This is a genomic window from Rhodococcus sp. G-MC3 (genome assembly GCF_030063335.1).
Taxonomy (GTDB): Bacteria; Actinomycetota; Actinomycetes; order Mycobacteriales; family Mycobacteriaceae; genus Rhodococcoides.
Genome location: NZ_JASISW010000014.1, coordinates 1 through 57,671 on the forward strand (window position 1 = coordinate 1; position 57,671 = coordinate 57,671).

51 protein-coding genes are annotated in these 57,671 nt (G+C 62.5%); 35 read left to right on the forward strand and 16 right to left on the reverse strand.

What is annotated here, in order from left to right; all coding sequences use genetic code 11:
- The first annotated feature begins 137 nt into the window (after nt 1-137).
- The 16 genes from rpe (at nt 138) to QMK17_RS16355 (ending at nt 17,681) form a co-directional block, all read left to right on the forward strand.
- Nucleotides 138-818 carry a ribulose-phosphate 3-epimerase gene (rpe, locus tag QMK17_RS16280; protein ID WP_283510324.1) on the forward strand — a complete coding sequence of 227 codons (681 nt, stop codon included), beginning with the start codon at nt 138-140 and terminating at the stop codon, nt 816-818.
- Complete coding sequence (gene ribD / locus QMK17_RS16285; RefSeq protein WP_283510325.1) at nt 815-1,831, forward strand: bifunctional diaminohydroxyphosphoribosylaminopyrimidine deaminase/5-amino-6-(5-phosphoribosylamino)uracil reductase RibD; 1,017 nt, start codon at nt 815-817, stop codon at nt 1,829-1,831. Before rpe ends, ribD begins: the two co-directional genes overlap by 4 nt.
- Nucleotides 1,832-1,912: 81 nt before the next feature.
- On the forward strand, nt 1,913-2,524 hold the full coding sequence (locus tag QMK17_RS16290) for a riboflavin synthase (RefSeq protein ID WP_283510326.1): 612 nt from the start codon (nt 1,913-1,915) through the stop codon (nt 2,522-2,524).
- A gap of 82 nt (nt 2,525-2,606) precedes the next feature.
- The gene (locus QMK17_RS16295; protein ID WP_283510327.1) at nt 2,607-3,890 is read left to right on the forward strand and encodes a bifunctional 3,4-dihydroxy-2-butanone-4-phosphate synthase/GTP cyclohydrolase II; all 1,284 of its coding nucleotides are present in this window, start codon (nt 2,607-2,609) and stop codon (nt 3,888-3,890) included.
- Entirely contained in the window at nt 3,887-4,384 is a 498-nt protein-coding gene (ribH, locus tag QMK17_RS16300) for a 6,7-dimethyl-8-ribityllumazine synthase (protein ID WP_283510328.1), read from the forward strand. Before QMK17_RS16295 ends, ribH begins: the two co-directional genes overlap by 4 nt.
- Nucleotides 4,384-4,857: a PH domain-containing protein gene (locus QMK17_RS16305; protein ID WP_283510329.1), complete on the forward strand. Its 474-nt coding sequence runs from the start codon at nt 4,384-4,386 to the stop codon at nt 4,855-4,857. The genes ribH and QMK17_RS16305 overlap by 1 nt, the downstream gene beginning before the upstream one ends.
- Nucleotides 4,858-4,905: 48 nt before the next feature.
- Nucleotides 4,906-7,077 carry an excinuclease ABC subunit UvrC gene (gene uvrC, locus QMK17_RS16310; protein WP_283510330.1) on the forward strand — a complete coding sequence of 724 codons (2,172 nt, stop codon included), beginning with the start codon at nt 4,906-4,908 and terminating at the stop codon, nt 7,075-7,077.
- Nucleotides 7,078-7,151: 74 nt separating this feature from the next.
- Entirely contained in the window at nt 7,152-8,018 is an 867-nt protein-coding gene (rapZ, locus tag QMK17_RS16315; RefSeq protein ID WP_283510427.1) for an RNase adapter RapZ, read from the forward strand.
- Nucleotides 8,015-9,055 carry a gluconeogenesis factor YvcK family protein gene (locus QMK17_RS16320; protein WP_283510331.1) on the forward strand — a complete coding sequence of 347 codons (1,041 nt, stop codon included), beginning with the start codon at nt 8,015-8,017 and terminating at the stop codon, nt 9,053-9,055. Before rapZ ends, QMK17_RS16320 begins: the two co-directional genes overlap by 4 nt.
- A complete protein-coding gene (gene whiA / locus QMK17_RS16325) occupies nt 9,046-10,029 on the forward strand; it encodes a DNA-binding protein WhiA (RefSeq protein ID WP_283510332.1) in 984 nt (327 codons plus the stop codon). The genes QMK17_RS16320 and whiA overlap by 10 nt, the downstream gene beginning before the upstream one ends.
- 151 nt (nt 10,030-10,180) lie before the next feature.
- Complete coding sequence (gap, locus tag QMK17_RS16330; RefSeq protein ID WP_283510333.1) at nt 10,181-11,200, forward strand: type I glyceraldehyde-3-phosphate dehydrogenase; 1,020 nt, start codon at nt 10,181-10,183, stop codon at nt 11,198-11,200.
- Between the two features lie 4 nt (nt 11,201-11,204).
- A complete protein-coding gene (locus QMK17_RS16335) occupies nt 11,205-12,416 on the forward strand; it encodes a phosphoglycerate kinase (protein ID WP_283510334.1) in 1,212 nt (403 codons plus the stop codon).
- Nucleotides 12,417-12,419: 3 nt separating this feature from the next.
- Nucleotides 12,420-13,205, forward strand: coding sequence for a triose-phosphate isomerase (tpiA, locus tag QMK17_RS16340; protein WP_283510335.1), 786 nt, complete (start codon nt 12,420-12,422; stop codon nt 13,203-13,205).
- Nucleotides 13,206-13,335: 130 nt separating this feature from the next.
- Entirely contained in the window at nt 13,336-13,569 is a 234-nt protein-coding gene (gene secG / locus QMK17_RS16345; RefSeq protein ID WP_283510336.1) for a preprotein translocase subunit SecG, read from the forward strand.
- Between the two features lie 58 nt (nt 13,570-13,627).
- The gene (ppc, locus tag QMK17_RS16350) at nt 13,628-16,459 is read left to right on the forward strand and encodes a phosphoenolpyruvate carboxylase (protein WP_283510337.1); all 2,832 of its coding nucleotides are present in this window, start codon (nt 13,628-13,630) and stop codon (nt 16,457-16,459) included.
- 46 nt (nt 16,460-16,505) lie between these two features.
- Nucleotides 16,506-17,681, forward strand: coding sequence for an epoxide hydrolase family protein (locus QMK17_RS16355; RefSeq protein ID WP_283510338.1), 1,176 nt, complete (start codon nt 16,506-16,508; stop codon nt 17,679-17,681).
- A 230-nt stretch (nt 17,682-17,911) separates the two neighbouring features.
- Here QMK17_RS16355 and pgl read toward each other — a convergent pair whose 3' ends face one another.
- From pgl to tkt, 5 genes are read right to left on the reverse strand one after another with little or no spacing between them, the layout of a single operon-like run.
- Nucleotides 17,912-18,658, reverse strand: coding sequence for a 6-phosphogluconolactonase (pgl, locus tag QMK17_RS16360; RefSeq protein ID WP_283510339.1), 747 nt, complete (start codon nt 18,656-18,658; stop codon nt 17,912-17,914).
- Nucleotides 18,651-19,559: a glucose-6-phosphate dehydrogenase assembly protein OpcA gene (opcA, locus tag QMK17_RS16365; protein ID WP_336620161.1), complete on the reverse strand. Its 909-nt coding sequence runs from the start codon at nt 19,557-19,559 to the stop codon at nt 18,651-18,653. Before opcA ends, pgl begins: the two co-directional genes overlap by 8 nt.
- Entirely contained in the window at nt 19,556-21,127 is a 1,572-nt protein-coding gene (gene zwf / locus QMK17_RS16370) for a glucose-6-phosphate dehydrogenase (RefSeq protein ID WP_283510341.1), read from the reverse strand. Before zwf ends, opcA begins: the two co-directional genes overlap by 4 nt.
- Before the next feature lie 3 nt (nt 21,128-21,130).
- Nucleotides 21,131-22,255, reverse strand: coding sequence for a transaldolase (gene tal, locus QMK17_RS16375; protein WP_283510342.1), 1,125 nt, complete (start codon nt 22,253-22,255; stop codon nt 21,131-21,133).
- A 5-nt stretch (nt 22,256-22,260) separates the two neighbouring features.
- Complete coding sequence (tkt, locus tag QMK17_RS16380; RefSeq protein WP_283510343.1) at nt 22,261-24,360, reverse strand: transketolase; 2,100 nt, start codon at nt 24,358-24,360, stop codon at nt 22,261-22,263.
- 298 nt (nt 24,361-24,658) lie between these two features.
- Between tkt and QMK17_RS16385 the strand changes: the two genes are divergently transcribed.
- Entirely contained in the window at nt 24,659-25,690 is a 1,032-nt protein-coding gene (locus QMK17_RS16385) for a heme o synthase (protein ID WP_283510344.1), read from the forward strand.
- A 16-nt stretch (nt 25,691-25,706) separates the two neighbouring features.
- Here the strand turns inward: QMK17_RS16385 and QMK17_RS16390 are convergent, their stop codons facing one another.
- Complete coding sequence (locus QMK17_RS16390) at nt 25,707-26,672, reverse strand: quinone oxidoreductase family protein (protein WP_283510345.1); 966 nt, start codon at nt 26,670-26,672, stop codon at nt 25,707-25,709.
- Between the two features lie 71 nt (nt 26,673-26,743).
- On the opposite strand from QMK17_RS16390, the gene QMK17_RS16395 reads away from it, so the two are divergent.
- Entirely contained in the window at nt 26,744-27,139 is a 396-nt protein-coding gene (locus QMK17_RS16395; RefSeq protein WP_283510346.1) for a hypothetical protein, read from the forward strand.
- Nucleotides 27,140-27,237: 98 nt separating this feature from the next.
- On the opposite strand, the gene QMK17_RS16400 is transcribed toward QMK17_RS16395, so the two are convergent.
- The 4 genes from QMK17_RS16400 to mptB form a co-directional block, all read right to left on the reverse strand.
- Nucleotides 27,238-28,194, reverse strand: a complete 957-nt coding sequence (locus tag QMK17_RS16400; protein ID WP_283510347.1) for a COX15/CtaA family protein — start codon at nt 28,192-28,194, stop codon at nt 27,238-27,240.
- Between the two features lie 86 nt (nt 28,195-28,280).
- A complete protein-coding gene (locus QMK17_RS16405) occupies nt 28,281-29,081 on the reverse strand; it encodes an ABC transporter permease (protein ID WP_283510348.1) in 801 nt (266 codons plus the stop codon).
- Nucleotides 29,078-30,022 (reverse strand): ABC transporter ATP-binding protein, encoded by a 945-nt coding sequence (locus QMK17_RS16410; protein ID WP_283510428.1) that lies wholly within the window; start codon nt 30,020-30,022, stop codon nt 29,078-29,080. Before QMK17_RS16410 ends, QMK17_RS16405 begins: the two co-directional genes overlap by 4 nt.
- A gap of 14 nt (nt 30,023-30,036) precedes the next feature.
- Nucleotides 30,037-31,707, reverse strand: a complete 1,671-nt coding sequence (gene mptB, locus QMK17_RS16415) for a polyprenol phosphomannose-dependent alpha 1,6 mannosyltransferase MptB (RefSeq protein WP_442972781.1) — start codon at nt 31,705-31,707, stop codon at nt 30,037-30,039.
- 269 nt (nt 31,708-31,976) lie between these two features.
- Between mptB and QMK17_RS16420 the strand changes: the two genes are divergently transcribed.
- The 7 genes from QMK17_RS16420 to QMK17_RS16450 are packed head-to-tail and all read left to right on the forward strand — an operon-like array spanning nt 31,977 to nt 38,506.
- Nucleotides 31,977-32,795, forward strand: a complete 819-nt coding sequence (locus QMK17_RS16420; RefSeq protein ID WP_283510349.1) for a helix-turn-helix transcriptional regulator — start codon at nt 31,977-31,979, stop codon at nt 32,793-32,795.
- Nucleotides 32,792-34,234 (forward strand): Fe-S cluster assembly protein SufB, encoded by a 1,443-nt coding sequence (sufB, locus tag QMK17_RS16425; RefSeq protein WP_283510350.1) that lies wholly within the window; start codon nt 32,792-32,794, stop codon nt 34,232-34,234. The genes QMK17_RS16420 and sufB overlap by 4 nt, the downstream gene beginning before the upstream one ends.
- On the forward strand, nt 34,235-35,476 hold the full coding sequence (gene sufD / locus QMK17_RS16430) for a Fe-S cluster assembly protein SufD (RefSeq protein WP_283510351.1): 1,242 nt from the start codon (nt 34,235-34,237) through the stop codon (nt 35,474-35,476).
- Between the two features lie 51 nt (nt 35,477-35,527).
- The gene (gene sufC, locus QMK17_RS16435; protein ID WP_283510352.1) at nt 35,528-36,331 is read left to right on the forward strand and encodes a Fe-S cluster assembly ATPase SufC; all 804 of its coding nucleotides are present in this window, start codon (nt 35,528-35,530) and stop codon (nt 36,329-36,331) included.
- A 56-nt stretch (nt 36,332-36,387) separates the two neighbouring features.
- Nucleotides 36,388-37,641: a cysteine desulfurase gene (locus QMK17_RS16440; protein ID WP_283510430.1), complete on the forward strand. Its 1,254-nt coding sequence runs from the start codon at nt 36,388-36,390 to the stop codon at nt 37,639-37,641.
- Nucleotide 37,642: 1 nt separating this feature from the next.
- A complete protein-coding gene (gene sufU / locus QMK17_RS16445; protein WP_283510353.1) occupies nt 37,643-38,098 on the forward strand; it encodes a Fe-S cluster assembly sulfur transfer protein SufU in 456 nt (151 codons plus the stop codon).
- A 12-nt stretch (nt 38,099-38,110) separates the two neighbouring features.
- The gene (locus QMK17_RS16450; RefSeq protein WP_283510354.1) at nt 38,111-38,506 is read left to right on the forward strand and encodes a metal-sulfur cluster assembly factor; all 396 of its coding nucleotides are present in this window, start codon (nt 38,111-38,113) and stop codon (nt 38,504-38,506) included.
- Nucleotides 38,507-38,576: 70 nt separating this feature from the next.
- On the opposite strand, the gene ku is transcribed toward QMK17_RS16450, so the two are convergent.
- From ku to QMK17_RS16465, 3 genes are all read right to left on the reverse strand, one after another.
- Nucleotides 38,577-39,524 carry a non-homologous end joining protein Ku gene (ku, locus tag QMK17_RS16455; protein WP_283510355.1) on the reverse strand — a complete coding sequence of 316 codons (948 nt, stop codon included), beginning with the start codon at nt 39,522-39,524 and terminating at the stop codon, nt 38,577-38,579.
- A gap of 105 nt (nt 39,525-39,629) precedes the next feature.
- Nucleotides 39,630-40,763, reverse strand: a complete 1,134-nt coding sequence (locus QMK17_RS16460) for a lycopene cyclase family protein (RefSeq protein ID WP_283510356.1) — start codon at nt 40,761-40,763, stop codon at nt 39,630-39,632.
- Nucleotides 40,760-41,548: an SDR family oxidoreductase gene (locus QMK17_RS16465; protein WP_283510357.1), complete on the reverse strand. Its 789-nt coding sequence runs from the start codon at nt 41,546-41,548 to the stop codon at nt 40,760-40,762. The genes QMK17_RS16460 and QMK17_RS16465 overlap by 4 nt, the downstream gene beginning before the upstream one ends.
- 157 nt (nt 41,549-41,705) lie before the next feature.
- On the opposite strand from QMK17_RS16465, the gene QMK17_RS16470 reads away from it, so the two are divergent.
- Both QMK17_RS16470 and QMK17_RS16475 read left to right on the forward strand, forming a co-directional pair.
- Entirely contained in the window at nt 41,706-43,337 is a 1,632-nt protein-coding gene (locus QMK17_RS16470) for an ABC-F family ATP-binding cassette domain-containing protein (RefSeq protein WP_283510358.1), read from the forward strand.
- Between the two features lie 161 nt (nt 43,338-43,498).
- Nucleotides 43,499-43,774, forward strand: coding sequence for a helix-turn-helix domain-containing protein (locus QMK17_RS16475; RefSeq protein WP_283510359.1), 276 nt, complete (start codon nt 43,499-43,501; stop codon nt 43,772-43,774).
- 35 nt (nt 43,775-43,809) lie between these two features.
- On the opposite strand, the gene QMK17_RS16480 is transcribed toward QMK17_RS16475, so the two are convergent.
- Both QMK17_RS16480 and QMK17_RS16485 read right to left on the reverse strand, forming a co-directional pair.
- Nucleotides 43,810-44,385: a TetR/AcrR family transcriptional regulator gene (locus tag QMK17_RS16480; RefSeq protein WP_283510360.1), complete on the reverse strand. Its 576-nt coding sequence runs from the start codon at nt 44,383-44,385 to the stop codon at nt 43,810-43,812.
- A 115-nt stretch (nt 44,386-44,500) separates the two neighbouring features.
- On the reverse strand, nt 44,501-47,311 hold the full coding sequence (locus QMK17_RS16485) for an aconitate hydratase (protein WP_283510361.1): 2,811 nt from the start codon (nt 47,309-47,311) through the stop codon (nt 44,501-44,503).
- Nucleotides 47,312-47,699: 388 nt separating this feature from the next.
- On the opposite strand from QMK17_RS16485, the gene QMK17_RS16490 reads away from it, so the two are divergent.
- From QMK17_RS16490 to QMK17_RS16525, 8 genes are all read left to right on the forward strand, one after another.
- The gene (locus QMK17_RS16490) at nt 47,700-48,257 is read left to right on the forward strand and encodes an Rv1476 family membrane protein (RefSeq protein WP_283510362.1); all 558 of its coding nucleotides are present in this window, start codon (nt 47,700-47,702) and stop codon (nt 48,255-48,257) included.
- A 429-nt stretch (nt 48,258-48,686) separates the two neighbouring features.
- Nucleotides 48,687-50,204 carry an NlpC/P60 family protein gene (locus QMK17_RS16495; RefSeq protein WP_442972779.1) on the forward strand — a complete coding sequence of 506 codons (1,518 nt, stop codon included), beginning with the start codon at nt 48,687-48,689 and terminating at the stop codon, nt 50,202-50,204.
- A 458-nt stretch (nt 50,205-50,662) separates the two neighbouring features.
- On the forward strand, nt 50,663-51,883 hold the full coding sequence (locus QMK17_RS16500) for an AAA family ATPase (protein WP_283510432.1): 1,221 nt from the start codon (nt 50,663-50,665) through the stop codon (nt 51,881-51,883).
- Nucleotides 51,880-52,878 carry a DUF58 domain-containing protein gene (locus tag QMK17_RS16505; RefSeq protein WP_283510363.1) on the forward strand — a complete coding sequence of 333 codons (999 nt, stop codon included), beginning with the start codon at nt 51,880-51,882 and terminating at the stop codon, nt 52,876-52,878. Before QMK17_RS16500 ends, QMK17_RS16505 begins: the two co-directional genes overlap by 4 nt.
- Nucleotides 52,875-53,867 carry a VWA domain-containing protein gene (locus tag QMK17_RS16510; protein WP_283510364.1) on the forward strand — a complete coding sequence of 331 codons (993 nt, stop codon included), beginning with the start codon at nt 52,875-52,877 and terminating at the stop codon, nt 53,865-53,867. The genes QMK17_RS16505 and QMK17_RS16510 overlap by 4 nt, the downstream gene beginning before the upstream one ends.
- Nucleotides 53,868-53,933: 66 nt before the next feature.
- Nucleotides 53,934-54,656: a 3-oxoacyl-ACP reductase FabG1 gene (fabG1, locus tag QMK17_RS16515; RefSeq protein ID WP_283510365.1), complete on the forward strand. Its 723-nt coding sequence runs from the start codon at nt 53,934-53,936 to the stop codon at nt 54,654-54,656.
- A gap of 44 nt (nt 54,657-54,700) precedes the next feature.
- Nucleotides 54,701-55,525, forward strand: a complete 825-nt coding sequence (gene inhA, locus QMK17_RS16520) for an NADH-dependent enoyl-ACP reductase InhA (protein WP_283510366.1) — start codon at nt 54,701-54,703, stop codon at nt 55,523-55,525.
- 127 nt (nt 55,526-55,652) lie between these two features.
- On the forward strand, nt 55,653-56,744 hold the full coding sequence (locus QMK17_RS16525; protein ID WP_283510367.1) for a ferrochelatase: 1,092 nt from the start codon (nt 55,653-55,655) through the stop codon (nt 56,742-56,744).
- 40 nt (nt 56,745-56,784) lie between these two features.
- Here QMK17_RS16525 and QMK17_RS16530 read toward each other — a convergent pair whose 3' ends face one another.
- Nucleotides 56,785-57,624, reverse strand: a complete 840-nt coding sequence (locus QMK17_RS16530) for a hypothetical protein (protein ID WP_283510368.1) — start codon at nt 57,622-57,624, stop codon at nt 56,785-56,787.
- Nucleotides 57,625-57,671: the final 47 nt, after the last annotated feature.

The window sequence follows — 57,671 nt, forward strand, 5'->3', positions numbered from 1 at the left end:
ATCTGCGAGATGCCCTTCGTAGTGGCCGAATCTTTCCCTAGACAAGATTGATTCTTTCACCACGACAGGGCATTTCGTATTCACAACTCGCGCTCAGTTGTCACTTCATCGGTGTATTCAGGCTAAGATGTCCTATCGTGGCAGCTCCGATGATCGCACCGTCCATCCTTTCCGCCGACTTCGCTCGACTGGGCGAGGAAGCTGCAGCAGTTGTAGGTTCCGATTGGTTGCACGTCGACGTGATGGATGCCCATTTCGTTCCCAATCTCACTCTCGGTCTTCCCGTGGTCAAGAGTCTGTTGAAAGCAACGGATATTCCGCTGGACTGCCATCTGATGATCGAGGATCCGGCACGCTGGGCGCCGCCGTACGCCGAAGCAGGCGCTTACAACGTGACGTTCCACGCCGAGGCCACCGACGATCCAATTTCGGTGGCAAAGGATATTCGAGCTGCGGGCGGAAAGGCGGGCCTGAGCGTGAAGCCGGGCACTCCCATCGAGCCGTATCTCGAAATCCTCCGTGAGTTCGACACACTCCTGGTGATGAGCGTAGAGCCCGGATTCGGCGGTCAGTCGTTCATGCCGGAGGTGTTGAGCAAGGCTCGCATCGTGCGCAACCTGGTCGATTCGGGTGAACTGAAACTTGTCGTCGAGATCGACGGTGGCATCAACGTCGACACCGTCGAGCAGGCAGCCGAAGCAGGTATCGATTGTTTCGTCGCCGGTTCGGCCGTGTACGGAACCGCTGATCCTGCCGCGGCCGTTCGAAGCCTCCGCGCGCAGGCGGGCAGAGCCTCGGCGCATCTGTCGATCGGATGACCGCCTCCGCTTCCATCGACGACGCCATGCAGATGGCGGTCGAGGCATCGGAAGCGGCGCGTGGGCGCACGAGCCCGAACCCTCCGGTCGGTGCGGTCGTTCTCGACATCGCCGGGCGCGTGGTCGGAGTCGGCTCGACGCAACCTCCCGGCGGGCCTCATGCAGAGATTGTTGCGTTGACACGAGCGGGCGACAAGGCCCGCGGGGGCACGGCGGTGGTGACGCTGGAGCCGTGCAACCATGTCGGTCGCACCGGCCCGTGCTCACGGGCATTGATCGAAGCGGGCATCTCACGGGTCGTCTATGCCGTCGCGGATCCGAACCCGATCGCCGAGGGAGGCGCGCGCACGCTCGCGGCGGCTGGTATCGAGGTGAGCAGCGGAGTGGGCGCCGACACCGTGTCGGCAGGCCCCCTGAGAGCGTGGTTGCACAAGCAGCGCACCGGCAGGCCCCACGTCACCCTGAAATATGCCGCCAGCCTCGACGGGCGCAGCGCTGCCGCCGATGGCACGAGCCAATGGATCACCGGCCCCCCGGCGCGTGAACACGCGCATGCCGAGCGCGCCAAGCTCGATGCGATCGTCGTCGGAACAGGCACCGTCGAGGCAGACAACCCCCGACTGACGGCTCGCCTGCCCGACGGCTCTCGTGCGCCACACCAACCGGTACGCGTCGTCGTCGGGACGCGAGAGATTTCCAAGTCCGCTCGTATCCGCAATGTGGACGCCCCCACGATGTTCCTGTGCACCCACGACCCGCAAGCCGTGATAGACACGCTCTCCGAGCACACCGACATATTGATCGAAGGCGGGCCGACGCTTGCAGGTGCATTCCTCGAAGCGGGCGTCGTCGACAGGATCGTCGCTTACATCGCGCCGGTGGTACTGGGATCGGGGGTGTCGGCCATGGGATACGCCGGTGTCGGAACAATTTCCGACGCGCTGAGGTTTTCGATCGAGAGTGTGAAAACTCTTGGTGCGGACATCCTCGTCAGCGCAGTGCCCACCACATAGCTGACGCTGCAATTACAAATACAGCGCGGTTCGAGGTAACGCAACGAGGCCACGCGGTCTTCACCGAACAGGAGAGTGAAAGTGTTCACCGGAATAATCGAAGAATTGGGAGAGATCGTCGGCAAGGAAGACCTGACCGACGCTGCTCGATTCACCGTGAAGGGCCCGATCGTGACCTCCGACGCCGGTCATGGCGATTCGATCGCAGTGAACGGAGTCTGCCTGACGGTCGTCGACGTGCTGGCCGACGGCGCTTTCACCGCCGACGTGATGCAGGAGACCTTGAACCGATCGAGCCTGCAGCGACTCGATGTCGGCAGCCGCGTCAACCTCGAACGCGCAGCCTCGCTCAATAGTCGTCTCGGTGGACACCTCGTGCAGGGCCATGTCGACGGAACCGGAACCGTTGTGAATCGCTCGCCCTCGGAGAACTGGACTGTCGTCCGCGTCGCGATGCCCACTTCGGTTGCCCGGTACGTGGTGGAGAAGGGCTCGATCACCGTCGATGGCGTGTCGCTGACCGTGTCCGGTCTCGGACAGGAAGCCGATGGAGGCCACTGGTTCGAGATCTCGCTGATTCCGACGACGCTCGACCTGACCACCCTCGGCCGATCGGGTGTCGGCACACCGGTCAACCTGGAGGTCGACGTCATCGCGAAGTACGTGGAGCGCCTTGCGACCCTCTCTGAGTAGCGGACAGGTGAGAAAGTACTGTTGACGATGTATCCGTGCCGGACACTTCAGGGCGCGGAACTGGACGTATGGAGCGTAGGACGTGACAAGGTTCGACAGTATCGAGCGTGCCGTCGCGGACATCGCCGCGGGCAAGGCCGTGGTAGTGGTCGATGACGAGGATCGTGAGAATGAAGGCGATCTGATTTTCGCCGCCGAGAAGGCAACTCCGGAACTGGTGGCGTTCATGGTGCGCTATACGTCGGGGTACTTGTGCGTTCCGCTCTCCGGTGACGATTGCGACCGTCTTGGTTTGCCGCCGATGTATGCCACCAACCAGGACAAGCACGGCACCGCGTACACGGTGACGGTCGATGCTCGCGAGGGGATCGGTACCGGGATCTCGGCTTCGGACCGAGCCGCGACCATGAGGCTTCTCGCCGATCCGAACACGGGCGCGGATGATTTCACCCGGCCAGGGCATGTTGTCCCACTCCGCGCAAAGGAGGGCGGCGTCCTCCGTCGACCAGGCCATACCGAAGCTGCTGTGGATCTCGCTACAATGGCCGATCTACGCCCCGCCGGAGTTATTTGCGAAATCGTCAGTCAGAAGGACGAAGGCGCAATGGCTCAGACGGACGAGCTACGGGTCTTCGCTGACGAACACAATCTCGCACTTATCTCGATCGCCGATCTCATCGCGTGGCGACGCAAGCACGAGAAGCACGTCGTTCGTGTCGCCGACGCCCGAATTCCCACGGCGCACGGCACTTTCCGTGCCGTTGGCTACCAGAGCGTCTACGACGAGGTCGAACACGTTGCACTTGTTCGGGGCGACATCGCCGGACCGGACGGTGACGGCAGCGACGTTCTGGTCCGAGTCCACTCCGAATGCCTCACGGGCGATGTCTTCGGTTCCCTCCGGTGTGACTGTGGGCCTCAACTCGATGCTGCACTCGACATGATCGCCCAGGAAGGTCGCGGCGTCGTGCTGTACATGCGTGGCCACGAAGGACGCGGAATCGGACTGCTGCACAAGCTTCAGGCCTATCAACTGCAGGATGCAGGATCGGACACTGTCGACGCCAACCTGCAACTGGGGTTGCCTGCAGACTCGCGCGACTACGGGATCGGCGCGCAGATACTCGTCGACCTCGGAATCTCCTCGATGCGACTTCTCACCAACAACCCGGCCAAACGTGTCGGGCTCGATGGATACGGCCTTCACGTCACCGAACGTGTCCCGATGCCGCTTCGTGCAAATGCCGAGAATCTGACTTATCTGCGCACCAAGCGTGATCGCATGGGCCACGACCTCATCGGTCTCGACGATTACGAGGAAGCCAACCCAGCCGACACACCCGATCAAGCGGGGAACACTTTATGAGCGGTGAAGGCGAACCCCAACTTCAACTGGAGGGTGCAGCCGACCTGAAGGTCGCGATCGTCGCTGGACAATGGCATCGCACCATTTCCGAAGCGTTGCTCGACGGCGCGCGAAAAAAGGTCGCCGAGGCAGGCATCATCGACGTTACCGTCGTGAGAGTTGCCGGAGCGATCGAGCTGCCCGTCGTTGCACAGACTCTCGCGCGCAATCATGATGCTGTCATTGCGCTCGGTGTCGTGATTCGCGGAGGAACACCGCACTTCGAGTACGTGTGCGATGCAGTCACGGCCGGTCTCACGCGGGTGTCGCTGGACGAAGGCACCCCGGTGACGAACGGAGTGCTCACTACCGACGACGAACAGCAGGCCCTCGATCGCTCGGGTCTACCCGGATCGAAAGAGGACAAGGGAGCGCAGGCCGCCGCGGCGGCGATCGACACAGCGCTGACGCTCAAGCATCTGCGGCAACCGTGGACGAACCAGGATTTTCGATAATGGCAGACAATCGATGGGAATTGGAAGTTCGCTCGGTGAAGTCGGCGCGCTACGCGATCGCCGCTGCAACGGTGCTCGTCATAGCGCACGTGACGGTAGCGATTCTGCTGCGTGTATCACCGACAGGCGTCTACTTCCGCACGGCTGACCAATTGGCGCTCGCGGGAATCGGCGTGCTGCTCGCCGCGATTGCGCTCTTGCTCACACGGCCGCGTGTTCGGGTGGGTGCAGAGGGCGTGGCAGTGAGAAACATCTTGTCCGAGCGGCTCATCGAATGGGATCTCGTAGAAGGTCTGTCGTTTCCCGACGGCGCCATGTGGGCGCGAGTCGACATTCCCGACGACGAGTTCATCTCGGTCATGGCAATCCAGTCGAACGATCGTGACCACGCTGTAGCGGCCGTACGGACGTTCCGTTCATTGGAAGCGAAGTACGCGCGCGTATCCGCTGAACCCCACCAATCCGAACAGTGAGTCCTTGCTCGGTATTTCCCGTCGGTAGCTGCGGCTAACCTGGAATACGTGTCCGACCCCGCTACATATCGCCCGGCAACCGGAACCATCCCGGTCGAACCCGGCGTGTACAAATTTCGTGATCCACACGGACGCGTGATCTACGTCGGCAAGGCCAAGAGCCTGCGGAGCCGACTTAACTCGTACTTCGCCGACGTTGCATCTCTGCATCCTCGTACGCGACAGATGGTCACCACCGCGGCTTCGGTCGAATGGACGGTCGTCACCACTGAGGTGGAGGCGCTGCAACTCGAGTACAACTGGATCAAGGAATTCGATCCGCGGTTCAACGTCAGGTATCGGGACGACAAGACGTACCCGATGCTCGCTGTCACGATGAACGAGGAATACCCGCGACTGTTCGTGTACCGCGGTCCGCGGCGCAAAGGCGTGCGGTACTTCGGGCCATACGCGCATGCCTGGGCCATCAGGGAAACACTCGACCTCCTGCTGCGAGTTTTTCCCGCTCGAACATGTTCGAGTGGAGTGTTCAAGCGACACAAGCAGATCGGTCGCCCGTGTCTGCTCGGTTACATCGACAAGTGTTCGGCGCCCTGCATGGGGCGCGTTTCCGCTGACGAGCATCGGGTGATCGTGGAGAACTTCTGCGACTTCCTGTCCGGCAAGACAGATAAATTGGTCCGTCAGATCGAGAAGAAGATGCAGGATGCATCCGACGATCTCGACTTCGAGACCGCGGCACGATTGCGGGACGACGTCGGGGCCCTTCGTCGGGCGCTGGAGAAGCAAGCAGTTGTGCTCGGCGATGGAACCGACGCGGATCTCGTCGCTTTCGCGACCGATTCGCTCGAAGCCGCGGTTCAGGTGTTCCACGTCCGCGGAGGCCGAGTACGCGGGCAACGCGGATGGGTGGTGGAGAAGGCAGGAGAAGTGATCGACGGGCAACGTGACGATGATCAATCCGACCTGCCGGCACTCGTCGAGCAATTCCTCACCCAGTTCTACGGACAGGAAGCAGCCCTCTCGACGCGGGCGCCGGGCAACGACGACGGCAGCGCCAATGCCGTTCCCAAAGAAGTGCTGGTGCCGGTGCTTCCGGCCAACGCCGACGAGGTACAGCAATGGTTGTCCGGACTTCGTGGCTCCAACGTACAACTACGGGTACCACAGCGGGGCGATAAAAAAGCGCTTGCGGAAACCGTCGAGCGCAACGCGAAAGAAGCACTGCAGCAACACAAACTCAAACGTGCAGGTGACTTCACCTCCAGATCGGCCGCGTTGCAGGGAATTCAGGAAGCGCTCGATCTCGATTCCGCACCGCTGCGCATCGAGTGCATCGACATCTCGCACGTGCAGGGCACCGATGTCGTCGCCTCGCTCGTTGTTTTCGAAGATGGATTGGCGAAGAAGAGCGACTACCGCCACTATGCGATAAAGGAGGCGGCAGGCGACGGCCATTCCGATGACGTGGCCAGCATTGCTGAAGTGACGCGGAGACGTTTTTTGCGCCACAGTGCTGACGTGGGTGCCGAATCCGGTGGTGATCTCGCTCCCGAAGCTGCGTTGGATCCGCAGACCGGACGCCCGAGAAGGTTTGCGTATCCGCCCAACCTCTTCGTCGTCGATGGCGGCGCACCTCAGGTCGCGGCCGCAGCGGAAGTTCTCGACGAGTTGGGCGTCACCGACGTCGCCGTGGTCGGTCTCGCCAAGCGTCTCGAAGAAGTATGGGTGCCAGGGGAGTCGGACCCTGTGATCCTTCCCCGCACGAGCGAATCGCTGTATCTGCTGCAACGTGTTCGCGATGAGGCACACCGGTTTGCCATCACATTCCACCGCAGCAAGCGATCACGGAGAATGACGGCATCAGCTCTCGACTCGGTTCGAGGTCTCGGTGAAACGCGGCGCACTGCCCTGGTGACCCACTTCGGCTCCGTCGCGAACCTCAAACAGGCTACGGTCGCCGAGATCACCGAGGTTCCTGGCATCGGTGAAATGACCGCAAAAGCAGTTCTGACCGCGTTGGGCGGCGAGCAACCCGATGCTGACCGATTGGGCGGAGATCAGTCGAACAGTGACCCGTCGAACAGTGCCGCTCGGTCGGCTGCGGAGGGTTCGGACGCGCCGGCGGCATCGGTGGGGAATGATGATCGAGAAGACGAGACAGGTGCACGGGTTCGGGGTCGGCACGAGACAACTTCGACAGGGCAGGCTTTGACGTGAGTGAACCGCACACCCAGCAAGCCGAACCTTCGCAGAATTCGGAGGGCGAAGACCAGGATCGACCGCCGCCTGCTATCGAGGTGGCCCTGGTCACCGGACTCTCCGGGGCGGGGCTGCGTACTGCGGCCAAAGTTTTGGAGGATCTCGGTTGGTACGTGGCAGACAACCTGCCTCCCGAACTGATCTCCAAGATGGTCGATCTCGGACTGGAATCGAAGCCTCGGATCGAACGGTTGGCGTTGGTCATGGACGTCCGGAGCCGGTTGTTCACCGGTGATCTCGGCTGGGTCGTCAAGGAACTCGATTCGAAGGGCGTCCGAAATCGAGTGTTGTTTCTCGATGCCACCGACGCCGTACTCATCCAGCGGTTCGAATCCAATCGTCGCAGTCATCCTCTGCAGAACGACGGACAGGACGGCACCCTCACCGAAGGCATCGCAGCGGAACGTGTGCGTCTGTCGCAAGTGAAGGCAGCCGCTGACGTCACCATCGACACGACCTCGCTGTCGGTCCATCAGTTGCGACGGAAGATCGAGGCGTCGTTCAACGGTTCCGAAGCGGCGATGATTGGGGTCACGGTGCAGTCGTTCGGATTCAAGTACGGCTTGCCGATCGACGCCGATGTGGTCTGTGACGTCAGATTTCTGCCGAACCCGCACTGGGTGCCCGAGCTTCGCGAGCACACTGGTCGCGAAGCAGCAGTGCGGGACTACGTGCTCGGTCAAGATGGAGCGCAAGACTACTTGGACACCTTTCGGCATCTGTTGCAATTGACGGTCGATGGGTATCGGCGGGAGGGGAAGCGTTATATGACGGTGGCGGTCGGATGTACCGGGGGTAAGCACAGGAGTGTGGCAATGACCGAGGCGTTGGCTGCGTTGCTGGATCGCCACGACGACTTGTCGGTGCGTGTACTGCACCGCGACGTGGGTCGCGAATGAGCGAGGGTTCGGTTCCGCCGGTGTCGGGAGTCGGCGACCGGAAATCCAGGAAGATCGTCGCACTCGGCGGTGGACATGGTTTGTATGCGACGCTCAGCGCTGCCCGCAGGCTGGCTTCGGATGTGACTGCAGTGGTGACCGTCGCAGACGACGGTGGATCCTCGGGGAGGCTGCGTGCCGAGCTCGGGATGCTGCCCCCCGGCGATCTTCGAATGGCCTTGGCGGCGTTGGCGTCGGAGCAACCGCGGACCCAGATGTGGACCGATGTGCTGCAACACCGCTTCGGCGGATCGGGTGCGTTGGCGGGTCATTCCGTTGGCAATCTCATCCTTGCCGGGCTCACCGAGGTACTGGGGGACACCGTGCTTGCGCTGGAGGAATCGGCACGCCTGCTCGGTATCGAAGGACGGGTCCTTCCGATGGCACCGATTCCTTTGGATATCGAAGCCGATGTGTCGGGGCTCGAAGACGATCCGAGGGTGAGCCGGGTTATCCGCGGGCAGGTCGCCGTGGCGACGACTCCTGGCAAGGTCAGACGTGTCCGGTTGATACCGCAGGATCCGCCGGCGACGCCTCAGGCCGTCAACGCAATTGCCGCTGCCGATCTGGTGATTCTCGGTCCGGGCTCGTGGTTCTCGAGTGTCATTCCTCACGTTCTCGTTCCCGAGTTGCTCCGCGCGATGGCAGAATCCTCTGCCCCGAAGGTGCTTGTGCTCAACCTGGCGCCGGAACCGGGGGAGACCACTGGATTCTCCGCCGAGCGGCACCTGCACGTACTGTCCCAACACGCACCTGATTTCGGAGTGGACTACATCGTGGTCGACTCCGCGTTCGTGCCTCCAGGGGCCGAACGCGAGCACGTCGCGCGAGCGGCGACCAGGCTGGAGGCCGAGGTCGTCTACGTCGACGTCGCCGAAGCCGGTACTCACGCTCATCATTTCGGAAAGTTGGCTGCGGCCCTCGGTAGCATCGTCTCCCCACAGGGCGACGCCGCGTCGAGTCCGCAGCTCAGAGAGGGGATCACTTCGTGGCCATGACAGCGGAGGTGAAAGACGAGCTGAGCAGGCTCGCGATCACGCAGGTGAGTTGCAGGCGAGCCGAGGTCTCGGCTCTGCTTCGTTTTGCCGGTGGTCTTCACATCGTTGCGGGACGGGTCGTCGTCGAGGCAGAGGTCGATCTGGGTTCCATTGCCAGGCGCCTTCGACGCGAGATTTTCGACCTGTACGGGTACTCGTCCGATGTACACGTGCTCAGTGCCGGTGGCCTTCGGAAGAGTTCGCGGTACGTGGTGCGGGTGGCACGAGACGGGGAAGCTCTCGCACGGCAAACTGGGCTGCTCGATATGAGGGGCCGCCCCGTTCGAGGGCTGCCGGCTCAGGTAGTCGGTGGAACGGTCGGTGATGCCGAAGCTGCATGGCGGGGTGCGTTCCTCGCTCACGGATCTTTGACCGAACCTGGTCGGTCTTCGGCGCTCGAAATCAGCTGTCCCGGTCCGGAGGCAGCGCTGGCCCTCGTCGGCGCAGCACGTCGCCTCGGAGTCGCAGCGAAAGCTCGTGAGGTGCGCGGTACCGACCGCGTCGTGGTCAGAGACGGTGAAGCGATCGGTGCGCTTCTCACACGAATGGGCGCACAGGACACGCGCTTGGTGTGGGAGGAGCGTCGGATGCGACGAGAGGTGCGCGCCACTGCGAACCGATTGGCGAACTTCGACGACGCCAACCTCCGGCGATCTGCTCGCGCTGCCGTTGCCGCTGCCGCGCGTGTCGAACGCGCACTGCAAATACTCGGCGACGACGTTCCCGACCACCTCGCATCTGCGGGCGCCCTTCGGGTGGAGCATCGGCAGGCATCGCTGGAAGAACTCGGCCAGCTCGCCGATCCACCGATGACGAAGGACGCGGTTGCGGGCCGAATCCGACGGCTGTTGTCCATGGCCGACCGCAAGGCCAAGGACACCGGCATTCCAGATACCGAGTCGGCGGTCACGGCCGACCTTCTCGACGAGGCTTGAGCGGCCAGGCCGGTAAGAACGTCCAAGCCGGTCCAGGAGTGGCGTGGGTGATGCGCGCGCGATGAGGCGCCGAGCACTAGTGTGTAAACCGCATGTGGGCATACCTCCATGCGCGAAATGCGAAATTGGTTCAACAACTTAGGAGCAAACAGTGACGATCCGGGTAGGCGTGAACGGCTTCGGCCGCATCGGACGTAACTTCTTCAGGGCGGTCGATGCGCAGAAAGCTCTGGGCACCACCGATATCGAGATCGTGGCTGTCAACGACCTCACCGACAACGCGACCCTGGCCCACCTCCTGAAGTACGACTCCATCCTCGGCCGTCTCCCGTACGACGTGAGCCTCGAGGGTGACGACACCATCGTCGTCGGTGACCGGAAGATCAAGGCACTGTCGCTGCGTGAAGGCCCGTCGGCACTTCCGTGGGGCGAGCTGGGCGTAGATGTGGTCGTCGAGTCCACCGGTATCTTCACCGATGCTGCCAAGGCGCAGGGACACATCGATGCAGGGGCCAAGAAGGTCATCATCTCGGCTCCCGCCAAGGGCGAGGACATCACGATCGTGATGGGCGTCAACGACGACAAGTACGACGGCAGCCAGAACATCATCTCCAATGCCTCGTGCACCACCAACTGCCTTGGACCGATCGCCAAGGTTCTCGACGACGAGTTCGGCATCGTCAAGGGCCTCATGACGACCATCCACGCGTACACGCAGGACCAGAACCTGCAGGACGGCCCGCACAGCGACCTTCGTCGTGCACGCGCTGCTGCCCTCAACGTAGTCCCGACCGGAACCGGTGCAGCCAAGGCAATCGGCCTCGTCCTTCCGCAGCTGCTCGGCAAGCTCGACGGCTACGCGCTCCGGGTGCCGATCCCCACAGGTTCGGTCACCGACCTCACCGCGAACCTGAAGAAGTCGGCCACGGTCGCCGAAATCAACGCCGCAATGAAGGCTGCTGCCGAGGGCCCGCTGAAGGGCATTCTGAAGTACACCGAGGATCCGATCGTGTCCTCGGACATCGTCACTGACCCGCACTCGTCGATCTTCGATTCGGGCCTGACCAAGGTCATCGACGACCAGGTGAAGATCGTTTCCTGGTACGACAACGAGTGGGGTTACTCCAACCGTCTCGTTGACCTCATCGGACTCGTCGGAAAGTCTCTCTGATCACATGGCAGTCAAAACTCTGCAGGACCTGATCGAAGCCGGTGTCTCCGGCCGTGCCGTGCTGGTGCGGTCGGATTTCAACGTTCCCATCGAGAACGGTGTCATCACCGACCCCGGTCGTATCGTTGCCTCGCTTCCGACGTTGAACGCGCTGCTCGACGCCGGTGCCAAGCTCATCGTCACCGCGCACCTCGGGCGTCCGGACGGCAAGCCCGAAGCGAAGTACTCTCTGGCGCCGGTGGCGTCCAAGCTCGGTGAGCTGCTCGGTCGGCACGTGCAGCTGGCGGGCGACGTCGTCGGGCAGGATGCGCAGGCTCGCGCCGAAGGCCTGACCGACGGTGATGTGCTTCTGCTGGAAAACATCCGATTCGACCCACGTGAGACGAGCAAGAACGAAGCCGAACGTGCGGCGTTGGCAGCGGAACTGGTTGCACTCACCGATGGTGAGGGTGCTTTCGTGTCCGACGGATTCGGCGTCGTGCACCGCAAGCAGGCGTCGGTCTACGACGTCGCGAAGTTGCTGCCGTCGTACGCGGGCGACCTCGTCGCTACCGAGGTCGAGGTTCTCAAGACATTGACCGAGTCACCGGCGCGCCCTTATGCGGTCGTGCTCGGTGGTTCGAAGGTTTCGGACAAGCTGGCAGTCATCGAGGCGTTGGCGCCGAAGGTCGACACCCTGGTCATCGGCGGCGGAATGTGCTTCACGTTCCTCGCCGCGCAAGGACTACCAGTCGGAACGTCGCTGTTGCAGGAAGACATGATCGACACCTGCAAGGATCTGCTCGAACGGTTCGGCGACGTCATTCACCTGCCGAAGGACGTCATTGTCGCCGATTCCTTCTCGGCGTCGGCCGAGGCGAAAACGTTGCCCTCGCACGAGATCCCCGAAGGCTGGATGGGTCTGGACATCGGTCCCGAGTCCGTCGAACGGTTCGGTGCGGTGTTGCGCGCAGCCAAGACGGTGTTCTGGAACGGCCCGATGGGCGTGTTCGAGTTCGAGAAGTTCGCGGCAGGCACCAAGGGGCTCGCCGAGGCGATTGTTTCAGCGACGTCCAAAGGCGCATTCAGCGTCGTCGGTGGTGGGGACTCGGCGGCTGCCGTGCGAGCTCTCGGACTGCCCGACGACGGTTTCTCGCACATCTCGACCGGGGGAGGCGCGTCGCTCGAATACCTCGAGGGCAAGCAACTTCCCGGTCTCTCGGCTCTGGAAGGCTAGAAGATGGCACGCAAGCCGCTCATCGCCGGTAACTGGAAGATGAATCTGAACCACCTCGAGGCTCTCTCGCTGGTGCAGAAGATCGCATTTTCGCTGCCTGCGAAGTACTTCGACAAGGTCGACGTGACGATTATCCCGCCGTTCACCGACATCCGCAGTGTTCAGACGCTCATCGAGGGCGACAAACTCCTGCTCACCTACGGTGCTCAGGACGTCTCGGCGCAGGAATCGGGCGCGTACACCGGCGAGATCAGCGGTTCGATGCTGGCCAAGCTCGGCTGCACGTTTGTAGTCGTCGGTCACTCCGAGCGTCGCACCTTGCACAGCGAGGATGATGCAACGGTGTTGGCGAAGACCAAAGCTGCACTGAAGCACGGGCTCACCCCCATCGTGTGCATCGGTGAAGGACTGAACATCCGCGAGGCAGGCGAGCACGTTTCCTACAATGTCGCGCAGTTGCGCGGATCGTTGGAGAGTCTGTCCGCCGACGACATCTCGAAAGTTGTCATCGCCTATGAGCCGGTGTGGGCAATCGGTACCGGCCGAGTGGCCAGTGCTGCGGATGCGCAAGAAGTGTGCTCGGCAATTCGCGAGGAATTGAAAACGCTTGCTTCGGCCGATATCGCGGCGGGCGTTCGAGTTCTGTACGGCGGATCGGTCAATGCCAAGAACGTCGGTGAGATCGTCGGCCAAGCCGACGTCGACGGCGCGCTCGTCGGTGGTGCTTCGCTCAAGGCGGACGAGTTCGCCACATTGTCGGCCATCGCCGCAGGTGGACCACTTCCCTGATAGAACCGACGCGAGTGTCGTAGTAGAGCAGAACCTGCCGTGTCACCGACCTCGAGAGGCGGTGGCACGGCCGTGTTCGTGTGGCAGGTAGGCTGTCACGGGTTGTGAGCTGAATCGATGTGAGGCGGACATGGAACTGTTCCTGGATATTTTGCTGGTGGTCACCAGCTTGACGCTGATTCTTCTGGTGCTGCTGCACCGGGGTAAGGGCGGCGGCCTGTCCAGCTTGTTCGGTGGCGGTGTCCAATCGTCTCTGTCGAGCTCCACCGTCGTCGAGAAGAACCTCGACCGGCTCACCATCTTCACCGCAATCGTGTGGCTCATTGCCATTCTCGGAATCGGTCTTGAAATCAAATTCTCCTGAGTAAGCTTTAGCTCCGCGTCGACGAGCGCCCCGCGGCGCAGTGGACGATACTGGGTTCATGAGTACTTCTTCCTTCGAATCGGCCGGTTCGCCGGCGTTCGTCACACCGACTACTCAGGGTCGTGAGCTGACAGAACCTCTGCGCGAGGACATCCGGTATCTCGGTGGCATTCTCGGAGACATCATTCGAGAGCACGAAGGCGACGAGGTGTTCGATCTTGTCGAACGGGCCCGAGTGGAATCGTTCGCTGTGCGACGTTCCGAGGTCGATCGTGACGATTTGATCGAGATTTACACAAATGCCGATGTGGCCCAGTCGATTCCGTTGATCAGGGCGTTCAGTCATTTTTCGCTTCTGGCCAATCTTGCAGAGGATCTGCACCGCGAACGACGACGAGCCATCCATCTCGATCGTGAGGACCCGCCGCAGGACAGCAGTCTCGACGCGACATGGCTCAAGTTGGACGCTGCGAATCTCACCCGCGAGCAGATTGCCGCTGCGTTGACCGATGCGCTCGTGTCACCAGTCATCACAGCCCATCCCACTGAGACTCGACGACGCACCATCTTCGATGTGCAGTCGAAGATAACCGAACTCATGCGTAGGCGAGAGGCCGCGGTCGCTGCCCAGGAATCGAAAGCCGCCGTTGCAACCAAAGAGCTAGCCCTCGTCGATGTTCAGATCCGCCGTCAGGTGTTGACCTTGTGGGAGACGGCATTGATTCGCTTATCGCGCTTACGGATTCAGGATGAGATCGAAGTAGGGCTCCGATATTTCGAGACATCGCTGTTCGATGTCATACCGGCGCTCAATGCCGACGTCCGCAGTGCGCTCCGGTCACGGTGGCCCGAGGACGACCTGCTTCCGCGGCCTATCTTGCGGCCGGGGTCGTGGATCGGTGGTGATCGCGATGGGAATCCCAACGTCACGGGCGATGTCGTCCACACCGCCACTCATCAGGCCGGTCACGTGGCCTTCGCGCATTACATGGACCAGTTGGTGGCGCTGGAGAAGGAACTGTCGATGTCGATTCGCCTCGTCGCGATCACCGACGAGTTGTCCTCGCTGGCCGCTGAATCCGGAGATTCCGAGGACCGCCGAGACGACGAGCCGTATCGCGTGGCGGTGAGGGGAATTCGGGCGCGCCTGTCGGCTACAGCCGTTGCCGTGCTCGATTCAGTACCGGTCCCGACACTCGACATCGGCTCGGTGCCCTACGCCGTCCCACAGGATTTTCTCAACGACCTCGACACCATCGATCGAGCGTTGCGAGCGGACGGAGACGGGCTGATCGCCGACGATCGCCTATTGGCGCTTCGGCAAGCCGTAGAGACGTTCGGCTTCCATCTGCAGGCCCTCGATATGCGTCAGAATTCCGAGACCCACGAGGTCGTCGTTGCCGAGTTGTTGGCGTGGGCGGGGGTTCATCCCGACTATCTGTCTCTCGACGAAGACGAGCGTGTTGCCGTTCTTTCTCGTGAACTGACCACGCGCAGGCCGCTCGTCGGCCCCACTGCCGAATTGAGTGAACTGGCGACCAAGGAACTCGGCATCGTACGAGCGGCGAAGGTTGCGATCGACCATCTCGGTCCCGAGACAATCCAGAACTACATCATCAGCATGTGCCAATCGGTCAGTGACATGCTCGAGGCGACGCTGCTGCTCAAAGAAGCGGGAATCTTCGATCCGGGTGTCGACGGTTCGGCGCCGACCTCGACGGTCGGAGTGGTTCCGCTGTTCGAAACGATCGAGGACCTTCAGCAGGGTGCAGCGACTCTGGTGGCGACGTTGGACGTTCCGGTTTACCACGCGCTGGTCGCCGGACGAGGAATGAACCAGGAAGTCATGTTGGGGTACTCCGATTCCAACAAGGACGGTGGTTACCTGGCGGCGAACTGGGCTCTCTACCGCGCCGAACTCGACCTACTCGAAGCATCCCGCAAGACCGGAATCCGATTGCGGCTGTTCCATGGTCGTGGCGGAACGATCGGTCGTGGCGGTGGCCCCAGCTACGACGCGATACTCGCGCAGCCTCCGGGCGTCGTACAGGGTTCACTCCGATTGACCGAGCAGGGCGAGATCATCGCCGCGAAATACGCTGAACCGTCGATGGCACGGAGAAACTTGGAATCGCTCGTAGCCGGCACCCTCGAATCCACGCTGCTCGATGTCGAGGGCCTCGGCGACGGTGCTGAACCGGCCTACGACGTTCTGGACGATCTTGCCGCCAAAGCCCGTGCCGCCTACAGTCGCCTCGTTCACGAGGAGCCTGGGTTCGTCGAGTATTTCCGTACGTCGACACCGGTTGCCGAAGTGGGCGAACTCAACATCGGCAGCAGGCCTGCGTCACGCAAGCCCACGAACTCCGTGTACGACTTGAGGGCGATCCCGTGGGTCATGTCGTGGAGTCAGTGCCGAGTGATGCTTCCGGGCTGGTACGGCACCGGGTCCGCTTTCGAGGAGTGGGTGGACGGCGACGACAGCAAACTGGCCGTACTGACCGATCTGTACCGCAAATGGCCGTTCTTCCAGACCGTGCTGTCCAATCTGGCACAGGTCATGGCGAAGTCGGATCTCGGCATTGCTGCGCGATACGCGGAATTGGTGCCCGACGAGAAATTACGGGCGCACATCTTCGGAATGATCGAGGCCGAACATGCCAAGACGATCGCGATGTACCTGAAGATCACCGGCCATTCGCGACTTCTCGAGGACAATCCGGCATTGGAACGCTCGGTGCACAACCGATTCCCGTACCTCGAGCCTCTCAACCAGATGCAGGTCGAGATGTTGCGTCGGTATCGAGCGGGTGATGACGACGAACGAGTCAAACGCGGAATCCTGTTGACCATGAACGGTCTCGCAACCGCCCTGCGCAACAGCGGGTAGGAAACGAGGACCGAAGCTGTCCGCGACGGCGCTTAGCGTCGTCGGTATGACTTCGTACAGCATCGAACCGTTCGAGCTATCGATTCCGCAGGCCGACCTGGACGATCTGAATCGTAGACTGGCCGACACCCGGTGGCCCGACGGGTTGCCCGGTGTCGGCTGGTCTCATGGCGTCCCGACGTCGTATCTACGGGAGCTCGCCCAGTACTGGCGGGAGACGTTCGATTGGCGAGCCGCCGAGGCGGAGCTCAATCGGTTTCCGCAGTTCGTCGCCGAGATCGATGGTCAACGAATGCATTTCGTTCACGTCCGTTCGGAGGTCAGGGACGCGATTCCGCTCGTGTTGATTCACGGGTGGCCGTTCGAGGACTTCTCGGAAGTGATCGGTCCGCTCACCGATCCGGCGGCGTTCGGTGCCGAGTCTGCTCAAGCGTTTCACGTCGTCGTTCCGACGCTTCCAGGGTTCGGGTTCTCGGGGCCGACGGTACGGCCTGGTGAGGCGGACACCGCGAAGTCCGCCGCGCTGATCTCGCGGTTGATGGCCGGGCTCGGCTACGGCCGTTACGGCGCTCATGGAGGCGATGCAGGGTCGTTCATCGCGCCGGAACTGGGACGGATCGCGCCGGATCGAGTGTTTGGCGTCCACCTCAACGGGCCACTCACGATCCCGGCGTGGGACGAGGACACCACCGGATACTCGCCCGAAGATCAGCAGAAGATTGTCGACCTTCAGGATTGGAGCAGTGCGGAAACCTCGTCGTATGCGAGCATCCATTCGACGCGACCCGCGACGCTGGCACCGGCACTCACCGATTCGCCCTCGGGTTTGTTGTCCTGGGTCGTAGATGTGGTGAACACGTATGTCGACCCTGCCACCGCTACAGTCGACGACGCCATCGACCGAGACATGCTGTTGAAGAACATCAGCATTCTGTGGTTCACCGCGACGATCGGCTCGTCGATGCGCCTGTACAAAGAATCCGGCGTCTGGGGGATGCCATTGCTGTCGTCGGGGGTTCCGACGGGTGTTGCGGTGTTCGCAAGGGACTCGAGCATCAGGGGACTGGCGGAGAAGCAGAACAACGTCGTTCGGTGGACCGAGTTCGACCACGGTGGACACTTCCCATCCATGGAGACCCCCGAGGATCTGATCGCCGATCTCCGTGAATTCTTTGCCTCGCTCATCGTGGAACCGGATGAGGACCTGTCGCGTCAGAACTGATAGGGCATGTCGAACTCGGGAGGTTTCAGTGGCGTACTGCAGGACAGACATCGAATCGTGGCGCGACGGAAGCGTTTACCGCACACAGGGCCGCCGTCGGTTCGGCATCGAGGGACCCAGATGTGCCCGATGCGAAGACGACAGCGAGAAAGCCCCGGGAACAGAGGCAGGCGGTGCCGAACCCGGTTGACCGGGGATGGGCGCCGCCTGCGTCGGCTGCGGAAAGGCGTTCAGTCGGTGGACAATCCCGAGGCTGCATCGGTGTCGAGAAACCACACTGTCGACTCGGAGCCCACAGCTCCCGCGGACGGTACGTCCTCGGGATCGGCACCTCCGACCGCTGCGGCAACCGCGTCGGCTTTCGCGGCGCCGGCAACCAGCAGCCATACATGTCTCGCTCGCTGAACTGCGGGCAATGTCAACGTGATTCGCACCGGCGGTGGCTTGGGGGAGTTCTCGACCGCAACCACGTAATGATCCTTCTCGCGAACAGCATCGGTGTGTGGGAACAGCGAATTGATATGTCCCTCACCGCCCATGCCCAGAAGGTGTACGTCGAAAGCGGGGGTGTGGTCCCCACCTGAGCGTGAACCGAGGATCTGGGCGTACGTCACGGCCGCCACCTCAGGATCGCTTCCGTGCGGACCGTCGGAGGCCGCCATTCTGAACACCCGATCCGGATGAACGTCGACGTGGTCGAGGAGGGCCTCGGACGCCTGAACTTCGTTCCGTTCGGGATCACCGGCAGGAAGGAACCGTTCGTCACCGAAATACACGTCCACGTTGGACCAGTCGATGGCGCCCGAGTCTTTTCTCAGTGCCTCGAGTAGCGCGATGCCGGTGCCCCCTCCGGTCAACACGACCGATGCCGAACCGCGTTCCGTCTGCGCGGCAACGACAACGTCGACAAAACGGGACCGTACGGCATCCACCAGCGCCTGAGCGTCGAGAAACTGCAGTACCGACGTTTTACTCATAGCTCACCTTCGACAGTCCATTCAGTGCCAGCAAATAGATTTCGTCGGTGTCGAGCCTTCGTAGCTCCTCGGCGAGACATTCCCTTGTCCCACGTCGTGCGAGCGCGACCTCGGCGTCCGGCTGGCCGGTTCGACGAAGCGTTGCCGTCTTTCCTGTTTGGGGCCGAGTGATCGAGATACTGGTGGTCTCACGCTCGAGCTCGACGCGAAGTTCACCGGTCTTGCGGTGAACGGGAACGTCGAGCTTCGACGCGAGCCACCCGGCCAGGATGTCGAGTGCAGGCTCTTCAGCCAGGCCCGAGACGGTCGCCGAGACGACGCTTTCGTGCGGAGCCTGATCGAGTGCAGTGGCCAGTAGACCCCGCCAGTACGTGATGCGACTCCAGGACAAGTCGGTGTCGCCGTCGGTGTAGCTCTCCAACCGGCTCTTGATCGCCGCTGTCGTGTCCGGTGCATTCGTCGCGTCAGTGATACGACGAATTGCCAAGCGACCCAGTGGGTCCTTGGCCGGAACCTTCGGTGCTTCGTCAGGCCACCACGCCACGATGGGAGTGTCAGGGAGCAGGAACGGAATGACTACGCTGTGCTCGTGATCGGCCAACTCGCCGTTCAGCCGCAATACGACGACCTCCGATGCGCCGGCGTCGCCGCCGACCCTGATCTGGGCGTCGAGTGTGGGGTCTGCGGAACGATCACCGTGCGTGAGCACGATGACGCGACACGGATGTTCACGGGACGCCTCGTTGGCCGCTGCAATTGCTCGCTCGGCTTGGTCGTTGTCGCGGGTCGCGACGATCAACGTCAGAACGCGGCCGATGGTGACTGCGCCGCCCGACTCGCGCAGCTCGACGAGTTGCTTACCTACTTCGGCCGTCGTGGTATCGGGAATGTCGACGATCACGGTCTTCTCCATTCTCGGCCGGTGCGTGCCATCATTTCGTCTCCCGAGGTGGGGCCCCAGGTTCCTGCCTCGTACGGCTCGGCTGTTCCACCGGAAGCCCAGTATTCGAGAATTGGATCGAGGATCTTCCACGACAGCTCGACTTCGGCGTTCACCGGGAACAGGGAAGGCTCGCCGAGCAGAACGTCCAGGATCAGACGTTCGTAGGCCTCCGGGGAGGATTCGGTGAACGCCTGCCCGTAACTGAAGTCCATGCTCACGTCACGAACCTGCATGCTCGAGCCCGGCACCTTGGATCCGAATCGCATCGTGACCCCCTCGTCGGGCTGAACGCGGATGACGAGTGCATTCTGGCCGAGTTCCTCGGTCATGGTCGCGTCGAACGGTAGGTGTGGTGCCCGTTTGAAGACCATCGCAATTTCGGTGACGCGACGTCCGAGCGCTTTGCCGGTACGAAGGTAGAACGGGACTCCGCCCCACCGTCGAGTGTCCACCTCCAGCGTGATGGCTGCGTAGGTCTCCGTGCTGGATTCGGAATCGAATCCCTCTTCTTCTTTGAGCCCCTTCACCTTCTGGCTGCCTTGCCAGCCTGCCGCGTACTGTCCGCGTGCAGATGTCTCGCCCAACGGCTCGGCGAGTTTGGTTGCGGAGAGAACCTTGATCTTCTCCGACTGCAGCTCGGATGGACTGAAGCTGACGGGCTCCTCCATCGCGGTGATAGCCAGCAACTGGAGCAGGTGATTCTGAATCACGTCGCGGGCAGCACCGATGCCGTCGTAATAGCCCGCGCGACCGCCCAAACCAATGTCCTCGGCCATTGTGATCTGAACGTGGTCGACGTAGTGGGCATTCCAGATCGGGTCGAACAACTGGTTTGCGAAACGCAGCGCCAGAATGTTCTGGACCGTCTCCTTGCCGAGGTAGTGGTCGATGCGGAACACGGTGTCCTCGGGGAACACTCGGTTCACAACGGCATTGAGTTCCTTGGCGCTCTGGAGATCGTGGCCGAACGGCTTCTCGATGACGACGCGTCGCCACTTGTCTTCGTCGCCCGAGGCCAGCCCGGACCGCGAGAGCTGCTCGAGTACAACCGGGAATGCTCCGGGTGGGATCGACAGATAGAACGCGTGATTTCCGCCGGTGCCACGTGTCTCGTCCAGTTCGGTGAGTGTGGTGGACAGTTGGTCGAACGCGGCATCGTCGTCGAAGGAACCTTGCACGAAACGGAAACCCTCGGCGAGGGTGTCCCATACCTCTTCGCTGAACGGCGTTCGAGCATGGTCGCGGACTGCATCGTGGACGATCTTGGCGAAGTCCTGGTCGTCCCATTCGCGTCGGGCGAAGCCGACCAGGGCGAAACCGGGAGGTAGGAGCCCCCGGTTCGCCAGGTCGTACACCGCAGGCATGAGTTTCTTACGGGCCAGATCACCTGTGACACCGAAGATCACCAAGCTGCAGGGCCCTGCAATCCGCGGAAGACGTTTGTCACGTGGGTCGCGGAGTGGATTCGTCCACTCCGCATTGTTCGGTGAGCTGGATTCCTTCGGGTTCGTTTCTGCGGTGCTCACGTATCAGCTTTTCTGGCCTGCTTGGCGAAGCTGCTCGCCGGTGGCCTCTAGCAGTTCGTTCCACGACGACTCGAACTTCTCGACACCCTCGTTCTCGAGCGTCAGAAAGACATCGGTGATGTCGATGCCGATTGCCGACAGCGCGTCGAACACTTCTTGCGACTCGGGGCCCTTGCCGGAGATGGTGTCGCCGGTGACCTCCCCGTGGTCGGCGACGGCATCCATCGTCTTTGCCGGCATGGTGTTCACCGTGTTCGGCGAGACGAGGTCCGTCACGTAGAGGGTGTCGGGGTAGGCGGTGTTCTTGACACCCGTCGAAGCCCAGAGCGGACGCTGCGGACGTGCACCGGAACCGGCGAGCTCGTGGAATCGCGGTGCGACCTCGAACGACTGCTGGTAGGCGACGTAAGCAAGACGAGCGTTGGCCAGGGCGGCCTTGCCCTTCAACGCCTCCGCATCGGGAGTGCCGATCTTGCCGAGACGCGCATCGATCTCGGTGTCGACGCGGGATACGAAGAACGACGCGACCGAGTGGATCTTGGACAGATCGTGGCCGGCGGCGCGTGCGGCTTCCAACCCTTCGAGGTAGGCACCGATCACCAGTTCGTACCGCTCGACGGAAAAGATCAGTGTGACGTTGACGCTGATGCCTTCGCCGATGACTTTGGCGATGGCCGGGATCCCGGCCTCGGTTGCGGGAATCTTGATCAGGACATTGGGGCGGTCCACGATCTTCCACAGTTCGATCGCCTGGGCGATGGTCTTCTCGGTGTCGTGCGCCAAGCGAGGGTCGACCTCGATGGAGACGCGGCCGTCGACGCCTGCCGAGGACTCGAAGACCGGCGCAAAAATATCACAGGCATTACGGACGTCGTCCGTGGTGACCGTGCGGATGGTGGCGTCCACGTCGGCGCCGCGCTCGGCGAGCTCGGTGACCTGCGCGTCGTAGGCGTCGCCCTTGCTGAGCGCCGCCTGGAAGATCGAAGGGTTGGTGGTGACACCGACGACGCTCTTCGTGTCGATCAGTTCCTGCAGGTTGCCGGAGCTGATGAGGTCCCTGGACAGATCGTCGAGCCAGACGGATACGCCTGCTGCGGACAGATCGGCAAGATTCTTGTTCTGGGTCATGGTTGTTATCCCTTCACGTTGGTGATCGAGCGCTGTGCGGCTGCGGTGACGGCCTCGGCTGTGAACCCGAACTCGCGGAACAGCGTTTTGGCATCGGCAGACTCACCGTAGTGCTCGAGTGAGATGATCTCGCCGAAGCCGCCGACGATCTTCCACCACGGCATTGCGATACCGGCCTCCACCGAGACACGAGCCTTCACGGTCGGGGGGAGTACCTGGTCGCGGTAGTTCTGATCCTGGCTTTCGAACCACTCGACACACGGCATCGAGACGACGCGTGCGGCAATGCCCTGAGCTTCGAGCTGCTTCTGGGCTTCGACGGCGTACTGCAGTTCCGATCCGGTTCCGATAAGGATCACGTCCGGCGCAGCTTTGGAGGACTCGACGAGGATGTATCCACCCTTCGACACGCCCTCGTAGCTTGTGCCTTCCTGAATGGGAATTCCCTGACGCGTCAGTGCGAGTCCGACGGGTCCGCTACTGCTGGACTTCGCCAGGACTGCCTGCCAGGCGTACGCAGTTTCGTTGGCATCGCCGGGGCGAACGACCGACAGGTTCGGGATCGCTCGGAGCGCAGCGAGGTGCTCGACCGGCTGGTGGGTCGGTCCGTCCTCGCCGAGGCCGATCGAGTCGTGTGTCCACACGTAGATCGGATCGATGTCCATGAGCGACGCGAGGCGCACTGCGGGGCGCATGTAATCGCTGAATTGCATGAAGGTGCCGCCGTAGGCACGGGTCGGACCGTGCATGACGATGCCGGACAGGATGGCACCCATGGCGTGCTCACGGATGCCGAAGTGCAGGGTGCGTCCGTAGGGCTCGGCATCCCAATCGTCGGTCGAGATGGAGGTGGGACCGAACGACTTCGCACCCTTGATCGTGGTGTTGTTGCTCCCCGCGAGGTCGGCGGAACCACCCCACAGCTCGGGCAGAACCGGTCCGACGGCACTGAGCACGTCGCCCGATGCGGCGCGGGTGGCGATCGCTTTGCTGCCGGGCTCCCATGTTGGGAGGACGTCGGTCCAGCCTTCGGGAAGAGTGCCCTGGGTGAGTCGATCGAGGAGCTTCTTGCGCTCGGGCTCGCGCGCGGCCCATGCATCGAACTCGGTGTTCCACTCGGCGTGGGCCTTGCGTCCGCGCTCCTGAAGGCCGCGGGTGTGGCCGATGACCTCGTCGGTGACCTCGAACTTCTTGTCCGGATCGAAATCGAGAGCCTTCTTGACCTTCGCGATCTCCTCGTCGCCCAGAGCAGCGCCGTGTACGGCACCGGTGTTCATCATCGTGGGAGCCGGGAAGCCGATGATCGTACGAAGGACAATGATCGACGGTTTGTCCGTCACCGCCTTTGCGGCGTCGATGGCCTCTTCGATAGCGGCGACGTTCTCGCCGCCCTCGACGACCTGGACATGCCAGCCGTAGGCCTCGTAGCGAGCGGCCGTGTTCTCGGACAGCGCGATGTCGGTATCATGCTCGATCGAGATTTTGTTGTCGTCGTAGAACAGGATCAAGTTACCGAGCTGCTGCGTGCCGGCCAGCGACGACGCCTCGGACGTGATGCCCTCTTCGATATCGCCATCGGATGCGATGACGAAGATGAAGTGGTCGAACGGGCTCTCGCCGAGAGCGGGCTCGGGATCGAACAGGCCACGCTCGCGGCGGGATGCCATCGACATGCCGACGGCCGACGCCAATCCCTGACCCAACGGACCGGTGGTGATCTCGACTCCGTCGGTGTGGCGGAACTCGGGGTGCCCCGGTGTCTTCGACTTGTACGTGCGAAGCGACTCGATGTCGATCAGTTCGAGACCGAATCCACCCAAGTAGAGCTGTAGGTACAGCGTCAGACTCGAGTGTCCGCAGGACAGAACGAAGCGGTCGCGTCCGATCCAGTGGGTATCGGTCGGATCGTGGCGCATCGTTCGCTGGAAGAGTGTGTAGGCAAGCGGGGCCAGGCTCATCGCAGTGCCTGGGTGACCGTTGCCGACCTTCTGTACCGCGTCCGCTGCGAGGACTCTGACGGTATCGACCGCCCTGGTGTCCAAGTCCGTCCAGTCGCTGGGGTGGTGCGCCGTGGTGAGGACGTCAATATCGTCTGTGATCGACACGAGCAGAGGTCTCCTGACATTCGTACGAGTGAGCTGACCAACTTGGCCTTCGCGTGCCCGATCGCCGTGGATCGAAAACACGCCGATCACCAGCCTAGTTCCGGTCGAGCCTACTGTCGTGACTTCCCCCTGTTGATTGAGTTCGTGTTACCGGGAGACGACACCTTGCTCACTTTGGGTGCCCTAGGAATTGGTGACGGAAGGCTGGACGTCTACCATCGCCTGTAGTAGTGCGCACGGGATACACGTCGTGTGTGCGCAACATTCATGTGTTTCGAGGCCGTGCAAGGAGACGTAAGTGCGAATTGGGCAGCAGCCGGGCGGCCACGGATTCGTAGGCAGCCAGCGGCAACCCGATGACCATACGACCAGCGGCGATGCCGAGCAGGTCGATGCGGATCGGGCTTCCGAGGCTCCGAAATCAGCGGGCAAGAGGGCGTTCGCGCTCGTGCTCGCCTATGTGGCGCTCACCAAACCCCGTGTCATCGAGCTGCTGTTGGTCACAACAATTCCAGCGATGCTCCTGGCAGATCGAGGGCACGTACAGCCAGGATTGATTCTGACGACGCTGTTCGGTGGAATGCTGGCGGCTGCCAGCGCCAATTGCCTGAACATGGTGGCCGATGCCGACATCGACAAGATAATGGCGCGAACGGCCAAGCGACCGCTCGCGCGCGGTGCGATGCCGGTCTCGCATGCCTTCGTGTTCGGTGTGACCCTGGGAATCGTCTCGTTCTTCTGGCTGTGGGCCACAACCAACCTGCTCAGCGGCATCCTCGCTGTTGTCACGATCTGCTTCTACATTTTCGTCTACACGCTCGTCCTCAAGCGACGTACATCTCAGAACGTGGTGTGGGGAGGTGCTGCGGGTTGCATGCCGGTGATGATCGGCTGGTCGGCAGTGACCGGAACCATCGGTTGGCAGGCCCTGGCGATGTTCTTGGTCATCTTCCTGTGGACACCGCCTCATACCTGGGCACTCATGCTCCGCTACAAAGAGGATTACCAAGCAGCCAATGTTCCGATGCTTCCTGCGGTGGCTTCGGAAACCAAGGTCACCAAACACATCGTCATCTACGCGTGGGCGACGGTCCTGGCCACGCTCGCTCTCACACCGGGGTCCGGCGTCATCTACGCGGTCGTCGCGCTCGGGTCGGGAGTGTGGTTCCTCACCGTCGCTCATCGCCTCTATGCGGGGGTTCGTGCCGGAACACCGGTCAAGCCGCTGAAGCTGTTCATCCTGTCCAACGAGTATTTGGCGCTGGTCTTCTGCGGACTGGCGGTGGACTCGGTCGTCGGGTGGGACACTCTGTCGCAACTGCTGTCCTGACCGTCGCCTGCACCGTTCACGGCACGAGCACAATCGATCCCGTGGTCAGCCGCGCTTCCAGGTCGGTGTGTGCGGCTCGGGCTTCCTCGAGTGGATAACTCGCACCGACTCTGATGTCCAGAACACCGTCCGCCACCGCTTTGAACACGTCCCCCGCGCGCCATTCGAGTTCGCTTCGGTCGCGAACGTAGTGGGCGAGTGTTGGACGCGTCAGGAAAATCGATCCCGCCGAGTTCAGGCGCTGTGGGTCGAACAGCGGAACGGGCCCACTGGCAGCGCCGAAGAGCGCGAGAGTGCCGCGCACGCGCAGCGAAGCGAGGCTTTGTTCGAAAGTTGCAGCACCAACTCCGTCGTACACGGCGTGGACCCCAGCGCCGCCGGTGAGCGCACGTACTCGCTCGGGAATGTCGTCCTCGTATCGCAGGACCTCGGTCGCGCCCGCTGCCCGGGAGAGTTCCTCTTTCTCCGTCGTCGACACAGTGGTGACGACGAGTACGCCCTTCGCAACGGCGAGCTGCGTGAGGAGAAGTCCGACGCCTCCGGCTCCCGCGTGGACGAGGACGGTCTCGCCGGTCCGGGCGGGGTAGGTGGACTCGATCAGGTAGTGGGCTGTCATGCCCTGGAGCAGTGCGGACGCCGCCTGTTCCGGAGGAACGCCGTCCGGGACGGCAACGGCTACCCGGGCGGGCACGATGACCTTTTCGGCGTAGCTCCCCGGCGCGGAGGCCCACGCGACGCGTTGCCCGACGAGGAACTCCGTCACACCAGGACCCACGTGTTCGACGATGCCTGCACCCTCGTCCCCGGGGATGTAGGGGAGTGGTCGGGTGTAGAGGCCACTGCGGAAGTAGGTGTCGATGAAGTTGATTCCGGCAGCCTCGACGCGTACCAACAGCTCGCCAGCTCCGGGAACCGGTTCGGGTAGCTCGATCGGGGTCAATACCTCTGGGCCGCCGTTGCCACGAATCTCGATTGCACGCATGCGTTCGTTTCTACACGGCTTGCCGGGTGGGTTTACTGTCGCTCGAAGTTACTGGGCGGTACCATCGGGCAATGGCGAGCCAAGCAGAGAACCCGACCGAGAACAACGCGGCATCGGGCACAGTTGCAAAACCGAAGATAGAGGTGCCCGCGGGTGTGCTCTCTGCCGTCAAGACGTTCGTCGGCGAGCACGGCGGTACCGGAAACGTCGTGCTACAGCCGCTCGGCCGTGTGGGCACCCGGGTGACCTTGGTGGGTGCAGACGGTGTGTTGGGTGACCAGGTCGTGGCGAACAACGATATTGCGCACGCTTTGATAGAAGAAGCGGGCAAGCTCACCGAGTCCGAGTGGGACCGGGAATTGGTCAGTTCTGCTACTCCCGCCCCTGGTCATCACCGCAAGATGGCGGGCTGGGTCGCGCGTCAGACACGCTTCCCGAAGGCACGGAACGCAGCGCTCGAAAATTAGCCGTAAATCGTGGGAACCGATTGCAACGGTGATGCGTCGGAGTAAGTAGGAGAGGTAGTCGGTCATCTGAGGGGGAGACCGGCTACCTCTCCTCTTCGTTATTCGGCCGGGCTCAGCGACGGCGATCTTGTTCTACACGCTGCCCACACTGCTGCGGTCGCGGCCGTGCATGCGCCGGCTCCCGCGACATGCACGGCAACGAGAACCGCAGGCACGTCGGTGAAGTACTGGACGATGCCAACGAAGGCTTGCGAGAGGACGAGCGCCATCAGGACCTTCAGCCTGGTCTTGATCGTCTCCGACGCCTTGACTGCGTACAGCCCGAACCCGAGACCCACCAGCAGTGCCCCATATGCCACCAACAGCTCGGCGTGGATGTGCACCAACGTCACTATCTCGACCTCGAAACGCGGTACCGGTTTGTCGATGCTCTTGTCTCCCGCGTGGGGGCCGGCGCCGGTCACCATAGTGCCCGCAACGACTACCGCCGCGAGCAACACTCCCGACAAGCCGGTCAGCAGGCGCAGTGGCTCGGGCACCACCTTCGCTGCCTCGACTGCCTTGTCGGTCTCGCTGACCTTGAAGTACAGCAACGATGCCAACCAGACCATCACCATGGACGCGACGAGGTGGATCGCGACCGTCCACCAAAGCAGTCCCGTCAGGACCGTGAGTCCGCCGATTACTGCTTGCGCCACGGTTCCGAGCGGCATCAGCCATGCAAAACGTACGACGTGTCGTCTGCGTCGAGCTCGTGTCACGGCCAGCACGATGGCTGCAGCGGAAAGCACCACGACGAACGTCAGCAGTCGGTTGCCGAATTCCACGGCCTGATGCAATACCGGAACTTCGGAGACTCCGACGGGAGTGAAGCTGCCGGGGAAGCACTGCGGCCACGTCGGGCATCCGAGCCCCGACGCCGTGACGCGCACGATGGCCCCGGTCACAGCGACTCCGCCCTGCGTGAGGATGACGATGAACGCCAGGATCTTCTGCACCCGCAGCGACGGCAGGGGCAGCAGGTCGACAAGACGCAAAAACGTTCGATAAAGCACGTAGCGATGGTAAACGGGGTTCAACTACACAGTGTCGTTGACCCCTGCAGCCGTTGACCCCTGGGCCGCTGGTCCTATTGCGAATGTCAGGTGAAACGAAACGTGCGTACGGCCAACCATCCGGCCACAAGCGCCCATCCTGCGAGCACGGCGATCCCGAACCAGTCCCAGGAACCCGACACTGCCTGTCCCAATGCCTCGGCCAGTGCGCCGGAGGGGACGAGGCGAGCAATGGTGTGCAGTACGACAGGCATGTCGTCGGACAGCACCACGAGCGACCCGATTCCGAGCATTATGAACCACAGGATATTTGCGAGTGCAAGCACGATCTCCGCGCGCAACGTCCCACCGAGAAGCAGGCCCAATGTGGCGAACGTGACAGTGCCGAGCGCGATCACCAGAGCTCCCGAGACCAGCCCGACCAGGTCCGGTCGCCACCCGAGGATCAGTCCGATCGATCCGAGCACGACCGACTGCAGGATCACGACCAACATGACCGCGACACTTTTTCCGGCGATGATCCCCCACTTGGGAAGTGGTGTGGCGCCGAGGCGTTTGAGTGCCCCGTAGCGTCGGTCGAACCCGACGGCGATTGCCTGCCCGGTGAACGCGGTCGACATCACCGCCACCATCATCACAGCCGGTACGACCTGGTCGACGGGATGATCGCCCATTGCTCCGAGCGGCAGCAACGAGAGCCCGACCAAAAGCGTGATCGGTATGAACATTGTCAGCAGAAGCTGCTCGCCGTTGCGCAGCAGTAGTTTCAGCTCGAGCATCGACTGAGCGGACAACATGGTCCACGGAGAGCTCGGACTCGGATTCGGTTCGAAAAGCCCGGCCTCGAACCTGTTGGCGGCCAGGCGAACATCTCGCCGTACGGTCATCGTCTGAGCTCCCTGCCGGTCAATTCCAGGAACACGTCCTCCAGGCGGCGTTGATCCACCTGAAGCTCGGTGGCGAGCACGTTGCGTTGCGCGCACCACGACGTCACCGTGACGAGGATTCCCGGTTCGATGACGCCTTCGATGACGTACGAACCGGGTGAGTCCTCGATCGGGTTGTATCCGTTCGGTAAAGCTGCATCGAGCAGCGACAGTTCGAGGCCTGCGGGCGCGCTGAAGCGCAACCGCCCCTCGGCACCCTGCTTGGTCAGTTCGGAGGCGGTGCCGGAGGCGACAATTCGGCCGTGATCGATGATGACCAGTTCGTCGGCCAGCTGTTCGGCCTCGTCCATGAGGTGGGTGGTGAGCAGAACGCCGACACCGTCGCGACGAAGAGCGTCGATCAGCTCCCACACCAGAAGTCGGGCCTGTGCGTCGAGGCCTGCGGTCGGCTCGTCGAGGAAGACGAGCTCAGGACGTCCGACTATGGCGCACGCCAGCGCGAGACGTTGCTGCTGCCCGCCGGAGAGTCTGCGATATGGAGTCTTGACGGCTCGCTCGAGTCCGAGACAGTCGAGTAGCCAGTCCGGATCGAGTGGGTTCGCCGAGTACGACGCAACGAGCCGTAGCATCTCGCCTGCTTTGGAACCGGGGTACGCGCCGCCGCCCTGGAGCATGACGCCGATCCGTGGCCGGAGCTGGGACGACTGAGTGATCGGGTCGAGACCGAGAACGCGCACGGTGCCGCTGTCCGGGGTCACGAAACCCTCGCACATCTCGACCGTCGTGGTTTTACCCGCTCCGTTCGGACCGAGCAGCGCGAGTACCTGCGCGCGTTCGACGGTGAAACCGAGTCCATCGACTGCCGGAACATCGTCGTAGGTCTTTCGTACGTCCGTCAACTGGACGGCGGGGTGCGTCGAGTTCGACGGCCCTCTCGACATCTGCGCACCGGCGATCACGAGGAACCAGCGTATTCCTCGGCAGGTACACCGGATTCCTCCGGCCCGGTGTTGGCGCGCCACGGCATGCGTCGTCGCGTCGTCAGATACATGACACCGATGATCAGAATCGTCATTATCGCGGCCTGGACGATCTGGAAGGGAAGGTACTCACTCCCGTTCGGCATGAGAATCACGCTGACGATGGAAGAGAACACAATTGCGGGAACACGGAACGACGGCTTGGTTGCCCACGCGGCGAGTGGGGTGACCGCCCACAGCAGATACCAGGGTTGCACCACCGGAAAGAGCAAGACGAGCGCAGCGAGCGAGACACCGAGTGCGCCGACCGGGTGGAGTCGCCCCTTCATGACCGCGACGAGCATCCGTAGAGCAACGAATCCGGCCACCACCGCAGCGATCGGGCGCGTGAGACCGAGTACAGCCGTCGTATGGTCGCCGAGTCCGAGTAGAACGCCGGTGAATCCGGTACCCAGGCCGAGAATCGTCGGGATCGACATCCAACTGCGTACGACGCCCGCCGTGCCCAGCGTGCCGATCCAGCCGAACCCCAACCCGCTTACGGCACTGACCCCACCGATGATCACGATGCTCACGACTCCGAGCAGCGCGGCGGCACACGCGACGCCTCGAATCGATCCTCCCCACCGGCGGGCCAATGCCATTCCGACGAATCCCAGCGCGATGAGCGAGGGGATCTTGACTGTCGAGGACAATGCGATCAAGCCGGCCCCCGAGAGTAAGAGCGCCAGTTTCACCCCATGAATCGGTTCCGCCGACTCGATCGCGCGCAATGCCAGTTCGGTTCCGGCGAGCATGAGTCCGATCATCAGGGCTTCGTTGTGGATGCCTGCGACGAGGTGGAACAGGAGCAGCGGGTTCGCCGCTCCCAGCCACAACGCGCTGACCGCGGCGACGCCACAGCGTTTGGCGAGGCGGGGGAGAGCCCAGACGATCAGCGCGACGCCCGCAAGCGCGAGCAACCTGTGCAGAAATATGCCTGCGACGATGTTCTCGCCGGTCAGCCACGTGATCCCGCGTCCCATCCAGAGGAACAGTGGTCCGTAGGGCGCTGGAGTGTCTCGCCAGATGTTCGGGACAGTGCGAGTCAGGACGTTGTCGACGCCGAGAGCTCCCGCCGGTCCGATGGCGTAAGGGTCGAGTCCACGGGCAGTGATCTCGCTTTGTGCAAGATACGAGTACACATCTCTGCTGAACATGGGTGGCGCGACACACAGAGGCAGGATCCACAGGAGCAGAGTTCGATCGAGTTGCGACCTCGTCAGCCTTCTCGGAACGTTTCCGTCGCGGAAGCGGCCGACCGCGAATCGTCCGAGAAGCAGCCACGCGATGACGACCATGACAGTTCCCGTCATGGTCACGGTGAGCGCAGTCGTGGCCATGCGCGAGGGCAAGCTGAGGATCCGAACTCCGACCACCGGGTTCTGCAGCACCGGCTGAGCGCCTGCCCCGAGTGCACCGACGGCCATCAGGATCGTGCCTGCGGCCCCGAATCGGCGGATTGCACGAAGTTGGACGTTCTCGGCCTTGTTCAGGCCAGGCGCTTCCTTTTCGTCGCCGTGCAACACCGCAACACTCGACGCCGGTTGTATGGCATCGAGTCCGACGATCTTGCGAAACGGCCCGACGACGCGGTGCCGAAACACCGATGCGGGCCGACTACCTGCTTCGTCGGTGCCCGAGGACGACGGTGTCTCTCGCGGCAGGGACTTCTCCGCGCTTGGCTCGTCTGGGGTCGGTGGCACGTTGGCAGCGTAACTGTGGGCTTCGGTTGGACCAGAGACCCACTGCCAATGTCGGCTCGAAATGCACGTCATCAACGGTCCACCGATGTCGAATACTCCCTGGTCCCGCCTCTGAGTGAAGAAGGGCACCCTTGCTAGACCAGCAGGAACAATTCCGTCACACTGGTGTTGTGAAAACACCGTCTGCACCGTCGCGCGTGGAAGAAGGCGCCGTTTCCGGCGCTGTCATCCCAGTGCACGGCTCGGCCACGGTTGGACACGAAGGTCAAACTCGTAGCGCTGTGGTAACTCTACTTCTCGAGGAGGGCCCCATCACTGCGTCCGATGTCGGCACGCGTTTGGGATTGAGTGCCGCCGGAGTCCGGCGTCACCTCGAAGCGCTCATCAGCGGTGGCGAAGCCCGTATTGCACCTTCGACGGCAATTCGTGGGCGTGGGCGCGGACGCCCAGCCAAGCATTTCCAGCTCACTGCCGTTGGACGCAACAGGCTCGGTCACACATACGACGATCTTGCCGGAGCTGCAATGCGGCAATTGCGCAAGATCGGGGGCGACGCAGCGATCGAGACGTTTGCTCGGCAACGCGTCGACGCCATCGTCGCCGATGTCGAACCGGTATCGGGTGACGGTGCGGCGGACGTCGAGGAAGCTGCCGGCCGTATTGCCGAAGCTTTCACTGCCGCTGGATTTGCCGCCTCGACGAGGGTCGTAGGCAACGGAGTCCAGATCTGCCAGCATCATTGCCCCGTGTCGCACGTGGCCTCGGAGTTTCCAGAGCTGTGCGACGCCGAGCGGGAGGCATTTGCCGAACTGCTCGGTACACACGTGCAACGACTGGCGACGATCGCGAACGGCGACTGCGCCTGCACCACCCATGTACCGCTCGCTAGTCCCACATTACGCACCAACCCCCGCACCACCCCCTCCGTAACATCCGGTGCACAGCCCCGCATCGGAGATCGAACAAGCCTCCGGAAGGAGCTCGCATGACCGTCACACCAGATCAGGTGACACCGGCGCCGCTTACTCAGGACGAGACAATTGCGTCGCTGGGAACCTACGGGTACGGCTGGGCCGACTCCGACGTTGCAGGCGCAAGCGCGCAGCGCGGGCTGTCCGAGGCAGTCGTACGCGACATCTCGGCCAAGAAGAGCGAGCCCGAATGGATGCTGGAGGCTCGTCTCAAGGCACTCAAGACGTTCGATCGCAAGCCCATGCCCAACTGGGGATCGGACCTCGACGGGATCCACTTCGACAACATCAAGTACTTCGTTCGCTCGAGCGAGAAGCAGGCGGCCACCTGGGACGACCTGCCCGCGGACATCAAGAACACATACGACAAGCTCGGGATCCCCGAGGCCGAGAAGCAGCGTCTGGTCTCGGGTGTCGCAGCTCAGTACGAGTCCGAGGTCGTGTACCACTCGATCCGCGAGGATCTCGAGGCGCAGGGCGTCCTGTTCCTCGACACCGACACTGCACTCAAGGAGCAGCCTGAACTGTTCCGCGAGTACTTCGGCACGGTAATCCCGGCCGGAGACAACAAATTCTCCGCGCTGAACACCGCCGTGTGGTCGGGCGGCTCGTTCATCTACATCCCGCCGGGCGTGCACGTCGACATCCCGCTGCAGGCCTACTTCCGAATCAACACCGAGAACATGGGCCAGTTCGAGCGCACGTTGATCATCGTCGACGAGGGTGCCTATGTGCACTACGTCGAGGGTTGCACCGCGCCGATCTACAAGTCCGACTCGTTGCACTCGGCAGTCGTGGAGATCATCGTCAAGAAGGGTGGACGTTGCCGCTACACGACCATCCAGAACTGGTCGAACAACGTCTACAACCTCGTCACCAAGCGCGCCAAGGCAGAAGCGGGCGCAACGATGGAATGGGTCGACGGCAACATCGGTTCCAAGGTCACGATGAAGTACCCAGCAGTCTGGATGACCGGCGAATACGCCAAGGGTGAAGTTTTGTCAGTCGCTTTCGCCGGCCCCGATCAGCACCAGGACACCGGCTCGAAGATGCTGCATCTCGCGCCGCATACCTCGTCGAATATCGTCAGCAAGTCTGTTGCACGTGGCGGTGGCCGCACGTCGTACCGCGGGTTGATCCAGATCAACAAGGGCGCATACGGCTCGCGCTCGACAGTCAAGTGCGATGCCCTGCTGGTCGACAACATCTCGCGTTCGGACACGTACCCGTACGTCGACATCCGAGAGGACGACGTCTCGATGGGACACGAGGCGACCGTGTCGAAGGTCAGCGACGAGCAGCTCTTCTACCTCATGAGCCGCGGTCTGACCGAGGACGAGGCCATGGCGATGGTTGTTCGTGGATTCGTCGAGCCGATCGCTCGCGAGCTCCCGATGGAATATGCGCTCGAGCTCAACCGGCTCATCGAGCTTCAAATGGAAGGGTCGGTCGGTTAAGTGAGCAAGCCGCTTACAGAAGGCACCGCGAGCGGAGTGATCGGCGCAGTTGCGCAAGAGAATCCGTCTGCAGGCGCCAGAGAAGACAAGTCGAAGCTGGTCGCCAACAAAGGTGCGCAATTCACCTCGTACGACGTCAACGCATTCGAGGTTCCGTCGGGCCGTGACGAGTTGTGGCGCTTCACTCCGTTGCGACGCCTCCGCGGTCTGCACGACGGCTCCGCCGTGGCAACCGGCTCGGCCGACATCGCTGTTCTCGACGCTTCGATCGCCGAAGGCGTCACCGTCGAGACGGTTGGGCGCGACGACGCCCGTCTCGGTGTCGCTGGAGTTCCAGCCGATCGGATTGCAGCCCAGGCTTACTCTGCGTTCACCGATGCGACGATAGTGTCCGTTGCAGCCGAGAACGAGCTCGCCGAACCGGTGCAGATCACCGTCACCGGGCCCGGCGTAGGCGCCGTCTCCTACGGCCACCTGCAAATTCGGGTCGGAAAATTCGCGAAGGCCACGGTCGTGATCGATCAGATCGGCAGCGGAACCTACGCCGAAAACATCGAATTCATCCTCGACGACAGTGCGAATTTGTCGGTAGTTCTGCTTCAGGACTGGCAATCCGACGCCGTTCACGTCGCTGCGCACCATGCGCGCCTCGGTCGTGACGCCGTGCTGCGGCACTTCAACGTCTCGCTTGGCGGTGATCTTGTCCGCGTCAGTCCCACCGTGCATTACGACGCTCCCGGCGGTGATGCGGAGTTGCTGGGTCTCTACTTTGCCGATGCCGGTCAGCACCTCGAGCAGAGGCTCCTGGTCGACCACACTGCCCCCAAGTGCAAGTCCAATGTTCTGTACAAGGGTGCGCTGCAAGGCGAAACCGGACCTGGCTCGGTCGACGCGCACACCGTCTGGATCGGTGACGTTCTAATCCGCGCCGGTGCCGAGGACACCAGTACGTTCGAATTCAACCGCAACCTGGTGCTCACCGATGGTGCGCGTGCCGATTCGGTGCCGAACCTCGAAATTGAAACCGGCGAGATTCTCGGTGCCGGTCACGCTAGCGCGACTGGGCGATTCGACGACGAGCAGCTGTTCTACCTACGCGCTCGCGGCATCTCCGAGGACGCAGCGCGGCGACTTATCGTGCGTGGTTTCTTCCACGAAATCATCGATCGTATCCCGGTACCTGCGATCCGTGAGCGCCTCGATGCCGCGATCGAGACCGAACTCGCCGTCACCGGCGTCTGATTCATGTGTAGAGCGTTCTGAACTCTCTCCGAAAACTCGAAGGAATATTTGATGTCCACGCTCGAAATCCGTGACCTGCACGTCAGCGTCGCGAACTCCGATGCCACCGCCGAACCCATCAACATCCTCAAGGGTGTCGACCTGACGGTGAGGTCCGGTGAGACCCACGCGATCATGGGTCCCAACGGGTCCGGCAAGTCCACGCTGTCCTACGCGATCGCCGGGCATCCCAAGTACACGGTCACCTCGGGAACCATCACGCTCGATGGCGAAGACGTCCTGCAGATGACTGTCGACGAGCGTGCTCGCGCCGGTCTGTTTCTTGCAATGCAGTACCCCGTCGAGGTTCCCGGCGTCTCGATGTCGAACTTCCTCCGTACCGCTGCCACCGCCGTTCGCGGTGATGCGCCGAAGCTTCGCCACTGGGTCAAAGAGGTCAAGACCGCAATGAGTGAGCTCGAGATCAAGGACGAGTTCGCTGAGCGCAGCGTGAACGAGGGCTTCTCCGGTGGCGAGAAGAAGCGTCACGAGATCCTGCAGCTCGGACTCCTCAAGCCGAAGATCGCGATCCTCGACGAGACCGACTCGGGACTGGACGTCGATGCACTGCGCATCGTCTCCGAGGGAGTCAACACGTACAAGGAGCGCGGCTGGGTCGATGCCACCGGCACGACGGTGGGCGGCGGAGTTCTGCTGATCACGCACTACACGCGAATTCTGCGCTACATCAAGCCGGACCACGTTCACGTCTTCGTGGGCGGCAAGATCGTGCAGTCGGGCGGCGCAGAATTGGCCGACGAGCTGGAGACGAACGGTTACGTCGGATTCACTGAGGCTGCAACCACGGGAGCGTGATCATGGCCGGGAGCGGAGCCCGCGGACTGACGCTGGTCGATACCACAGAATCAGTGATGGACAACGCATTCGACGTTGCAACGATTCGTGCCGATTTCCCGATTTTGTCTCGGACGGTGCGTGACGGCAAGCCGTTGGTGTATCTCGATTCCGGTGCTACCTCTCAGCGGCCGGTCCAGGTACTCGACGCCGAACGCGACTTCCTCCTCACGCGCAACGCAGCTGTTCATCGGGGTGCGCACCAGCTGGCGGAAGAAGCAACCGACGCCTACGAGGGTGCCCGGGCGTCGATCGCGTCATTCGTCGGCGCCGACGTCGACGAACTGGTCTTCACCAAAAACGCGACCGAGTCGCTCAATCTGGTGACCTACATTCTCGGCGACGAGCGGTTCGACCGTCATGTCGGTCCGGGCGACGAGATCGTGATCACCGAGCTCGAGCACCACGCAAACCTTGTCCCGTGGCAAGAACTCGCACGTCGGACGGGTGCAACACTTCGGTGGTACGGCGTCACCGACGACGGTCGAATCGATCTGGACTCGCTCGAACTGACCGACGCCGTCAAGGTCGTGGCGTTCACGCACCAATCCAATGTGACGGGTGCAGTGTCGCCGGTCGAGGAGCTGGTTCGTCGGGCTCGAGCTGTCGACGCGCTGGTCGTACTCGATGCTTGCCAATCGGTGCCGCACATGAGAGTCGACTTTCATGCACTCGACGTCGACTACGCGGCGTTCTCCGGGCACAAGATGCTTGCACCGTCGGGCGTCGGCGTTCTGTACGGAAAAGCCGCGTTGCTAGATGCGATGCCGCCGTTCATCACCGGTGGATCCATGATCGAAACCGTAACGATGGAGAAGACTACGTACGCGCCGCCGCCGCAGCGGTTCGAAGCGGGTGTACCCATGACGTCTCAGGTGGTGGGGCTCGGTGCCGCAGTCGGCTATCTCGAACGCATCGGGATGGATGCCATTGCAGCACACGAACATGCTTTGGTCGGCGCGACGTTGGAGAAGTTTGCATCTCTCGACGGAGTGCGGGTCATCGGACCGACGACGAACACCGAGCGCGGCTCGGCCGTCTCGTTCGTCGTCGACGGCATCCACGCGCACGATCTCGGTCAAATTCTCGACGACGAGGGCGTCGCAATCCGCGTCGGTCACCACTGTGCATGGCCGCTGCACCGGCGCTTCGGCGTCGCGGCGACGGCACGAGCGTCGTTTGCGCTCTACAACACCCTCGGCGAGGTGGACACGCTCGTTGCAGCGATCCAACGTGCGCAGAGCTTCTTCGGGACAGGGAGCGATGCTTGACATGCGTATGGAGCAGATGTACCAAGAAGTGATCCTCGATCACTACAAGCACCCGCATGGACGCGGACTCCGCGAACCGTTCGGCGCCGAGGTGCACCACGTCAACCCGACGTGCGGTGACGAGGTCACCCTCCGCGTGCACATCGACGAGGCGGGAACCGTCGCCGATGTCTCCTACGACGGCCAAGGATGTTCCATCAGTCAGGCCGCGACGTCGGTCCTCACCGATCAGGTCGTCGGGCTCTCGATCTCCGAAGCCTTGAAGACCGTCGACGCGTTCAGCGAAATGGTTGGCAGCAGGGGTAGCGTCGAAGGGGACGAGGATGTCATCGGTGACGGAATCGCGTTCGCCGGAGTGTCGAAGTATCCCGCGCGTGTCAAATGTGCACTGCTCGGGTGGATGGCTTTCAAAGACGCGGTTGTTCGAATAGTCGAAGAATCTCCCGCACGATCTTAGAGGACAACAATCATGACCGACACACAGCCAGTTCCAGACAATGATGCGGCAGAAGCGACCACCACCGCCCCGGTGTCGCTCACTCCCGAAGAGATCAAGGTGCTCGAAGACCTGGAAGAAGCGATGCGCGACGTCGTTGACCCCGAACTCGGCATCAACGTCGTCGATCTGGGACTCGTCTACGACATCAATATCGACGCCGAAGACATTGTCACCCTCGACATGACGCTCACGTCGGCGGCGTGCCCGCTCACCGACGTGATCGAGGACCAGGCAAGGGGAGCGCTCGTCCGGAGCGGGCTGTGCTCCGATCTGAAGATCAACTGGGTCTGGATGCCGCCATGGGGTCCGGACAAGATCACGGACGACGGTCGCGAGCAGCTGCGGGCTCTGGGCTTCACGGTGTGACGTAACCCAGCAGACGCTGGTCCACATGATTGTGGGCCAGCGTTTACTGTGCTGACATGATCGCCCGAAGTCAGGCGCGTTTTTGAGTTTCGGCGTTCTTGGATGCGGCAGCCTTCGTGGCTGCCGCTTTTTTGGCGGGTGTCTTGGTGGCAGTGGCCTTCTTCGCTTGTGCTTTCTTGGCGGGGGACTTCTTCGCGGGCTCGGTGTTGGTCTCCGGCGCACTCTTGGCGTTCTTGCCAGCAGCTTCGACGCTGCGCTGCAGGGCAGCGACCAAGTCGACGACCTCTGCATCCTCGCCGTCGTCGGATGATTCTTCCTCGGTGTGGACCACTTTTTCGCCGCCGTTGGCGATGGTGTCGTCGATAAGCTTGCGTAGCTCGATCTGGTAGTCGTCGGTATATTCGGTCGGATCGAGATCCGAGGACATGCTCTCGACGAGCGACGTTGCCATCTTCACTTCTTGTGGACGCGCCTTGGGCGCATCGTCGAGCGAGGGGAATTCCGCGGCCCGCACTTCATCGGGCCACAGGAGCGTCTGGATCACCAGGACGTCGCCGCGCACCCGCAGCGCGGCCAGTCGCGTCTTTTGGCGAAGCGTGAAGTGCACCAACGCGGTGCGTTCGGTTTCCAGCAAGGTCTGCCGCAGCAGAACGTAGGCCTTGGGGGACGACGAGTCCGGCTCGAGGAAATAGCTTTTGTCGAACAGGATCGGGTCGATTTGGTCGGTCGGTACGAACTCCAGAACCGGAATTTCGTGCTTCTCGGCTGCGGGTAGTTTGTCGAAGTCCTCGTCGGTCAGGATCACGCGCTCGCCATCGGGAGAGTCGTATGCCTTGTCGATGTCGGCGAACTGGACCGACTTTCCGCATTCACTACAGATACGGTCGTATTTGATTCGCCCACCGTCCTTGCCATGGACCTGGTGAAACCGAATGTCGTGTGTCTCGGTCGCCGAGTACACCTTCACCGGGACATTGACGAGCCCGAAGGCGATCGATCCCTTCCAAATGGAACGCATGGGGTTCATGATTCACGAGAATCACGTGCGGTGTCGACTGAACCGCTGAGCAACCGGCCCTTGTTTCACGAATTGACCCCCTGATTGCACCAATTGACCCTGATTTCACGAATTGAGCACTGTCCGGGCGATGGCCAGGCGCGTGGCGGTGGGTAGCGTGGGAAACATTCGAATCATCGCGTGGACGGTGCCCGCCGCGTCGGAACGACCGGACAGGTACGACGCCTGAAGCGCAACCGGCAGGTCGAAAAAGCTTGCGAAGAACTGCGGAACCAGAGCTGGATCGAGAGCGAGTGCGGTTTTGAGTCCGAGATTGCGAAGTCGCTGTACCGCCCAGATCTGGAGCGATCCGACGCGCCTGCCTCGGCGTACTGCGTCGACCAGGTCGTCCACGGCGGCAAGAGATGCCGCAACGCTGTAGCCGGTGGCTGGGTGCATCATCGGAGAACGCGAACCGAATCTGACGACGTCATCTTCGCCCAGCTTCCTCGGCGGCGGTTGAACGGGGAATCGCACTCGTTCGACCGACTCGGAACCGGACAGGACGAGTCCCCGTGCTCGTAGTCGGATGTGAAGCCTGTCGCGGAGGACACGGATGTCCAGCGCGGGTCGACCGACCAGACACGTCTCCTCGAGCAGGATCGACTCCTCGCTCGAGCGGACGGTGTACAGAAAGCTCGGTACTGCGCCCGGGTCGGTGCCGTTGTCGTGCCGCCAATCCATGAACCACGCTCCCGCCGACTCCAGCAGCGGCTCGGCAACCTCGCGTGGGACGATCACGCCGTAGGCAGTCTGCTCGGCGAGCCTGGGCATTCCGATCGTCCCCCGTGCATCGACAACGGTGGCTCCCGAGACGATCGTGCCGTCCGTCAACGTCACGTCGCTCGATGTGATGCGTTGTGCGGTGCCGGTCACCAACCGGGCGTTGTCGACCCTGAGCGCGGTCTGCAGGGCCAGCGTGTCGAGCACGCAGTAAGTCCTATCGATCGACTGCCTGCGGGTGGTCCACACTGCCGGATCGTCGGTGCTGGTGCCGATGACGGATGCTGGAAGCCAGAACGGGAGCTCGTCTTTCCACGCCGAATACGTCGGTGTCCAGCGCCGATCGGGATTGGGGTCGACAGCAATCACATCGAGACCGTGCGCTGATGCCCGATGCGTCAGTGCTCGCCCCGCCGGGCCGAGGCCGACTACAACCAAATCGGCAGTGGCGCGACCAGTGGCTGGAGGGTGGCTCACAGCCCGCCGGTTGCTAGCAGCCCGCCGTCGACCCGAATGGTCTCACCGGTGATCCACGAGGATTCGTCGGAGACGAGAAAGCCGACGAGACTTGCCACGTCCTCCGGGTTTCCCAGTCGCTTCATCGGATATACCGATGCAGCCTTGTCCTCGCCACCGGCAACCAGTGCCTCGGCGAATTTGGTTTTGACCACGCCCGGTGCCACCGCATTGATGCGGATGGACGGGCCGAGCTGCCAGGCGAGTTCTTCGGTGAGCCGGATGAGAGCTGCCTTCGATGCTCCGTATGCCGCAATGACACCGGTCGAGCGCAGTCCGGCCACACTCGCGATGTTGACGATAGCGCCGCCGTGTTCGCCCATCCAGTTGTGGTAAGCCTCCTGCACGAACCCGAGCGTTGCGACGACGTTGGTGTCGAAGATCTTCTTCACGCCGTCGAGATCGGCGTCCATGAGGGGTCCGTACACGGGATTGATACCGGTGTTGTTGATCAAGATATCCAATGAACCGAACTTTTCGATCGTCTGTGTCACAGCGTCGCGGCGGGACTGTGCATCGCCTGCATTGCCGGCGATCGTGAGTACCTCGGCGCCCTCGCCTGCGCCTTCGAGGAGTTCGTCTTTTGCATCGGCGAGCGGTTCGGGCTTGCGCGCAGTGATGGCTACCCGCGCACCCCGGTTCAACAGTTCGGCAGCGATTGCCTTGCCGATTCCTCTGCTGGCGCCAGTGACGAGAGCCACTTTCCCGGTGAGATCCCTGTGCTGTGCTGTGTTCGCGGCGGTCATGAGCGAGACGTTACCGGGGTCACCGTCCGACTTGGTGAGAGCATGGCCGTCGAGGGTCTAAAATGAGAGGTTGCTCGTGCCGCACCCCGGCGTCGTCGCTCGCGATGGCTTTTTCTTTACATTCAGTCACCAGTCGTTCAACCCTAGGAGCATCCGCGTGATCACCGCCACCGACTTGGAAGTTCGTGCCGGTGTCCGCACGTTGCTCTCGGCCCCAGGACCCGCCCTTCGCATACAGGCCGGTGATCGAATCGGCCTCGTCGGCCGTAACGGTGCAGGCAAGACTACGACACTGCGCATCCTCGCGGGCGAGAGTGAGCCGTACGCGGGTCACGTCGTCCGAACGGGGGATCTCGGCTATCTGCCCCAGGACCCCAAGGAAGGCGACCTGGACGTTCTCGCCAAGAACCGCGTCCTGTCCGCCCGCGGACTCGACACGCTGTTACAGCAGATGGAGAAGCAGCAGGCGCTGATGGCCGAGGTTGCCGACGAGAACCGTCTCGATCGGGCGGTACGCAAGTACGGCGAGCTGGAGGAGCGCTTCGCTTCGCTCGGCGGCTACGAGGCGGAGAGCGAGGCTGCTCGCATTTCCAACAGTCTTGGGCTGCCGGACCGAATTTTGAATCAGGCACTGCGCACGCTGTCCGGCGGTCAGCGTCGACGAGTCGAGTTGGCTCGTATTCTGTTCGCAGCCTCTGACGGCAGTGGCGGACGGTCCGAGACAACGCTGTTGCTCGACGAGCCGACCAACCACCTCGACGCCGACTCGATAACCTGGCTCCGCGGCTTTCTGCAGAGCCACGAGGGCGGGTTGGTTGTCATCAGTCACGACGTCGAACTGCTGGGCGATGTCGTGAACAGAGTGTGGTTCCTTGATGCGGTCCGCGGCGAAGCGGACATCTACAACATGAACTGGAAGAAGTACATCGACGCTCGGGCCACGGATGAGCAGCGCCGTCGTCGTGAGCGTGCCAACGCCGAAAAGAAGGCAGGCGCACTGCGAGTCCAGGCCGCAAAGATGGGCGCCAAGGCAACGAAAGCTGTTGCGGCGCAAAACATGGCGAAGCGGGCCGACAAGTTGCTCGCGAACCTCGATGCCGAGCGAGTGTCGGACCGGGTCGCCCACATCAGGTTCCCTGAACCTGCCCCGTGCGGTAAGACTCCGCTGATGGCCAAGAACCTGACCAAGATGTACGGATCGCTGGAGATATTCGCAGGCGTCGACCTCGCGATCGACCGCGGCAGCCGAGTGGTGGTTCTCGGCCTGAACGGCGCAGGCAAGACAACGCTTCTGCGGATCCTTGCGGGCACCGAGAAGTCCGATTCCGGACAGATCGACCCGGGCCACGGGCTCCGTGTCGGCTACTTCGCACAGGAACACGACACGCTCGACGACGCTGCCTCGGTGTGGGAGAACATCCGCCACGCGGCTCCCGACACGGGGGAGCAAGAGCTCCGTTCGTTGCTCGGCGCGTTCATGTTCACTGGTCCGCAGCTGGAACAGCCTGCGGGCACGTTGTCGGGCGGCGAGAAGACTCGTCTCGCCCTGGCCGGCCTCGTGTCATCAGCGGCCAACGTGCTTCTCCTCGACGAGCCCACCAACAACCTCGACCCGATTTCGCGTGAGCAGGTGCTGGACGCACTGCGCAGTTACAAGGGCGCTGTCGTGTTGGTAACGCACGATCCGGGCGCGGCAGAGGCATTGTCACCGGAACGAGTGATTCTTCTTCCTGACGGCACCGAGGACCACTGGTCTCAGGAGTACCTCGAGTTGATTCAGCTCGCCTGATCTCCGCGATGGTCGTGCGATTCGAGGGCGTCGGGAGTTTCGCTTGTTCCCTCGTGCCGCAGATGGTCGTCCTCTACCCTGAGTCGGGGGGTATTGGTGAGTGCGGGTCCCGAGGGTCGCTCCACGGGCTCGCTCCTGGTCATCGCTGACTGGAGGAACCCATGGCGCGTACGCGAGTTCGAACGACCGGGAAGAATGACGACGTCCGTGGACGCGGGGGCGCGCGGGAGTCGTCGTACGTCAAGGGCGCTCGTATCACTGGTGATTCCCGTGATCGGTTGCAGTCGTCTCTCAAGGAGCTTTACGAGAGCGGAGCCAGTATCAGGTCCTTGGCCACTAGTACAGGGCGCTCGTACGGGTTCGTGCACAAAGTGCTTGCCGAGTCAGGGACCGTACTGCGCGCACGCGGGGGGCCCAACCGCAAGCGCGCGCAGTAACACCCCGCGCGCAGTACGCAGTGCCCTCGGCGCAATCAGTGCGGCGCGTCCGACTTGCGTACCGACTCTTCGACCAAATCGAGAACGGCAGACAGGTTTGGGCCGCTCTGCCCGGACGCGATGCGCGCGACGAGTCCGTCGAGCACGAGGTCGAGATACTCGACCATGACTTCCTGAGGCACATCGTCGCGCAGTCGGCCCGCTGTCTTCTGACGTTCGAGACGAGCGTGTGTGGCGTCGGTGAGTTCGGCGGATTTCTCGGACCAACTCTCGCGGAATTCAGGGTCGGTGCGAAGCCGACGTGCTATCTCCAGCCGAGTACCGAGCCACTCGAAGCTGTCCGGTTGCTCCAGGATGTCGCGCATTACCTGCACGAGACCCTGTGTGGCAGCGACCTCGGCCATGCGTCGCGCGTCTTCCTGCGCCAACGCAAGAAACAGGCCGTCCTTGTCCTTGAAGTGGTGGAAGATCGCACCGCGTGAGAGTCCGGTGGCCTCCTCTAGGCGGCGGACCGTCGCTCCCTCGTAGCCGAACTCGCCGAAGCATCGGCGTGCGCCGTCGAGGATCTCGCTCCGCCGCGCGGCCAACTGGTCTTCACTGACCTTGGGCACTGTGTCGTTCCTACTCTCGGTGAGAAAGTGCTCGAGCTGCGATGGACCCGGAAGAACATACTTCCGGGTCCATCGCAGCTCGATCGGATCAGTACATATTTCGGCGGGTAGCCGATCAGCCCCTGATCATGTTGCGAAGCACGTACTGCAGGATTCCGCCATTGCGGTAGTAGTCGGCCTCACCGGGCGTATCGATGCGGACGACTGCGTCGAACTCGACCTTCGTTCCGTCGGTTTTGGTCGCCGTGACGGCCATCGTCTTCGGGGTGACGCCTTCGTTCAGCTTGTCGACGCCGGTGATGTCGAACGTCTCGGTGCCGTCCAACTTCAGCGACTTGGCGCTTTCACCCACTGGGAACTGGAGAGGGACAACACCCATACCGATGAGGTTGGAGCGGTGGATACGCTCGAACGACTCGGTGATGACTGCCTTCACACCGAGAAGCGAGGTGCCCTTCGCTGCCCAGTCACGCGAGGATCCCGAACCATATTCCTTACCGCCGAGGACGACGAGTGGGATGCCCGCTTCCTGGTAGTTCTGCGACGCGTCGTAAATGAAGGACTGCGGTCCACCGTCCTGGGTGAAGTCGCGGGTGTAGCCACCCGAGACGTCGTCGAGCAGCTGGTTCTTCAGCCGGATGTTCGCGAATGTTCCACGAATCATGACCTCGTGGTTACCTCGACGCGATCCAAGCGAGTTGTAGTCCTTGCGTTCCACACCGTGCGAATCGAGGTACTGCGCGGCAGGAGTGCCGGCCTTGATCGGGCCCGCCGGGCTGATGTGGTCGGTGGTGACCGAGTCGCCGAGCAACGCGAGAACGCGGGCACCCGTGATGTTCTCGACAGGTGCCGGATCCATCGTCATTCCGTCGAAGTACGGGGGCTTCCGAACGTACGTGGACTTCGGGTCCCAGTCGAAGGTGTCGCCTTCAGGGGTGGACAGGTTCTGCCAGCGACTGTCACCGGCGAAGATCGTCTCGTAGGACTTGCGGAACATGTCCTGGCTGATCGAGGACTGGATGGTCTCTTCGATCTCCTGTGCCGATGGCCAGATGTCCTTCAGATACACGGGGTTGCCCTCGTGGTCGGTGCCGAGCGCATCGGTCTCGAAGTCGAAGTCCATGGTCCCGGCAAGACCGTAGGCAATGACGAGGGGCGGCGAGGCCAGGTAGTTCATCTTGACGTCGGGGGAGATCCGACCCTCGAAGTTGCGGTTGCCCGAGAGCACGGCAGTGACGGACAAGTCGTTGTCGTTGATCGCCTTCGAGATCGGCTCGAGCAGTGGGCCGGTGTTACCGATGCATGTAGTGCAACCATAACCGCCGAGGTAGTAGCCGAGCTTCTCGAGATACGGCCACAATCCGGCCTTCTCGTAGTAGTCGGTGACGACCTGCGAACCCGGTGCCATGTTGGTCTTGACCCACGGCTTGGTCGAGAGTCCCTTGTCGACGGCGTTGCGAGCGAGCAGCGCTGCGCCGAGCATGACGGATGGGTTCGAGGTGTTGGTGCAGGAAGTGATGCCTGCAACCACCACGGCACCGTGATCGAGGACGAATTCGCCTGCCTCGTCGGTAGTGACTCGCACCGGCTTGCTCGGACGGCCCTCGGATCCGTACGCGGCGGAGCGAACGTCGACGGAGTCCTCTTCGGCGAAGCTCAGCGACGCGGAGTCACTGGCCGGGAACGACTCGTCGAGGGCCTCGTCCAGCTTGCTGTCACCCTCGTGCGCCGGGTGGTTCTCTTCGACGTAGTTGTGAATGTCCTTGCGGAACGCAATCTTCGACTCGGACAACAGGATTCGGTCCTGCGGGCGCTTCGGGCCTGCAATCGACGGAACGACGTCGCCGAGATCGAGCTCGATGTACTCGGAGTACACGGCCTCGTTCTCGGGGTCATGCCACATGCCCTGTTCCTTGGCGTACGCCTCGACGAGCGCGAGCTGCTCGTCGCTGCGGCCGGTGAGGCGCAGGTAACTGATGGTTTCCTCGTCGATCGGGAAGATTGCTGCAGTGGAACCGAATTCAGGGCTCATGTTGCCGAGTGTCGCGCGGTTCGCCAGCGGGACCTCGGAGACACCCTTGCCGTAGAACTCGACGAACTTGCCGACGACGCCGTGCTTGCGCAGCATCTGGGTGGCTGTCAAAACTACGTCGGTCGCGGTTACCCCTGGCTTGATCTCACCGGAGAGCTTGAAGCCGACCACTCGGGGGATGAGCATGGAGACGGGCTGGCCGAGCATCGCTGCCTCGGCCTCGATGCCGCCGACGCCCCAGCCGAGCACGCCGAGGCCGTTGACCATCGTCGTGTGCGAATCGGTACCAACGCAGGTGTCCGGGTAGGCCTGGCCCTTGCGGGTCATGATGGTCGGTGCAAGGTACTCGATGTTGACCTGATGGACGATGCCCATGCCGGGAGGGACGACCTTGAAGTCGTCGAATGCGCCCTGGCCCCAACGCAGGAACTGGTAGCGCTCGCCGTTCCGCTCGTATTCGAGGTCGACGTTGCGCTCGAGGGCATCGGCGCGGCCGAAGACATCGAGGATCACCGAGTGGTCGATGACCATGTCGGCGGGGGAGAGCGGATTGACCTTGTTCGGGTCGCCGCCCAGGGTCGTGACGGCTTCGCGCATGGTGGCGAGGTCGACGATGCACGGGACACCGGTGAAGTCCTGCATGATGACTCGAGCAGGGGTGAACTGGATTTCGATGCTCGGGTCCGCGGACGGGTCCCACGATGCAATCGAACGTATGTGGTCGGCGGTGATGTTGGCACCGTCCTCGGTGCGAAGGAGGTTCTCCGCGAGGACCTTCAGCGCGTAGGGCAACTTCTCGGCACCGGGAAGGGCCGACAAGCGGAAGATCTCGTACGAGTTCTCTCCAACTTCGAGGGTGCCCTTTGCACCGAATGAATCATTACTGGCGGTCACTTCAGCTCCACTCGTCTATGAGGCACACCGCCGACGGGGCTGTGTCGACGGTTGAAGCGAAACGTTCTTCTCGGCAGATCGGCGCACGCGACGATCGTCCGGTGAACGTTCCGACGGCAAGTCTAACAGTACGCTTGTCCTGTTGACGCGAAGGGCAGCCTACATCGCTGTACGCAAGCCTTTGCGTTGTCGATCTTCGTTCAGGTAGGTGTCTGCCGCAATACAGGAAAGGCTCACCTACAGGTGCTCACTCCGGAGATGGACGGGATGTCGTCGGCGAGTCACGCGAGGTTCGTGCGGCCATGTTCGTACCCTTCGGTAGGCCGTTGCGGCTGTTCCTGATAATTTCTGCCGATGAAGCACACGTTGTATTTCGACTGGACGAGAGATGCCTGAACCGATTTTTGCTTTTGTTCCGCTTGCGGCCGACGTGCCCCCTGGCGTGGACGTCGACACGATCGTCGCCGAGGTTGCGGCGACCGGTGTGAGTGCGCCGTCCGACATCGAGGGTGGTCTGCTCGACGCGGTGCAGCGTGCCGAACAGCACGGGATGGAACTGAGCATCGTCGTCCTTCGAGAAGATCCGCGCCACGATTCGCAGCTACGTGACCTTGCCACCGCCGTCGGTGCGCAGGACGGTGGAACAGTTCTGGTGCTGAGCCCGGGCCAGGTCGGGTCGTTCAGTGACACGGTCAGTCGCGTTGTGCTCGAGTCCGGGCAAGATCGCACCTATACAGGCAACCCTGTCGTAGCGGCGGACAATTTTGTCGACACTCTGGTCGAGCCTCAAACTCACTGGACTCTCATCACCGTTGCGCTGATCGTGGTGGTGGCCGCGGGCACCGCAATCACGGCAGGATTGAAAATTCGACGGCGTACCGAGAAGCCGCAGTCGGGCGAACCGCAGGCCGATTCGCCGGGTGAACGGCCTGTGCAAACCTCGTGATCGGCTGCCGCTAGGCGAGACGCCAGCCCTCGATTGCTTCACTCGGCCACGGGTGGAGCATTTTTGTTCGCCTGGGAAAAAGTCAAAAAAAATGTTTCCCGCAAAAGGCCTGACCAGCGCATTCTCCACAGCGAAATTACGAATGTGTCATTTGTTACTGGAGTTTCATTAGTGTGCAAAGTGTCGTACGGTGCCATTGGCACTGCTGGGGAAGGAGTGTCGCAGAGGGCAGAGGTCTATCCGAGATCATTCGGGGGGCTGCTGCTTCGGGTGTGACTGACGTGGTCTACACCTGTCGTGTTGCTGCGTGCTCTCTCCCTGCTCGGTCGGCGAAACGACGAACTCACTCGAGAATTGTCGACATCGTTCGTCCGGCGTCGACGTCCCTTCCGTGGGTCGCCGCGAGCGCCGGGACCGAGGGAGACATTTGTGAGCCGACGAGCATTCGGTGTTACTCGCCGCAGCGCGTTCTCGAGCACGGCGCGGCTACTGGTGGGAGTTGGACTGGTCGCGGCACTCATGGCTGCTACGTCGGGCACTGCTGCCGCAGTACCGCCGCCGCCGCCCAACCCGTCGGATTCCGATATCGCTGCTGCAGGAACGCGCGTCGACGAACATCTTGGCGCCGTCGGTGCGCTGATCAATCAGGTCGCGGCCGCCAACGAGCAGCTCGCTCAGCTCGACGCCGATGTGGCAGTCAAGCGTGAAGACGTGAACAAGGCGCTCGTAGACCTCCAGAATGCGCGAGACGCCGCCGATGTCGCTGCTCAACTGGTGGGCGTCGCACAGCAGGCACTCACCGACGCGGGGACTCAAATCCAGGCAGCACAGCAAAAATTCAACGACTTCGCAGTGTCGAGTTACACCCAGGGAACGGGCGTTGCGTCGGTCTCCTCTTTCCTTGGTTCAACGGGTCCTGACGACGTTCTCGATCGTGCTCAGGTTCTGAAGGTTTTGTCGAACAGTCAGAATGCTGTTCTCGATGGGCTGCAACGAGCTCGCACCGAGCAGGCGAACCGCGACTCTGCCGCGCGCGAGAGCAAACAGCAAGCGGATGTGGCTGCATCGGACGCGGAGTCGAAGAGAGCAGAAGCAGAGGACGCGATCGCGGCCGCACGGGCTGCGCTCGCGGAGCAGGCAGACCAGAAGGTCGCGATCGAAGGTCAGCGTGACTCGGCGCAGAGTCAGCTCGACGCGGCGCGAACCGATGTAGCCGGACTGCAGGATCAGCGCGTCGCATACAGCTCGTGGGAGCAGCAGAAGGCAGCCGAGGATGCGGCGATCGCCGCCGCAGCGTCGGCCGCCCGTGAGGCAGCAGTGCAGGCGGCAACTCGGGTCGCAGCCAACCAGGCCGCTTCCGCTGCAGCGGCGGCCGCAGCAGCGGGTCAGCGTTCCCACACCGACATCGACGACTCCGACAGCAGCGACGCAGCCGATACGAGCACCGGCACGAGCACCGGCACGACATCGACGACTCCGAAGAAGCCGCGTAGTTCAGGCCAGTCGACGCCCTCGGTCACCGGAAGTGCTGCCGTGGAACTTGCCGTCGACCGCGGTATGGCGCAGCTCGGGGTTCCATACTCCTGGGGCGGAGGTGACGAGAACGGTCCGACCAAGGGAATTCGCGACGGCGGAGTTGCCGATACCTACGGCGACTACAACAAAGTCGGGTTCGATTGCTCCGGCCTGATGATCTACGCATTCGCCGGCCTCGGAATCTCGCTTCCCCATTACACCGGTTACCAGTACACGGCAGGCGAGCAAGTGCCCACCTCGGACATGAAGCGCGGCGACATGCTCTTCTACGGCGCCAATGCGAGCCAGCACGTTGCCCTGTACCTCGGGGACGGCAAGATGCTCGAAGCGCCCCAGTCGGGCGACGTCGTCAAGATTTCTCCTGTCCGATACGGCGGCATGACGCCGTACGCGGTGCGCATGGTGTCGTGACCCTGTTGCCGAACAGCTTGTCGGCACCTGCTTGCTCGATGATGTCCGTGCCTCGCCAATCGTGATCGGCTCGTGCCGATACGCCCACCGGACGCGTATGACGAACCGCGACGTTCGCTGTGGGTACTAGGCCCCGGACCGGGCGCCGGTAGCCTGAGGCGGGAACCTACGGCACGTGCGAACATCACCTGCAACGGTTGGTGGGGAACAAGCGAACGTGCCCACGAAATGTTTCGAGCGAAAGCGGTGAATTCTTGGTGGCATCACGTGACGGCGGCGAATCGGTCAGCAGCGTGTCGAAGGACAACACGTCGAACGGCAGTGAGTCCAAAGACAGCGATTCGAACGGCAGCGATTCGAACGGCAGCGATTCGAACGGCAGCGGTTCGAACGGCAGCGCGCGGAGCGGGGGAGGTTCGAGCCGGACGGACGTAACCTCACTCGCCGAGGACGTCAAGATTCTCGAGCAGGCCGTGTACGAAGTCAAGCGCGTCATCGTCGGTCAGGACCGCTTGGTGGAACGAATCCTCGTCGGTCTCCTCGCGCGTGGCCACGTCCTCCTCGAAGGGGTGCCAGGAGTAGCGAAAACCCTTGCTGTGGAGACGTTTGCGCGTGTTGTCGGCGGATCGTTTTCGCGCGTCCAGTTCACGCCCGACCTCGTCCCAACAGATCTCATCGGTACTCGCATCTACCGTCAAGGCCGCGAGGAGTTCGACACCGAGCTCGGCCCTGTGGTCGCCAACTTCGTCCTCGCCGACGAAATCAACCGTGCGCCCGCAAAGGTGCAGTCGGCACTGCTCGAGGTCATGGCCGAACGCCAAGTGTCCATCGGCGGCAAGACGTTCCAGATGCCCGACCCGTTCCTGGTCATGGCTACACAGAACCCGATCGAGAACGAAGGCGTCTACCCGCTTCCCGAAGCTCAGCGTGACCGCTTTCTCTTCAAGATCATCGTCGACTACCCGACGGTGGAGGAGGAGCGCGAGATCGTCTACCGAATGGGTACGACTGTTCCGACGCCGAGGCAAATCCTCGACCCAGCCGAACTGGTCCGCCTTCAGAACGTTGCGAGCTCCGTGTTCGTTCACCACGCTCTCGTCGATTACGTCGTACGTGTCATCGCAGCCACCAGGACACCCGAACAGCTGGGGCTCGACGATGTCGCAAGCTGGATCGCCTACGGGGCGTCCCCCCGCGCCACACTGGGCATCATCGCCGCTTCGCGCGCACTCGCTTTGCTCCGCGGGCGCGACTACGTGGTTCCGCAGGATGTTCTCGAAGTCATTCCCGACGTGCTTCGCCACCGCCTTGTACTGTCCTACGACGCACTGGCGGACGAGGTCACGCCGGAGGATGTCATCACGCGCGTCCTGCAAACCGTCGGGCTGCCACAGGTTGCGCCGCAAGCGGTGGGTGGAACTCAGCAGGCTGCCCCGTCCCAGATCCAGCACCCCCAACAGGTTCCAGGCGCCCAGCAGTTTCCCAACCAGCAACAGTTTCCCAACCAGCAGCAGGGATTCGGGCCAGGGGGTCCGCAGGGACCGGTCAATTACGGCCCTGGTCAGTTCCACGGAAGCGGGGGACAGCCGAGCCAGCAGGCACCGCTCCAGCAGGCTCCGGCCGCGTCGGGTCAGAAGCCGACCGGAAACGCATCCGCCGCGGGTAGCCAGCAGCAGTGAGCGGCGCACTTGCCGGAGGGGCGGGCGGTCGTGCGCAAGCGACTTCGCGTCCACCATCGTTCCGTAGCGGTGAGTTACGAGATCCATCGCTTGCGGCCGCACTCCGCACATTGGAGCTGACCGTTCGACGGCGCTTGGACGGCGTGCTCCACGGCGACCATCTCGGACTCATACCAGGCCCAGGGTCAGAGCCAGGCGATGCGCGCGAGTATCAGCCCGGCGACGACGTTCGCCAGATGGATTGGTCTGTCACCGCTCGGACGACCCATCCGCACGTGCGGCAGTCGGTGGCCGACCGAGAACTCGAGACATGGATGGTGGTGGATCTGTCGGCGAGTCTCGATTTCGGTACCACCGGATGCGAGAAGCGCGATCTTGCTGTGGCGGCCGCAGCGGCGATCACACACTTGACCGGCGGTGGCGGAAACAGAGTCGGCGCAGTGGTCGCCACCGGCGCGGCCACCACTCGGATACCTGCGCGTGGTGGCCGTATCCATTCGCAGGCGATGCTGCGCACGATTGCGACGACGCCGAGCGCAGGCGACGGTGTTCGGGGCGATCTCCGTGTTGCGATCGAGTCGCTTCGACGTCCTCAACGCCGCCGCGGCATGGCCGTCGTCATCAGCGATTTCCTCGGCCCCATCGACTGGGAGCGTTCGCTTCGCGCCATTTCAGCCCGTCACGACATACTGGCCGTCGAAGTGGTCGATCCTCGAGATCTCGAGCTGCCCGACATAGGAGATGTGGTGCTGCACGACCCCGAAACCGGGCGCACCCGGGAGTTCAGTACGACTCCGAAGCTGCGCGCGGACTACGCGGAGGCAGCGGCCGCGCATCGTGACGACGTCGAGCGTGCTCTGCGCCGGTGTGGATCGCCACGATTGACACTTCGGACCGATGGTGACTGGATTTCGGACGTGGTCCGATTCGTCACCTCGCGACGACACACGCTCGGTGCAAGTGCTGTCAACACTGCTAGGGCCGGCCGCCGATGAGTTTGACGGATTTCGCCTCTCCGTGGTGGCTGCTGTTCCTGTTCGTCGTGGTCGGCTTGGTTGTCGGCTACGTTCTCGCCCAGCGACGACGGCATCGGCACACCCTGCGTTTCTCGAACATGGAGCTACTCGAAAAAGTTGCGCCTACTCGACCCGGATATTGGCGACACGTTCCTACGGCGCTCGTGCTCGTCGGATTGTTGTTGTTGACTGTTGCCCTGGCAGGCCCCACCTCGGATCAGCGGGTGCCCCGTAACCGTGCAACCGTCATGCTCGTCATCGACGTCTCGCTCTCGATGGAGGCAACCGATGTCGAGCCCTCACGCCTAGCCGCGGCTCAGGAAGCGGGCAAATCGTTCGCCGATGGTCTAACGCCTGGAATCAATCTCGGGCTGGTTGCGTTCGCGGGTACGGCCTCGGTTCTTGTCTCTCCCACCGCGAATCGTGAAGCTACGAAGGCCGCGATCGACAAGCTCCAACTGAGCGAACGAACCGCCACCGGCGAAGCGATCTTCACTTCGCTCCAGTCCATCGACACCCTCGGCGCGGTTCTGGGTGGAGGAGATGCTGCCCCGCCTGCTCGGATCGTGTTGTTGTCCGACGGTAAGCAGACGGTTCCCGAGAACCCGGACGACCCGCGGGGTGGATACACCGCAGCGCGGGCCGCCGCCGAGAAGAACGTGCCGATCTCGACAATCTCTTTCGGGACCAGCTATGGCACTGTCGATATCGAGGGCGAGGGTGGAGCGGAACGCGTCCCGGTCCCCGTCGACGACCCGTCGTTGAAAGAGATCGCATCCCTGTCGGGTGGCAGTTTCTTCACAGCGTCTTCGCTAGAAGAATTGCGGGCGGTATACGACACCCTCGAGGAACAAATCGGGTTCGAGATCACTCGCGGCGACGCGAGCAGGCCATGGCTGATTCTCGGAGTCCTTTTCACCGCAACAGGATTGGGCACTGCTTTGGTTCTGCGGCAAAGATTGCCCTGATTCGCTGTTATTACTCACCAGTAAGTTTCGCTTTGTCATTCCAGGACGAACAGATAGGTTGCAGGCATGTCCAAACCCGACTTCATCGCTCGATCGGTACTCGTCACCGGAGGTAACCGAGGCATCGGTCTGTCCATTGCACAGCGTCTCGCGGCCGACGGTCACAAGGTTGCCGTCACGCACCGTGGGTCCGGCGCACCCGAAGGTCTGTTGGGTGTCGTCTGCGACGTCACCGATTCGGATTCGGTCGACAAGGCATTCAAAGAGGTCGAAGAGAAGCAGGGCCCCGTCGAGGTGCTCGTGGCCAACGCGGGAATTACCGACGACACGTTGCTCATGCGCATGACGGAAGAGCAGTTCGAGCGGGTCATCGATGCCAACCTGACCGGTGCATTCAGAGTTGCCAAGCGCGCCAACCGTGCGATGCTGCGTGCTCGATGGGGCCGGATGGTGTTCTTGAGTTCAGTGGTCGCACTGGGCGGGGGGCCTGGCCAGATCAACTACGCAGCGTCCAAGGCCGGCGTCATCGGAATGGCTCGCTCGATCACGCGTGAACTCGGGTCGCGGTCGATCACCGCCAACGTCGTGTCTCCTGGTTTCATCGAAACCGATATGACCGCGGACCTGCCCGACGATCTGCGCACCAGAGCAAAGGAATTCATTCCACTTCAGCGTTTGGGACAGCCCGAAGACGTGGCCGCGGTGGTGAGCTTTCTCGCCGGCCCCGACTCCGCATACGTTTCCGGCGCCGTCATTCCCGTCGACGGTGGCATGGGCATGGGTCACTGATTTCATTTATTTCTCGTTCTCGATCAGATCGGTAAGGAAGACACATGGGCGGACTGCTCGAAGGCAAGACAATTCTCGTGACGGGCATCATCACCGATGCTTCGATCGCGTTCCACGCGGCTGCGATGGCGCAGAATCAGGGCGCGAAGGTGATCATCACCGGGTTCGACCGGCTTCGGTTGATCGACCGGATCGCACTGCGACTGCCGCAGCCGGTGCCCCCGGCAATCGAACTCGATGCCACCAATGAAGAGCACCTTGCGGCACTCGCGGATCGGGTTCGTGAGCTCGCGCCCGAGGGCGTCGACGGTGTGTTGCACTCAATTGCGTTCGCTCCCCGAACCCTGATGGGGCCGGACGCGAAGCCTTTCCTCGAAGGCCCCGGACCCGACGCCGCGCGCGCGTTCGAGATCTCGGCGTGGAGCTATGCATCGTTGGCTCGGGCTGTACTGCCCGTCATGAACGAGGGAGGCTCCATCGTCGGAATGGATTTCGATCCGCGAACCGCGATGCCGTACTACAACTGGATGGGTGTCGCGAAGGCCGCGCTCGAGTCTGTCAACCGCTACGTCGCCCGCGAGGTCGGTCAGGCCAAGCGCGTTCGCTCCAATCTCGTCGCCGCGGGCCCGATCCGCACGCTCGCAGCCAAGGCGATCGCAGGCACGGCAACCGGTGATGCACAGAAGATGCAACAGCTGAACGAGTACTGGGACGGTGCGTCGCCTATCGGTTGGAACTACGACGACCCGACGGCCGTCGCCAAGTCCATCTGTGCGTTGCTCTCGGATTGGTTGCCCGGTACTACTGGTTCGATCATCTATGTCGATGGTGGCGCGAGCCACAACACGTACCTGCCGGACAACATGTAAGCGTCCGCCATGCACCCGAGCGGCCTTGATCGACGATCGCGTCGATCAGGGCCGCTTGTGTAGGTGTGTACCGGGTACGGGCGTACTGCGTGTTCGGTCACGCTCGACCTGGGCGCACAATGGAGTGATGACTTCGGGAGATATCACCACATCCGCAGAGCAGAGCTACGACGCTCTGCTCGTTCTTTCTTTCGGCGGCCCTGAAGAACCCGCTCACGTCCGTCCGTTTCTCGAGAACGTCACGCGAGGTCGTGGAGTGCCTCCCGAAAGGCTCGACGCAGTGGTCGAGCACTACATGCACTTCGGTGGCGTCTCGCCGATCAACGCTCTCAATCGTGACATCATCGCGGCCGTGAAGTCCGAATTGGCCTCGGCTGGAATCGAATTGCCGGTGTACTTCGGAAATCGAAACTGGCATCCCATGGTCGAGGACACCGTCGCGGTGATGAAGGCCGATGGAGTTCGGCGAGCACTCGTGTTCCCGACGTCGGCGTGGGGCGGTTACTCGGGTTGTCGGCAGTACCACGAGGATATCGCGCGCGCTCGCGATGCGGTCGTCGATGCCCCCGATCTGGTGAAAATCCGTCAGTACTACGACCATCCGTTGATGATCGCGGCATTCGCCGATGCGATCAACGTCGCATTGGATTCGCTGCCGCCGGAATCGCGTGCAGGTGCACGAGTGGTGTTCACTGCACATTCCGTTCCCAGCGCGGCCGACGTCAACGCCGGCCCGCCCACAGACGGTGGCCATCTCTACAGCCGCCAGGTCGCGGACGCTTCGCGGCTCGCAGCTGCTGCAGCAGGGATAGCCGGATACGACCTGGTGTGGCAGTCGCGCTCGGGTCCTCCTCAGGTTCCGTGGCTGGAGCCCGATATCTGCGACCATCTGGAAACGCTGGCGGACAAGGGCGTCGACGCTGTTGTCGTGTGCCCAATTGGTTTCGTGTCCGACCACCTCGAGGTTGTGTGGGATCTCGACACCGAGGCGGAGCAGAAGGCAGGGGAGTTGCGCATGGCGTTCGCGCGTGCGTCGACGCCCGGTACCGACGCGCGATTTGCTCGGATGGTCGTCGAACTCGTGCGCGAGCACCTCGACGCAGTGCCTGCCCGCGGGATCGGTTCCGTGCCGCGATACGGCACGACTCTCAACGGACGTCGATGCCACCTCCAGTGTTGCGAGCAGCCGACGAGACCCGCGCGCGCACCCGCATCTTGACCCCTGCGTACACGCACGTGCGTGTACGTAGAGGTGAGTGTCAGCGGCGGGGAACGCTCGATTCGATGCAGCTGGCAACTGCACTGAGCCGTGCGGAGCGGACTGTCGCCCATAGTGGCCGCACCAGCGATTCTCGTGCTGCTGCAGCGGATGCGGTGGGTGCTTCCGTAGGCGACGAGTGCTGAGCCACCGAGAGAATCGCGGCTACTCGGTCGGCGGATTCGAGAACCCGCAGTACCCGCTCCGACGTCTCGGTCGGATAGCGGTGTCGACTCGCGTTCGCGATCAACTCGGTGATTCGGGTGCGCGGATCACCGAGTTCGGATCTGGTCGGGAGAGCCTGCATCGATCCCAATGCCTCGGCCGCACTGCGTACGGCGTCGCGCATCGCGTACTCGGCCTCACCCAGGGAAAAATCACGGAAGTAGTGGTTCGGGATGTCGACTGTGTACACGGTCCATCGCAGTACATCCGGCCCTTCGACGGTTGGTACCAGACCGAGTCCGCGTGTGCCTGCATACCCGACGGCCACTGCTTCTCCCGCGCCGATCGCAGCGCGGGAGAACTCCGATGAGGGAGCTAGGTTCTCGACCGAGCCCGGTGCGGGCAGTAGCAGTTCGATCGCTGCGTCGGTGTCGGGTGCCGATGCCGCCGAAGTCTGTGCCAGATGGCTCCTCACCGTCGTCAGCAGTGCAGCGATACCGTCTGCGCGGGGGCTTGGCCATGCGAGACCGGTTGCGGCTGCGATGTCGGGGTCGGCGGCGACGACCAGGTGCATGGGCGCCCACTCGAACATGGCGTCGATTACATCGTCTGGCGCGCTGACGCCGGCCAGCCACGAACTGACCCACACGGCAAGACTGGCACTTGAAGAACTCACGACTGACGAGCATAGGTCGGCTCGGCGAGGCGCGCTCATCCCCGTGG

Coding starts and splice junctions, on each gene's coding strand:
- QMK17_RS16355 (WP_283510338.1), top strand. CDS start 16,506: ATGACTTCGTACAGCATCGAACCGTTCGAGCTATCGATTCCGCAGGCC.
- QMK17_RS16510 (WP_283510364.1), top strand. CDS start 52,875: ATGAGTTTGACGGATTTCGCCTCTCCGTGGTGGCTGCTGTTCCTGTTC.
- QMK17_RS16305 (WP_283510329.1), top strand. CDS start 4,384: ATGGCAGACAATCGATGGGAATTGGAAGTTCGCTCGGTGAAGTCGGCG.
- QMK17_RS16490 (WP_283510362.1), top strand. CDS start 47,700: ATGCCTGAACCGATTTTTGCTTTTGTTCCGCTTGCGGCCGACGTGCCC.
- QMK17_RS16465 (WP_283510357.1), bottom strand. CDS start 41,548: ATGACCGCCGCGAACACAGCACAGCACAGGGATCTCACCGGGAAAGTG.
- QMK17_RS16405 (WP_283510348.1), bottom strand. CDS start 29,081: ATGACCGTACGGCGAGATGTTCGCCTGGCCGCCAACAGGTTCGAGGCC.
- QMK17_RS16390 (WP_283510345.1), bottom strand. CDS start 26,672: ATGCGTGCAATCGAGATTCGTGGCAACGGCGGCCCAGAGGTATTGACC.
- QMK17_RS16440 (WP_283510430.1), top strand. CDS start 36,388: ATGGACAACGCATTCGACGTTGCAACGATTCGTGCCGATTTCCCGATT.
- ppc (WP_283510337.1), top strand. CDS start 13,628: ATGAGTACTTCTTCCTTCGAATCGGCCGGTTCGCCGGCGTTCGTCACA.
- QMK17_RS16525 (WP_283510367.1), top strand. CDS start 55,653: ATGACTTCGGGAGATATCACCACATCCGCAGAGCAGAGCTACGACGCT.
- QMK17_RS16475 (WP_283510359.1), top strand. CDS start 43,499: ATGGCGCGTACGCGAGTTCGAACGACCGGGAAGAATGACGACGTCCGT.
- secG (WP_283510336.1), top strand. CDS start 13,336: ATGGAACTGTTCCTGGATATTTTGCTGGTGGTCACCAGCTTGACGCTG.
- QMK17_RS16450 (WP_283510354.1), top strand. CDS start 38,111: ATGACCGACACACAGCCAGTTCCAGACAATGATGCGGCAGAAGCGACC.
- inhA (WP_283510366.1), top strand. CDS start 54,701: ATGGGCGGACTGCTCGAAGGCAAGACAATTCTCGTGACGGGCATCATC.
- ribD (WP_283510325.1), top strand. CDS start 815: ATGACCGCCTCCGCTTCCATCGACGACGCCATGCAGATGGCGGTCGAG.
- ku (WP_283510355.1), bottom strand. CDS start 39,524: ATGCGTTCCATTTGGAAGGGATCGATCGCCTTCGGGCTCGTCAATGTC.
- QMK17_RS16395 (WP_283510346.1), top strand. CDS start 26,744: ATGGCGAGCCAAGCAGAGAACCCGACCGAGAACAACGCGGCATCGGGC.
- sufC (WP_283510352.1), top strand. CDS start 35,528: ATGTCCACGCTCGAAATCCGTGACCTGCACGTCAGCGTCGCGAACTCC.
- fabG1 (WP_283510365.1), top strand. CDS start 53,934: ATGTCCAAACCCGACTTCATCGCTCGATCGGTACTCGTCACCGGAGGT.
- tpiA (WP_283510335.1), top strand. CDS start 12,420: ATGGCACGCAAGCCGCTCATCGCCGGTAACTGGAAGATGAATCTGAAC.
- QMK17_RS16410 (WP_283510428.1), bottom strand. CDS start 30,022: ATGTCGAGAGGGCCGTCGAACTCGACGCACCCCGCCGTCCAGTTGACG.
- QMK17_RS16335 (WP_283510334.1), top strand. CDS start 11,205: ATGGCAGTCAAAACTCTGCAGGACCTGATCGAAGCCGGTGTCTCCGGC.
- tal (WP_283510342.1), bottom strand. CDS start 22,255: ATGACCCAGAACAAGAATCTTGCCGATCTGTCCGCAGCAGGCGTATCC.
- pgl (WP_283510339.1), bottom strand. CDS start 18,658: ATGAGTAAAACGTCGGTACTGCAGTTTCTCGACGCTCAGGCGCTGGTG.
- sufU (WP_283510353.1), top strand. CDS start 37,643: ATGCGTATGGAGCAGATGTACCAAGAAGTGATCCTCGATCACTACAAG.
- sufB (WP_283510350.1), top strand. CDS start 32,792: ATGACCGTCACACCAGATCAGGTGACACCGGCGCCGCTTACTCAGGAC.
- ribH (WP_283510328.1), top strand. CDS start 3,887: ATGAGCGGTGAAGGCGAACCCCAACTTCAACTGGAGGGTGCAGCCGAC.
- QMK17_RS16320 (WP_283510331.1), top strand. CDS start 8,015: ATGAGCGAGGGTTCGGTTCCGCCGGTGTCGGGAGTCGGCGACCGGAAA.